This is a genomic window from Kocuria sp. cx-455, from assembly GCF_057707085.1.
Map to the genome: position 1 here is coordinate 171695 of NZ_JBYIPM010000006.1, position 56576 is coordinate 228270.

Genomic DNA, 56576 nt, shown 5'->3' on the forward strand with positions numbered 1-56576 from the left:
TCTCCACTCCCCCGCGCCCCACGATCTCAATGGGATCCAGGTAATCGGAGGGGCGGAAACCGGTCGCGTAGATGACCACGTCCACGTCCAGCTCGTGACCGTCACCGGTGACCAGGCCGGTGGGAGTGAAGGACTCCAGGCCCTCCGAGATCACCGTGGTGTGGGACGATTTCAGGGCCGCTGCCCACACACCGTTGTCACGCAGCATGCGCTTGGCCGAGGGCGGGTAGGAGGGAATGGCTTTCTCCAGCAGATCCGGCCGCCCCTCGTACTGCTCTTCCATCCGCTCGATGATCTGTTGGCGGAACTCCTCGTTGGCGCGGGACACGCTCAACGGTGCCCCTTCCCAGCCGTCTTCAGCGGTCGCGATGTGAATTCGGCCGTCGATACCACCGGCTGTGACCCACAAGCGGAACCACTGCCCGAAGTACGGCACCTTGTGGTGCAGCCAGTCAGCGGCTTTGGACATGCGGTCGTGGTAGGTGGGCGCGGGAAGCATCCACGGGGCACTGCGCTGGAACACGTAGAGCTTGTCCACCTGGTCCACGATGGCGGGGACGATCTGGTAGGCGCTGGCTCCGGTGCCGATCACGGCCACTTTCTTGCCGTCCAGGTTCACGGAGTGGTCCCATTCCTGGGAGTGCATCTGCGCACCCTTGAATTTTTCCTGTCCGGGCCATTCCGGGATGAAGGGGTGGTCCAGCTGGCCCACGCCGGTCACGATCGCATTGAAATAGCGGGTCTCCTCCTGACCGTTCTTGGTGCGGGTCAGGGTCTTCCAGCTGTTGGACTCCTCATCCCACTCGGCGCGGATCAACGCGGTGTTCAGGTGGATCTTCTCGGTGAAACCAGCCTTGTTGGCCACGGTCTCCAGGTAGTCCAGGACCTCCCCGCCCTGGGCGAACTGGTGGGGCCAATCCACACGCTGGGCGAAGGAGAAGCTGTACCCGTAGGTGGGGGTGTCCAGACGCACTCCGGGGTAGTGGTTCTTCCACCAGGTGCCTCCCACGCGGTGCGAGGCCTCGATCCAGGTGTATGGCAGCCCCGCCTCTTCCAAGCGGTAGGCAGCGGCGATGCCGGAGATTCCGGCTCCCACGATCAGTGTCTCGAACGTCTGGCCCTCACGCTTGTCCACGTAATCCTCGAATCGCCAATCAGCGGATCCGTTCCGGTCCGGAGCGAGGTTGAATTCGTGTTTCATCTGACCGAGCCAGTTGGGGTCTGCGGAGGTGCGGCCACCGGTGAACCAGTTCAGGACGGTCTCCGTGTCCTGCTCGGTGAGGGGTTCCAGTGTGGTGACCTTCTCGTCACGCAGACGCTTCAATCCGCTCAGGGAAAGCTTCTGAGCCCGTGCCACTTGCCGCTCGTCCAGACCGCCGTGGGGCTTGAGTGCCGCACCCATGGGCGGCAATGGTGGTGAGAGATCCGGTTCCAGCAGGGACATGTCACGGAGCGCCGTAGCCACCGCAGCAAGCAGCACGGGAGCCTCGGCCCCGTGCACCATCTGCTCAAGAGTCTCGTCGTCCTCGGTGATCTCCGGGTAGTTCTCGGTCCAGTAGAGGTCACCGAAGGTGTTCTGCGCGGCGTCTTGGGGTTTGTTGAAAGCAATATTCTGGACGGTCATTATTCCTCCTGGAATGAAAACTTGAGCGTGGCGACGGCGCCGGGTCAGGCGGTCTTGCCGCGCGCGCTGCGGGATCGGTCGTCGATGAAGGTACGCAAGTGATCCACCACCTCGGCCTGCTGAGCAGCGGTGAAGACGGCAGCCACGTAGCGGTCCGGGCGGACCAGGACGTACACAGGCTCACCGTGGTGGCCGCGGGTAAGTGATGGTTCCGTCTCCACCACGTGGGTCACGTTCTGCCCGCCCCGCGGCGCAGCCGATTCCGTGGAACCGTGCAGGTGTACACGGGCGGCCCCGAGAGCGGTGAAGTACGGCGACAGGTTCTCCGGCTCCGCCTCCGCACCGATACCGATCACGGCCCACCCGGGCCCCAGGTAGTCGTCCAACCCGGTCGCAGCGGAATGAATCAGGTCTTTCTTGAGAGGCCGCACCTGCGGCTGACTCAGGGCGCGACCCACCGGGACCTCGGGAAGGGGCGAGCCCCCCTCGAGTGGCGCCGCCACACCGTCGGAATAGTCGGGTGGACTGATGAACCGCATATTCGCCAGGTAGTTGTGGACGGCCGGCGCCTTGCGCAGCAGCCGGACCAGTTTGTCGCGCACGCGGGTGCCCACCGGGTGGGTGGCCATGACCACCGCACCGATGCGCTGAGACACCTTGACCATCTGGGCACCGTGAGTTCGACGCTCAGTGTTGTACGAATTCAGCAGACGATCCGTAGCCCCACCCTTGATGGCATCTATGAGCTTCCAGGCGATATTTCCCGCATCACGGATACCGGCGTTGAGTCCCTGTCCGGCGAACGGAGGCATGAGATGGGCGGCATCACCCACCAAGAAGGCTCGCCCCGATCGATAGTTCTCGGCAATGCGCTGGTGAGCGACGTAAACGGCCGCGCGGCGGACGTCCTCGTCAGCAAGCTCGGTACGGAACGCCCGAACCAGCTCACGGATCTTGTCCGGGGTGGTCATCGCGTCAGCATCTTCATTGTCGAAGAGCATGTATTCCAGTCGCAATCGACCGTTGATTCCCGGGACCAGCACGTAGGGGCGCTTGCCGTCGCAGTGGAACTCCGCAAAGGGATCGCGCTCAACCTGTTCGTTGAGCAGGTCGATCACGATCCAGCGCTGGGGCTGGGTGGTGCCTTCCAGCTTGATGCCCAGGGCCGAACGGGTAAAGCTGCGGCCACCGTCCGCTCCGATCAACCAGGGTGCGGACAACGTTCGAGTGCCATCGGAAGAGGAGACCTCGAGAGTCACGCCATCCGTGTCCTGGCTCAGACCGATCGCCTCGGTACCCAGCATGAAGTTCAAGTGAGTGTGCTGCACGGCGCGGTCGAAAAGCAGCTGCTCGAGGATGGGCTGGTCGAACTGCGTCTTGGCGGGGTGGCCGATCCTGGACGGGACCGGCTTGGCCTCTGCCAACAAAGTGCCGCCCAGGCCCAGGTAGCGGCTTCCGGTGTCCAGCAAGGATTCCGCTTTGAGGGCGTCCGCGATCCCAAGGCGATCGAACGTGCGGAAGGACTCGTCCTGGAGGCTGATGGCGCGCGGCTGATCCCCCGGCTCCGTGGCCTTCTCCACCACGGTGGTGTGGATCCCCGCATCTGCCAGCCACAGTGCTGCGGTGAGGCCGATCGGGCCTGCGCCCACCACGATCACCTGTTGATGCTCTTGAGCACCGTTCCGACTGCGCGATTCGCTCTCCACCGAGCCTCCTCGTTGAATTAGGCCACGATTTCCCGTGGTCTGGTCCGTGTGCATTTGGTATGCGTTGTCGGGCCTTGGTTCACCGCCCGAACCGCGACCCCACGATCCCTGAGTTACTCAGATCACATTGACACTAGAATAATGCCATCATTCTGTATAGGTCAACGCATAATGCATTCTATGATGCAGTTCGTTGACTTTCACCGTTGACTGAGGGCAATGACCTCAAGGTCCCGGGGAATCAACACGGGGCCGGGATAGGTGGTCTCCGCTTGCCGCCACCCGCTTTCCGGACTACCCGCCGGCACTAGGTGATGCAGCGCCAGTCGTTTCACACCGGCCTCCCTGGCGATCCTGCCCGTGTCTTGCGGGGTTGTGTGCGCCCGGCGGTGATGCCCCATGCTCGCTTCCAGGTCCTCCGCTCGCACAGCGCCGTAACTGCGTGCCACAGCGTCCAGATCGATAGCCTCGTGCAACAGGAGATCGCAGTCGGTGGCCAACCGCACCAGGTTCTGACTGGGCGCCGTGTCCCCGGACACCGTCACGGATCCCTCGGCCGAGTCGAAGCGGAACGCAAAGGCCGGCGCCATGGGCTGGTGCTGCACCAGCGTTGCCGTAACCACCACATGCTCGTCACGAAAAACCTCGAACGGCTCCATTTCAGGGTGGTTGTTTCGGTCCGGATGAAATCCCACACGCTCGGGTAGGGCAATGTCTCGTCCGACGAAAATCGCGGAGATGTCCGGCGCGCGGGAATCACGACGTCGATCGTTGAGGTCCGTAGCGTGGGCTCGCAGCAGCAGCTCCACGGCCCGCCTCGTCCCGGGCGTGGGCTCGTCCCCGAAGATCGGGGCCACGGCCTGCTCGGTCCGATACCCGACCGGGGGGATCTCGCCGCGATCTCCGGGACCGATCACGGGCACGGTGATGTCCGCGCGGCCGCGGAACGCGAGTCCACCGAGCACCATGAGGGAATTCAGGTCAATCGTGTGGTCCGAGTGGTGATGCGTGATGAACACACCTCGCAGGTCCGTGATCTTCAGCCCCGCGTTCACCAGCGCGTGGGCTACACCGTGACCCGCGTCCACCAGGTAATAGCGGTCTTCCACGACCACGGCGGTTGCAATACCACCGGTGTGCCCCGCCCCCGCCGAGCCCTTCGCGGGGCGGGGCCGCAACAACGGTCCGCCGGAGGTACCCAGGGTAACTACGTGCATGGCGACTCCTTGGTCAGCGCGATGGCCGCCGGAGATTCCCCGGCGGCCATCGTCAGTTGTTGACGTTCACACGTCTGGTGAATGATCAGCTGAAGAGACTGGACAGCGTCTTCTGGCTCTCGCGCTGGCGAGCGGTCACATCCGCGAGATCGGGGCGCTCGAACTGGGGCACGTCCGCCGGGTTCTCGAACGGCAACTCGACGTCCTCGGCATTGGTCACGGGGCCGTGACCGGCCTCGGCCTTGACCTCATTGGCCTCCGGGGTGTTCAGCCACGCGGCCAACAGCTTGGCGGCGTCCGCGTTCTCACTTTCGTTGACCACGCCGGCGTACCAATACGTGGCCCAGTTGCCACCCTCCACGGGATAGGTGATCTCCACCGGGGCCCCGTCACGGGTCAGGGTCTGGTAGTTGCCCATGGCGCCCATGATGCAAACGTAGGCGCGGCCCTGCACCACGGCGTTGTGGCACTCGGCGGTGTTGGACGAGATAACGGGCTCCTGGGCGGCCAGGTCTTTGAGGTAGCCCTCACCCAGATCACTGTCGTTGAGCACCAGGTCACCCCACTGCATGCCACCGCCGTCGGTCGCGGGATCGGTCATGGTGATCTTCCCCTTGAGCTCAGGCCTGAGTAGGTCGTCCCAGCTCTCGGGGGCACCGCCGACGTCCTGGCGGGTGTCGTAGACGAACCCGCGCGGCGAGGCGGAGACTGAGGTCAACGTGCCCTCCTCAAGGGAAAACTGTGGATCCTCGGTGATGTCCTGGGCATTGAACGGGCGGTACTCCTGGAAGGTGTCACGGTCCGCCAGCGCCACCGCACCCGAGTCGCCGGTGATAACCATGTCCGCGATGCGCTGGCCAGAGGACTGCTCCTGGGAGACCTTGGTGTCCAGCTCGGCGCCCACGATCTGCAGCGGCTCCACGTTGATCTCCGGGAAGCGCTCCTCGAAGGCTGCGAAAACGTCCGGCCACGTGGCGGTGAGAGGGGTGTACACATTGACGGTGGTCTGACCACCGTCCACCGCGGTCTGGTACATCTCCTCGAACTGGGTCACAGCCTCGCCGCCGCCCAGACCGGCTTCGGTCTCGACGCCGTCGCGTTCGCCCAACCCGCCTTCGGTGGCCCCGCCACCGCCGCCGCAGGCGGTGAGGGCGAGCAGGGAGGCCATTCCGAGGCCGGCAATGAACTTACGGGATCTCATGGTGAGTACCTTTCGTGGTACTGCCTGGTGTCAGGCAGGTGATGAAGGGGTGTGCAGTGTGTGGAACGCCGCCGGTGGCTGCGAACCACGCGGTAGATCAGGCGCTGTCGAGAGAAAGAGCCGCCAGCGACTCGACGGGGAGGGCCGCTTCCACCTGGTCACCCCTGGAAGGAGAACCATTGGGCCAGAGATTGGCCACCTCGGCGGTGCGGATGGAGACGGCGAAACGGTGGGGCCCTTCTTCGAGGATGTACTCGAACTCGTCACCCAGGTAGACCACGTCCACCACGGTGCCGATGAAGCTGTTAGGCATGTTCTTGGCCTGCTCCCCCATGAGCACCGAGCCGGATCGCATGGCGATCTCCACACGGTCACCCTCCGACAGCCCCTCCTTGGCGGGGCAGTTCAGGCGGACATCGGTGTCATCCAGACGGACCGAAATACCCGACGGTGATGCCGAGATGACCGTGGCGCGCAAGAAGTTGTCATAGCCCACGAAGTCCGCCACGAAATGCGAGACCGGGTGCCAGTAGATCTCACGCGGCGTTCCCACCTGTTCGACCCGGCCCTTGTTCAACAGCACGATGCGCGTGGAGAGCGAGACCGCCTCCTCCTGGTCGTGAGTCACGTAGATCGATGTGGTTCCCACTCGGCGGTGCATGTCGCGCAGCTCGGTGCGCATATCCTGGCGCAAGCGGGCGTCCAGGTTGGACAGCGGCTCGTCGAACAACAACAGGCGGGGGTTCGCAACCAGGGCCCGCGCCAGAGCCACCCGCTGCTGCTGGCCGCCGGAGAGGTCGGTGGCGTTGCGGCTCGCGTACTCGGACAGGCCGACCAGCTCCAACATCTCGTTGACGCGACGGGCGCGCTCCGAGGTGCCCACCTTGCGCATGCGCAGCGGGTAACCCACGTTGGTAGACACGGACATGTGGGGCCACAGGGCGTAGCTCTGGAACACCATGCCAATGTCCCGCTTCTCCGGGGGAACGTGGCGGCCCTGAGTAGGCTCGTCCACCACCTGGTCCCCGATGGACACACGTCCACCGGTGGGTCGCTCCAGACCCGCCACGCAGCGCAGCGTGGTGGTCTTGCCGCAACCGGACGGCCCCAGAAGGGTCAGGAACTCGCCCTCCTCGATCTCCAGGTCCAACGACGGCACCGCCGGCGCAGCCTTGGGCGAGTAGCGCTTCTCAAGTGCTTGAATACTGACTCTTGCCACGGGTTTTCCTATCGGGTGCGGACCGCGTTGGCAGCGGCCGGGACATGGTCGGGATCGGCGGAGGCGGCGTCGGCGGCGACCTCCTGGGCGGACTCGGCGTGGGCTTGCTCCACCATTTGGTTGCGCAACCGTGTGCGACGCTCATGGCGCTTCTTGAAGAGCGCGCCGAGAATCATCAGGGCCACGCCGCCGAGAGCAAGCAGTCCGAGTAGGACCAGCAGGAGGGCGGCAGCAAGGGAACCGTTGCCGAGCTGGGTGTAGTAGTTGTAGACGAGCAGCGACACTGTCTCGGTGCGTGAGGTGGACAACAGGATGGGGATGTCCAGGGAGCCGGCGGCCATGATGCCGGTGATGAACCACGAGGCGATGAAGGTGGGGCCGATCAGCGGAACCACGATGGTGCCCATCATGCGGGCACCCGAGGCACCGCTGACACGCGCGGCTTCTTCGAGCTCCACGCCCAGCTGACCCACGGGGCCGCTGGTGGCTCGCTGCGCAATGGGCGTCACCACGATCACCAGGGCGATCAGCACGATCCAGATGGACCCGTAGAGATTGCGCAGTCCGAGAACGCTCAGGTACGCCCACGTGATGGCCAACGCCAAGACGATTCCGGGCACCGCCACCACGGCCCACACGATCAGTTCGGGCATCTTGGCCAGCTTGTTCTTGCTGCGAAGGGCCACGTAACTGATCAACACGGCCAGTGAGGTCGCAATGAACCCACCGAGCACGCCCACCAGGAACGTGTTCTCGAGTGCGCGGATCACTGCCGTGGAGTCGAAGAGACTCGCGTAATGGCGCGTGGTGAAGCCGGAGACACCCAGCACGGGCTGGAAGGAACCGATGATCAACTGGATCAGGGGAATGATCAGGGCCATGGCGGTGTAGATCGCGAAGAGCGCCAGTCCGACCCAGCGCCAGGCACCGGCGTCCTCACGCTCGCGGCGGTAGGCCTTTCCGGTCACCGTCACGTAGCTGCGATCGCCGATGGCCTTGGAGCGGATCCACACGAGCAAGTAGATGAGCACGATTAGCAACAGGGCGAGCGCGCTGGCGGAGTCGTACCTAATGGGCGTGGTGGAGAGGAAGTTGTAGATCTGGGTGGGGAACACGTATATGCCGGCGGGCACACCCAGGATCAGAGCGACGTCGAGCTGGCCCAGAGCGTTCACGAAGCCCAGGATCGCCAGCCCCGAGAGCGTGGGCAGCAGGATGGGGATGTTGATGTCCAGGAACAACCGGACTCGGCTGGCCCCCGAGAGCAGCGCGGCCTCCTCCATGGAACGGTTCAGCGCCCGCACGGGGCCCAGGAGCAGGAGGTACATGACCGAAATGGTCTTGAGCCCGCTGACCAGAATCAGACCGCCCCAGGAGTAGGCGTCGAAGAAACGTTCACCGCCGGGTTCCACTCCCATCGCCTGGGTGACCAGGCCGTTGGGGCTGGTCAGCATGCCCCAGCTGATGGCGAAGAACAAGGCGGGGATCGCGAAGATCGTGATCATGATGGGCGTGATCAGTTGGTGGCCCGGCATGTTGGTGCGGGTGGAGAACCACGCGAAGATGAACCCGCCCACGATGCCGATGACCTGCACGGCCAGCGCGAACAGCACCGAGGCCAGCAGAGTGGACCACGAGGCCGGATCACCGTAGGCGGTGACGAATCCGGACAGGCCGAACTCACCGGCGGAACCGGGCTGGCCGCTACGGAAAGCGCCGTAGACCAGCATCAGAAGCGGGTATCCGAAGAAGGCCGCTATGAACAGCAGGAAGAGCAACAGCAGTGGGCTGGCGGATCTCAATCGACTCAAGGTCTCAACACTCCAGGACTTCTCCGCCGTCTCTGGGCCGGTCGAGTTCCGGTGTTGAGACGGTCGGTGGGGCTGGTAACCAATCCTGCGAGTGATCCCTGTCACTGTCAATGGATTTTGCACAATTTAGTCAAGAAGATTTTTTGAATCTCAGAGTCGAGGGTCCAACAGAGAACAAAAATCCTTGTCAGCCACGCACCCGACTCCCCCTCCAAGCTCCATCCACCGCCACCGGGTGAACTGAGCACACATTAATTGCCCGAAGGGGTGGCATGATCTGCATCACGAATATATTCTTGATGTAGAAGTATAATCTGTCGTACCTTCGGCAGACGCATCATCCGCACGAGGAGGAACCAGTGAGCCACAACACCACTACCGCCCCTGAAGCAACATCCACCACTTTCGAACCCCGAGATTTCCGTGATGTCATGGGCCACTACCCCACCGGCGTGGTGGTCGTAACTGGCATGGTGGACGAGGCCCCCGTGGGCATGGTCGTAGGTACCTTCAGCTCGGTCTCCCTCGATCCGCCCCTGGTCTCATTCATGCCTATGACCACGTCCGCAACATATTCCAAGCTCCGTCAAGCCGAGAGCGTGTGCATTAGCGTGTTCGCACACGATCAGTTGCAGACTTGCAGGACTTTGGCGTCCAAGGATCCCAAGAAATTCTCGAAAGTCGGCTGGACCATTGGCCCCAATGGTGCGCCTCAGATCGAAGACGCCGTAGCCCACATCCACGGCAGAATCCAGCAAGAAGTGGAAGCGGGGGATCACTACATCGTCTTGACTGCTGTGGACAACCTTTCCGTAGTTCGCCCGGTCACCCCGCTGCTCTTCTTCCAGGGTGGATATGGTGGCTTCTCCACAACCGGATTGAGCGCTCACGTGGACGAGTCGCTCATCTCGGCCGTTCGAGTGGCGGAAGCATCTCGCCACCAGCTGGATACGCTAGCTCGTCGGTTCAATTGCACAGCAGCCGCGTTGGTCCAGGTCAGTTCGCTCGACCAGACCATTGGTGCCACCTCGTACGGCACCGAAACGGATGCCAACGAACGCATTGGCGTGCGCATCCCGTTGATCCCGCCGTTGGGAGAAGGCGCTGTCGCGTGTAGCCCGGACCAGGTGGATCAGTGGGTCACCCGGATCTTCCCGCAAGACGAAGACGTCATTGCCTCGTACCGAGCCGCCGCCGAACGAGTACGCCACCAGGGATACGCCATTTCTCGAACGGATTCTGATCCTGCGGGATACGCCTTGCTCGGTGAGGCATTGGGTGAATGGGCCGACGGTGAGCTGACCCCCGCTCGGGACCGGGCGGTCCGCACAACCATTGCCCAGTCCGGTCAATTCTTCGGCGGCTCCTTGTCCCCCGAGGACACAGGCATCGATCTGGCCTCGATCGTAGTCCCGGTCTTCGATCCGACCCGTGATGAGCCGACAAACTCCGGGCTGGTGCTCCGCATCGCCCAGTTGCCTCAGGGCGTTGACGGTCAGACTGCCCTTGAATGGGTTTCCGCTGTTCAGGATGCTGCAGCCGACGTTCAGAAGATTCTCGCCAACGATGCTCAGAAGGATTACGCGCGCTATACCGCGGCCGGACTGCGTCAGGCCTGACTCACCACGCACTGCATCTCTTGTGAGGGGCGGTCGACAACTTGATCGTTGTTTGCCGTCCCTCACTCATGTCGTCGTCTGGGTGTTTCCGCGGCCGCCTACCGCGCGTAACAAGTACGTCGGGCGCCCTAACCCGCCCGCTGCACGAACTCCCACAACTTCTCTGCACCCACCGTGAGGTTCCGCGCAAACCCTTCCAGATCGTCGGAGGTGTCCCGGCGGTAGTTGATGCAGAACTCGTATCCGTCGGACAGGCGCGTGTAGGTCATGCCGAAGCCCTCGGGTGTGGTGGGGGCAAAGGCGTAGCGCACGATCTGCTCCGGCCCACCGATGGACGTGGTGGACAGGAAGTCCCGCCGCATAACTTGCAGGCCGGGGTTCTGGAAAAACCACATGTCCATACCGTTGCGCTCGGCCACGTACTGCAAACCCAGCAAATGACGGTCAATACCGTGCGCCGATTTGCAGGCCTTGATCCACCCGCGGTGGGCGTCGAGAGCGGCCTGGAACTGTTCCAGGGTCGCCTCCCCCGCCTGCAACGCCGCAACGAATTCCATCGCCTCAGACGTCACCGGGCGCAGACACTCCGTGCGGCCGGCCTGATATTCGCGCATGTCCACGGCCTCGTACACGCTGCGCACCCGGTTGTACGTGGCCCACTGGGCGAAGAGCATGATCAGTTGCTGAGCGGCGTCGTCGCTGATGCTGAACGGAAGTTCGGCCTTGTGAGGCCGCGGCACGAACACCCGGTGGACGCCGTGCAGGGCGGCCTCGCGGCGGTAGGCGGTCAGTTCCTCAAGCAGGGTGGAGCGTAGGGAACTGCTCAGCTCCCAGGTCAGTGGTTCCGGGTCCGCGATCTCAGGGGCGACCGGCTCCTCAGGAATGGCCAGCTCCTGCATCCGCGCCACCGCGGCCAGGATGGTGGCACCGTCCACCGTGCTGTGCTCCACGTGAATGGCCAGCCAGTCGTCGGCCAGGCACACCTCGTAGGTCAGCGGTTTGTAGGCCCACGCGTGACCCACTTCGAAGGCCGAACGCTCGAGGTGCTCAACGACCTCCGCCTGAGCGTCCAGCACGTTGACCATGAAGATCATGCGGGTGATCCGGTCGTAGATGTCCGCGTTGTGGGGATTCTCGGTCAGCTCTTCCAGCAACGGCGCGGCCTTCTCGCTGCCCAGGTAGGACAGTGTGCCGAACGGGGGCTCGGGCTCGGCGGTGGCCTCGGCGCCGTCGATGACCGAACGCAAGGATTCGGCCACGGTGCGCAGCGACAGCGGCTGCCCATCCGCATCGCTGATAGGCACCGCGTGCAGGCGGCCACGGTGAATCACGCCGATCTCGCGCTCGGCCGCGGACAGTTCCGGGCGGATGATCCCATCGATTTCTTTGGCCGGGTGCCGCAGCCCGCCCTCCAGGCAGCGCCACTGTTCCATGCTGATGTCGTTGCCGCGCGGATCCACCTCCTGAGGTGTCTCACCGCGCACCTGCTGCAAATGCACCCACGCCGCCCGGTACACCAATTCTGCCGCCCGCCCCAGGCCCGGAGCGCCGAAGTCGCCGGTGATCTGGAAACCCACGTTGGAGGTCAGCGGCAGGGAGGTGCGGGTCATCAAGTAACCCCTGAGCCAGTCCTCGGCCAACCAGCTGTTGCCCGCAGCGTTCTGATCGCGGGCGAATTCCTCGAGGCCCGCCTGCACATCGGGGCCGTGCTGCTTACGAAAGGACTCGGTGGCCTCGACGGTCTCCCCGTAGGCGGCATCGTCAACCAGGGGACGGACCGTGGTCAGGAAACGGTCGAGTGTTGCGTTCAACTCGGGAACGGGCAGCGGCTTGGCGGACATGCGGGATCCTCTCGACACGGCACACCGAAACGCGCGGGCACTTCCGCCGCCGGTGCGGTTTCACCCTCCATCTTGCCGGAGAACACTGCTCAGCTGGCTACCGATCCGCCCCGTGAACAGCGCGTCATCCCTCACACGCGCTGTCCCCGGGGCGATGCGGTCACTCCCATGTGGCGGTGTCCGGGTCCACGCCGTGGGCCCGCGCATTCTCGGCCACCGCGCGGTACAGCCAGTCCGCCAGTCCCGGTTCGAGCGTCTCGTAGTGCTCCGTGAACCGCGGATCCTGGGTGTACATGGTTGCCAAGCACACCTGCATCGCATGGCTGCAGTCGTAGAACTGGGCAATGGACTCGCGGTGGCGTTCGGCCAGCTGATTGGCCTGGTCCGACCCCGGCTCGATCCCGTCCCGCGCCGCTTGGGCCAAGTCCCGGTTCAGCTGATCACCGTCCGCCTTGATCCGCTGCCAGTCCTCCGTGGACATCCCGGCGGCCCGCTGTTGCGACTGTTCCCACTGGTCGGTGTCGCCCCAGCGTTCCTCGGCCTCCCGTTGGTACTCGGGGTTCCAGTCCTGACCGAAGATCTCGCTTTGTTCCTGCGGAGTCAGTTTTCTGTTCATGGCGTGCGCCTCCATCATGTGATCCACTGCGCAGACCATCTGCTGCAGGTGATCGATGCGCTCGGCCAACAGCGCACGCTGCTTCTCGAGGTGTGCGCTCTCATTCACGGACGGATCGTCCAGAATCTCGCCCACCTCGGTCAGCGAGAACCCCAGCTCGCGGTAGACGAGCACGCGGTGGATCCGCGCGACGTCGTCCGCCGAATAAAGGCGGTATCCCGCGCTTGAGCGGCCGCTGGGGCTCACCAGGCCGATATGGTCCCAGTGATGCAGCGTCCTGACGCTCACGCCGAGCAACGACGACGCCGCTCCCACCGTCAGCAGCTCGTCTCCCGGCGGGTTTTCGGTGACCTGGGGACCGTGCGTCATGGCTTCAGCATCTCTCACAACCCCTACTGTGCGCCCTGACGTCGCGTGAGGGTCAAGCCCTAGTACTTGGCCAGCGCCCGGCCCAGTCGATCGAGCCCCTGGTCGATGACCTCTGGTGAGTGGGTCACGAACGACAAGCGCATGGTCGAGCGGTCCGGATCGTGTGCGAAGAACGATGCCCCGGGCACGAACGCCACGCCCTCGTCGAGCCCGATTTCCAGCAAGCGGGCGGTGTCGATTCCGTGGCCCAGCCGGACCCACAGGAACATGCCGCCGTCGGGCTGGGTGACCTCGGCGCCGTCGGGAAGAATGCGCTGCAGGCTCCGGTACATGGCCTTGGCGCGCAGTGCGTAGACCGGACGGACCTTGTCCAGGTGGGCTTCGACGTCGGCGGTGGCAAGGTAGCGCGCGACCGCCAGCTGGTCCGGGACCGGGGACTGCAGCCCGATTGCCTGTTTGGCCACGGTGAGCGTGAACTGGATGGGGCCTTCCGAGCGCATCCACCCGATGCGCACGCCCGGGGCAATGACCTTGGAGACCGAGTTCAACAGGATGGTCTGCGCGGACATGCCCGGGTGGGAGGCGATGGGCGGCAGCGGCTCGCCGTCGAAACACAATTCGCCGTACGGGTCGTCCTCCACAAGTGCGGCGCCGGTACGCAGCAGGACATCGGCAACCGCCGCGCGACGCTCCACCGACATGCACACGCCGGACGGGTTCTGGAACGAGGGAATCAGGTAGACGAACTTGGGTGAGTGCTCCGCAATGAGCTTCTCCAGCTCGTGTGGAATCACTCCGTTCGCATCGGTGGGCACACCGATTAGTCGCGCACCGTTGAGTTCGAAGGCCTGGACCGCGGCCAGGTAGGTGGGGCGTTCGACCAGCACCACATCACCCGGATTGACGAGCGCCTGCGCGACCACGAACAATCCCTCTTGGGATCCCGTAGTCACCTGAATTTGTTCGGGGGTGGTTTCGAGGTAACGGCTGATCCGGGCAGCGGCCTGCTCCCGAAGCTCGAATTCTCCCTCGCTGGATGCGTACTGCAGAGCGCGCTGGGCGTGGTTCGCGAAGACCCAGTCGTAGGCCGCGCGGATGTCCTGGACCTCGAAGTATTCGGGGTCCGGCACGCCGCCGGCAAAGGAGATGACGCCCTCCTTGGACACCGCGTCCAGCAGGTCCCGCACCGGTGAGGAATCCACTCCGTCCAAACGGTCGGCCACGCGGAATCTGAACATGCCCTGTGCACTCATGAACGTGAGTATTTCACGACGGCGCTCGGTCACCCTGGGTGCGCGGTCGGCCTCGGAATCCTTTTGTGGTGAAACCCGGAGCGCTAGCCTGACAACATGTCGGAAATCGTTGAATTCCTGGACAGCTCTGCCATAGCGCTGGACCACGAATCCGCGGATTGGCGCGAAGCCGTCCGGTTTGCCGGTTCTCTCCTGGAGAAGTCAGCAGCGTGCTCCGAGCAGTACACCCGGTCGATGATTGAGAACGTTGAGCAGAACGGGCCGTACATTGTCGTGGCTCCCGGATTCGCCTTTGCCCATGCTCGACCCTCAGAGGCTGTCCACCGCACCGCGATGTCCTGGGTGCGGCTGAATACCCCGGTCGAGTTCGGCCACGCCAAGAATGACCCGGTGACTCTTGTTGTGGCATTGGCCGCGAATGACGATTCCGCCCACACCCGCGCAATGCAGCAATTGGCCAAGGTCCTGGGATCACCGAAAAAGCGCACGGCCCTGGATCAGGCCGCGACGCCGGAAGAGATTCTCGACATCCTCGGCGGAAGTGCCACGGCACAACAAGCCACCCACCACATCAAAGATGATGTGACGATCACGCATTCGGGTGCCGCACACGACCAACAGGCCCAAAGCACGACCAACAAGATTCTCACCGTGTGTGGCAATGGCCTGGGAACCAGTCTGTTTCTCAAGAACACGTTGGAGCAGGTCCTGGAGCACTGGGGGTGGGGTTCTTACATCACGGTGGAAGCCACCGACACGATCTCCGCCAAGGGTAAAGCCAAAGAGGCGGATCTGATTCTCACGTCGGGGGAAATCGCACGAACCCTCGGAGACCTCGGCATCCCGGTTAAAGTCATTGAGAACTTCACGAGCATGACAGAACTGGATGCTGTCCTGCGCGATTCATACGACGTCTAGCGCAAAGGTAGAGCCCTCATGGACTGGCTCGTCAGCACCGCGGAATTTCTGGTCAATGAGATTCTGGCCGTGCCCGCATTTCTTATCGGCATTATTACAGCCGTTGGACTCATTGCCCTGCGCAAGTCATCCGGCCAAGTAGTGGGTGGTGCCATCAAAGCGACGCTTGGCTTCTTACTCATTGGTGCTGGCGCAACGCTCGTAGTGGCCTCCTTGGACCCGCTGGGGAAGATGATTCTAGGAGCCACCGGGGCTCAAGGGGTGATACCCACCAACGAAGCCATAGCCGGAATTGCTCAAGAACAATACGGTGCCCAGGTCGCCTGGCTGATGATCCTGGGCTTCGTGGTCAGCCTCATTCTGGCCCGATTCACGCCGCTTCGATACGTCTTCCTGACCGGTCACCACGTGCTCTTCATGGCAACCATGCTGACGATCATCCTTGCGACAGCGGGATACAACGGCACCGTGACCGTCCTCCTCGGCGCGCTCTTGCTGGGAATCCTGATGGTTTCCCTGCCGGCCTTAGCGCACCCCTGGACGCGAAAGATTACCGGCGACGACAGCGTGGCCATCGGCCACTTCGGAACCGCCGGTTACATCGCAGCCGGCGCCGCGGGACGCGTGGTGGGGAAGAACAGCCCGTCGTCCGAGGACTTGAAACTCCCCGAGGGACTGCGATTCTTGCGGGATTCCATGGTCGCCACTGCCTTGTCCATGGCTCTCATGTACATCGTCATGGCCATCCTGTTCATGGTGCGCGCCGGCACGGAGGAAGCATTCACCGCCTTTGCGGGCGGTGCCACCGGTGTGGGGAACTACATCATGCAGTCGGCGACGCAGGGACTTCAGTTCGGTGTGGCGGTAGCCGTCATTCTTTTCGGCGTGCGAACCATCTTGGGCGAACTGGTACCCGCCTTCCAGGGCATCGCGTCCAAGGTCGTGCCGGGCGCCATCCCCGCCTTGGACGCGCCCATCGTTTTTCCGTACGCGCAGAACGCCGTTCTGTTGGGCTTCATTTTCAGTTTCATCGGCGGACTTCTCGGACTTGCCGTCCTCTCTGTTTGGCTTAACCCTGCGTTCGGCATCGCCCTCATCCTGCCTGGATTGGTGCCCCACTTCTTCACCGGCGGCGCGGCCGGTGTCTACGGCAATGCCACGGGCGGGCGTCGCGGTGCCATGGCAGGTGGTCTGGTCAATGGGCTGATCATTACTTTCCTGCCGGCCCTGCTTTTGTCCGTTCTTGGAACGTTCGGCTCCGAGAACACCACGTTCGGGGACGCGGATTTCGGCTGGTTCGGAATACTTGTCGGCTCAGCAGCCAACTTGGGTGCGGTCGGCGGAGTCATCGTGGTCCTACTCATCGGCCTCGTCCTTCTGGGACTCGCCATTATGTTCCAAAAGAAGGCGGTTGACGGGCGTTGGGATCCTGCCCCGGCTCGCGCCACCCAGCCGGCCATGTCGGTGACACCACCGAGTTCAATGAACGCCACCAGGAGCTACAAGAAAATCCCGCCGCCGCAGGGCGCACCAACACCGCCACCGCCCATGAAGTAATTGTGCAGAGGAGCTATTACTTCACCGGGGGCCACGCCCGAACGAGGGACAGCATGTAACATTCGAACGCCTCATCCGCACTCTGACCCACCAAAGCCGGCCGAGTGACCTCCATGGAGACCCAGCCGTGCACACCCGCCCAGATGGAATAAACCACTTCGTTGAGCGGGAAATCCCCCAGCACTCCCGCTTTCATGCAGTCGTCCACGCGCCGAAGAAGAGTATCGATAGCGGCCCTGGAGGACACCCCGTGCGGAGGTTCCTCGGTGAAGTTCTCGAATTTGATGTTCGGGCGTTTCCCGCCACGGCCCATCATGACGTTGTAAAGAGCTGGATAAGTGAGGGCCCAGCCACGGTAAGCCCGGCCGAGCTCCAAGATGTCAGTCAGTGGGTCGCCGGTGACCGGGACACTTTCCTGGGACTCGATGAAGTTGCGCACTGATTCACGGATGACAGCCCCAATAAGGGCACCACGGCTCCCGAACATGGTGTAAATCGCCGTAGTAGAAACACCGTGCTTGGCCGCCAGTGGGCGCAATGATACGGATTCGACTCCGCCGGTCACGATTTGATCAGCAGCATCGCGGATCAGCGCGGCGCGGGTTTCATCATCAAACTTCTTGGGTCTAGCCACCCCGTAATGCTACTAGCCAGAAGCATAATAACGGTGTTATATATAGTCAGACGTGTCTAGGCATCCTCGGATGCCTAGCTGCTGCGGAGTGTCTTGGGGGCACTCCGCAGCACGTCGCATCAGCGGTGTCGGAACAAGTTTGACTGGTCCTGGGTTGCATGCGCTCTGACCGCAGCTGCATTTGCCCTGATCGCCACGGGAACAGAACCCACGAGAACCGCGCCGTAGCCCAACGCAAAGATGATCATCGTGACGGCTGGCGGATTTTCTTGCTGCCACAGGAACCCCGAGAGCACGAGCGCCGCTCCAAAATTGACGGCCGCAATTCCCACCGTGCGCACGAGCGGGGCTGCGGCACGATGCGCGGCGTCCCAGGCGACGTCGGAGACCTGCGTCTTTCTGGTGCGAATCCCGATCGAACCGTTGCGTCCAATCAGTCCGAGCGCGCCCTGTTTGGCGACCATGAGATAGAAGGCGCCGACCATGAAAAGACCCAGGCCCCCAAGAATCCCCATGAGGTTCACGAATTCACCCGCTCTCTGCTCGGCCTGGGTCTCTATAAGTTCAGTGCTACGCCGCTCGACTTCTCCGGTTGCGGCGCACACGACGCACAACCCACCAGATCAGGAAGGCCAGAACGGCGAAAACCACGATGCGGGAGAACACGCCGGCGTACTGCTCCGCGATATGCCAATTCTCACCGAGGAAGTACCCCGCAACCACGAAAATCGTGTTCCAGATCAGGGATCCCGCGGCACTCAGGACAACGAAGAGCGGGAAAGACATGCGTTCGATGCCGGCGGGGATGGAAATCAATGACCTGAAGATCGGGACCATCCTGCCGAAGAACACGGTGGCTTTACCGTGCCGCTCGAACCAAGCTTCGGTGCGATCCAGATCGTCGAGGTCAACCAGTGGCATCTTGTCCACAATCACACGCAGCCGACGGCGGCCCAACGCGGCACCGATCCAGTACAGGGCAATGGCACCGACGACCGACCCCAGGGTGGTCCAGAAAATGGCCCCCGCCAGGGAGAAGTTGCCCTGACTCGCGGTGAACCCCGCCAGCGGAAGGATGACCTCCGAGGGCAGCGGAGGGAACAGGTTTTCGAGTGCTACCAACAAACCGGCGCCCGGAGCTCCGATCGCCTCCATAACTTGAACCACCCACCCCGCAAGTCCATCGAGTTCAGCGCCACCGGCTGCTTGGGCGGGCAGGAGGACAGAAGCTAGGGACATCACGCATTCGCTTTGTGTGGGGTTCAGGAACGCGCCCATGATACGCGAGGGCGCTTGGAGCTTCCCCCAAAGCACCGGCGGACAAGCGCGGACGATCGACGAGGCACAATGGGGTCATGAGACTTTGGTCATTGGATCCCGCACTGCTGGACCGGCGCGCGTTGGTCGCCGGCTGGCGGGAAACCCTTCTGGCTCAAAAGGTCCTGCGAGGTGAGACCAAGGGATATACCCGCCATCCCCAGCTTGAGCGCTTCCGTGACCGCCCGGATCCGCTCCAGGCCATCGCGGATTATTTGCATGCCATTGCGGACGAGGCAGATCGACGCGGGTACTCCTTTGACCGGGGACGCATCTCACGCGCTCGTTCCGCCGACCCGGACATCATGTATGTGACGTCTGGGCAACTCAATTACGAACTCGCCTTTCTGCAAAGCAAGGTTGCGGGCCGTGACCCGGAGTGGGGTCACACGCACCTGGACGACACCATGACTGCCGAGCCGCATCCGCTCTTCGCCGTGGTCGATGGACCCATTGAGACGTGGGAGCGCGTCAAGCCAGCGGCCGAATAGTGCTGCAGTGAGCGAACGCCGCGGGCCTCGCCGGGACAACCCGTAGGGAGCCCACGTAGAGTCAATATGACCCTTTTTCCTGGCTTGGAGACTCATGAAGTGCAGCGTGGTCATCCCCACACGCAACGATTCCGGGTACCTGCATCGGTGCCTGCGGGCCTTGAGTCGGCAGAGCCGCCTTCCCGATCAAATCATCGTGGTGGATAACGGCTCCACGGATGACATCGCTGCAGTCCTCGGGGAATTCCCGGAGGTCACGTGTTTTCGCGAAGACATCCCCGGTGTGGCATATGCCGTTCGCTCCGGGTACGACGCCGCTCGGCATCCCGTGATCCTGCGCTGCGACGCGGACAGCATTCCCTCAACGCAGTGGGTTGAACGCATGATGGAAACCATGGAGCGCTGTGCCGCCTCCACCGGCGCAACCCACGTGGTCGCAGTGTCGGGAATCGCTCGGTTCGGACCCCGACACCCCACGCTAGGGAGATTGGCGGGGGCCTTGTACTCGTACACGTACCGGCTCGTGGCCGGACTAGCCCTGGGGCATGTGGCGCTCTGGGGGTCCAACATGGCTATGACCGCTGCGTGGTGGCATTCGGTTCGGGACCGCGTCCATTTGTCGGCGGACATCCATGACGACTACGACCTCAGTTTCCAGCTGGGCCCGGACCAGACCATCCGGTTGGATCCTCGCAACGTGATGTTGGTGTCCTGGCGGGCAGCGGCCTCACCCTCCCGGATCGTGCGACAGCTGCGCATGGCGTACAGCACCATGCACACCAATTGGGTGATCCAGAAACCATGGGTTCGAATGCGAGACAGGTGGAGTGCCTCACGTGGCTGAGCGGCGCCCCGCAGGCGAATATGTCGCCTCCAGCATGTGCTTCTCCGCCCTGGCCTTCGCTCTCTTATACGGAATTCAGGAGCGGTGGGTTGACGTTGCCGTCCTACTTCTGGCCGGGCTCGGTCAAGTGGTGGCCTTTCTCTGCTTCCGAAACGGGTACGCGCGGGGCGTGTCCAGTGTGGTGGTGCTGATTGCCGGGGTGAGTGCCGCGGAACAGCTCTACAGCAGAATCTCGTGGTGGGATCTTTTGATCCACTTCATCTGCACGTACGTGCTGGTCTTGATCGTCTGGAATCACGTGCTCCGCCGCGCCCCGGGGCGGGGCACCCTCCCCACTCGCCGACGCATTCTCATGTGCACAGTTGCCGGCCTGGCGCTGGCCGCGGTGTGGGAACTCATGGAGCTCATTGGGTTCTTATTCGTGACCCCCGACATCCACATTCCACCGCTCGACACCCTCAGTGACGTCGCCGCCGGGGTCCTGGGTGCTTCCCTGGCAGGACTCCACAGGAAATCTCGGTAGAGGGGCACAAAGACTGTTGTCCACGTGTCAATCCAGTCCTGGCAAGGGTCGGGACACGACCTCACGGGCATCTTCCACAGAGACACCCACCATCCGGAGCATGTTCTCGGCGAAGTGTTCGGCGAGCTCCTCTCGACCCTCACCTGAGTTCACCATATTGATCGCGGACGCTTGTGCCCCAAACGTGCACACGACAGCCAGATCAAGGTCCACCACGTTCAACCGCCCCGCCTTGACGCCACGCTCCAAGTCGCGGCGACAGCGCGGACCGAGCACTTCCACAACTATCGGATGGGCCACACCCAATTTCACGTAAATCCTGCCCCACAGCGGATCGGTGAGCGCGTGACGGACGAGTAATCGCAGGGATGCCGCGTAGATCTCGGCCGGATCATTGGTGAACTCCGCCACTCGGTCCAACCGGTCGCCCACGGAATCGATTTCCCCTTTTATCAGCGTGCTCAACAGATCTTCGAGAGACGGAAAGTAGTTGTAGATGGTCCCGGCGGCCAGCTCCGCTGCGGCCGATACATCAGCCATGGTGACGGCCGCCAAACCCCGGTCAGCCACCAGCTTGCGCGCGGCTGCCAACAGCTTTGCTCGGGTTCGCGCCCGTCGCCGCCACTGTCGACCACCATTCATCCCCTCCGTCGGCAGTGGCGCGGACGTTTCCAACCGGGCGTCAGAGGAGGCAGAACTCATGCCTACAGACTACGTGAGCAGGTTCAGCAACATTCAATATTGAGGCTTGCATCAATCTTGAGCATACCCTCATAATGAGATGCAGTTCACAGCTGATCTGACGTCTCTGACAGGAGCCCTCATGACCATTCCTCCGACCAAGGCCATGCCGGTGGTGCCCACCACCGATACGGTTGCGGACTACGAAGCTGACATCGCCATCGTCGGATACGGGCCCGTGGGCGCACTACTTGCGCTGCAATTGGCGCAGAACGGCCACAGCGTGGTAGCGGTGGACCGGTGGCGCGAGCCCTACAAGCTACCCCGTGCTGTCACTTACGACCACGAAATTGCCCGCATTTTGGCCACTCTCGGCATTGATTCCGACAAGGACGACGCCGTGGAGCGCCACCCCGAGATTTACTACTGGAAGAACGCCGACGGTAAGACCCTTCAGGAAGTGGACTGGGGCAGTGACAACCCGTCCGGGTGGGCTACGCGCTACTGGTTCTACCAACCGGAACTTGAGGAGCGACTGCGGTCGATGGCAGCCCAGTACGAGCAAGTGACTCTCCTACGTGGAATGCGCGTCACCCAGCTGACGCAAGATGTCGACTCGGCCACCGTTGACGGCATCCAACTCCACGACGAGGGCGGTGCCCAACGCACTCGGATCAAGGCCAAGTACGTTATTGGCTGCGACGGCGCCAACAGCATTGTTCGCGACAGCCAAGAAATGGCCTACGAGGACCACGGCTACTTCTTCGATTGGCTCATCCTGGACATGAAGCCCACGGTCGAGCGCGAGTGGTCCCCTGCCCACTGGCAGCTGTGCGATCCAGCGCGTCCCACAACCATCGTTCCCGGCGGACCCGGGCGACGCCGCTGGGAATTCATGGTGCTCCCGGGCGAGCAACCTTCCGAACTGGCCAGTCTGGAATCCGCCTGGAAGCTCCTGGAACCGTGGGACGTCACGCCGGACAATGCCGAACTCGAACGATCCGCGGTGTATCGCTTCCAGGCTCGATGGTCGGATGAATGGCGTAGGGGACGTGCGTTGATCGCCGGGGATGCCGCGCACCTCATGCCGCCGTTTGCCGGTGAGGGCATGTGCGCCGGTGTTCGTGACGCCATTGCGTTGGGGTGGCGTTTGGATCTGGTACTTCGTGGCCTCGCGGAAGACGCGCTCTTGGATTCTTACGGTCCCGAGCGTCGCGAACACGTGAAGTCCTACGTCGAGTTCTCCATGGAACTCGGCAAAGTCATCTGCATTACCGACCCCGCGGCTGCCGCCGAGCGGGACAAGCACATGCTGGCGGACATGGAGAACTACGATGGCACTCCGGTGAACACTGATATCGGCATTCTGGGCCCGGGACTGGGCGTGGAAGGTGATGCTCACGTGGGGGAGCTGGCGCACCAGGGCGTTGTCGAGGGGTTGGGGAAACGGGGTCGATTCGACGATGTGGTCGGTCGCGGGTGGATCTTGATCGGCCTGGAACACTCTCCGTGGGAGGCACTCACCGAGCAGCAATGCGCGGCGTTGGAGCGGCTGGACGCCAAGGCCGTTCACATTGGCCCGGTGGGCAGCGATGCAGAGATTCACGACGTTGACGGCGTGTTTACCACGTGGCTGGGAGACATGGGCGTGAAGTACGTGGTATTACGCCCCGACTTCTACGTGGCCGCCTCGGCCACGGACAGCCAACACCTGCAGCAGTCCGTCAACACACTGATTTCCAGGTTGCATTTGACCGCCAAAGGAGAAACCAAATGACATCGTTCATTCACGATACCTTGGGCCAACGAGTCATCCTGGACACGGGCAAAGCGCCGGAACATTTACGTGCCGAGCTGGAACGCCTGGAGTGCTCCAACGTCATGGTGATCGCCTCGGAGTTCGAATCTGACCTCGCCGCGCAAGTGGCGGGTGAGACTGACACGGTTCTGAACTGGAACGAGGTACGCCAGCACGTTCCGGTGGAGAACGCTCAACGAGCCCGCCGGGCGGCAGCGGATGCAAAGATAGACGTTCTCGTCAGTGTGGGTGGCGGTTCCACCACGGGTCTGGCAAAGGCTATTGCTCTCACTTCTGGTTTGCCGATCATTGCCGTACCCACCACGTATGCCGGTTCCGAAGCCACACGCATGTGGGGCATGACCGAAGACCGAACCAAGTCAACGGGTTTGGACGATCGCGTTCTACCTAAAACTGTGATCTACGATTCCACGTTGACGTTGACGCTGCCCGTTGAGTTGTCCGTCGCCTCCGGATTCAATGGGTTGGCGCACTGTATTGATTCCATGTGGGCCCCCAATACGGACCCTATTGCTCAGGCCATGGCGCTGGAAGGGATCCGCGCGCTCGCCCGTGGCCTGCCGCAGGTGGTGAGCGACCCGAAGGATCTTGGGGGAAGAGACCTGTGCCTGTACGGTGCGTATCTTTCAGCGGTCTCTTTCGCTTCCGCGGGATCAGGTCTCCACCATAAGATCTGCCACGTTCTGGGCGGTACGTTCGACCTGCCCCACGCCCAGACCCACGCCACGGTCCTGCCGTACGTCCTTGCTTTCAATGCCCCTTCAGTTTCTGAAATCGCTCGTCGAATTTCCCAGGCACTCGACGACGCCCCGTCTGATGGGTCGGCACCAGCGGCGGTATCGGCGTTGGAGACACTGCGCGAGGCCACCAATGCACCGCGAGCCCTCCGGGATGTTGGAATGCCCGAGGACGGGATTGCCGAGGCCGTGGAACGCATTATGGGGGTGGCTCCGAAAGACAATCCCACGCCCGTGACCGAAGAAAATCTGACAAATCTGCTGCGCAACGCGTGGTCCGGCGAAATCCCTGGAGGAAATCATGAGTGAAACGGTGAACAACAGCGTGACCGAAAAACAAAGTGAAAGGGAACAGTTCGTCACAAATATTGCTCTGGAGTCTTTTGAGGATTCTCCCAATGAGCGATTAAAAGAAATCATGCAGTCGCTAACCAAGCACCTGCATGATTTCGCGCGCGAGGTGCGCCTGACCGAGGACGAGTGGAATGCCGGAATTAAATTCCTGACGGATGTCGGACACATCACCACGGGTACTCGACAGGAATTCGTGCTGCTCTCGGATGTGCTGGGTGTGTCCATGCAGACCATTGCCATCAACAATGAGGCCTACGAGAACGCTACCGAGGCCACCGTCTTCGGACCGTTCTTCGTGGAGGACGCACCGGAAATCGACAACGGCGGTGACATGGCCTTTGGGGCAAAGGGTCAACCGTGTTGGGTCGAAGGAACCGTGAAAGACACCGATGGCAACCCTCTGCCCGGTGCTCGCATCGAGGTGTGGGAATGTGATGAGGACGGTTTCTACGACGTTCAGTACGACGATGGCCGCACTGCGACCCGCGCCCACTTGTTCGCGGACGAGAACGGCGAATACCGATTTTGGGGACTGACACCTGTCCCCTACCCCATTCCCTACGACGGGCCGGTCGGTAAAATGCTCGACGCGGTGGGACGTTCCCCAATGCGCGCCTCACACCTGCACTTCATGGTGTCCGCCCCGGAGAAGCACACTCTGGTCACTCACATCTTTGTCAACGGCTGCGAGTACCTGAAACGAGACAGCGTGTTCGGGGTGAAGCCTTCTCTGATCAAGGACTTCGAACAGCAAACTGCAAACACACCTACCCCGGACGGCCGTGAACTGGATCGGGATTGGGCCCGCGCTCGCTTCGATATCGTGCTGCCGCCGGCGAAGTAGAAGAGCTGCGCCCTCCCCGGCGGTGACAGTTGAATGGGTGGCCCTCACCTGAAAACCCATCCCGATCATGACAAAAGTCAGTGGCGCCCTCCGCCCGTGGTTGACACACTCAAGTCATGAAACGGCAAACTCTGGCTTTCTTCGCTCTGGTCATCACCATCCTCTACGGAGCGGGCTTCGCAGCCTTCGACACCTCCCAGGCCTATGCGGCCCTGGGCGGTGCCCTGGTGGCCATCTCGTGGATTGCAGTGGGCGTCTTCGGGCGGGACACTCCCCGAGGATCTCGCCGTTCACTCGACAACTGACTGACCCCCCCCATTCACGGTCATGTCCGAAAACCGCTAGTGCCATGCGTGGAAGCGTGTCACTGTGGTGACATGAACTTTCAGGACATGAGCTTTGACCAGCGGTACCGCGCCGTTCAATCGCGCGATCACCGCTTTGACGGTCAGTTCGTCCTGGGCGTGACAACAACCGGGATCTACTGCCGCCCCAGTTGCCCAGCGCGCACCCCCAAACCCGAAAACGTGCAGTTCTTCCGCGCGAGCGCCGCCGCCCATGCCGCGGGGTTCCGGGCCTGCAAACGATGCTTACCCGAAGCCGTCCCCGGCTCACCGGAGTGGAATCTTCGGGGAGACGTGGCCGGTCGAGCGATGCGACTAATAAATGACGGTGTGATCGATCTGCACGGCGTTTCGGGCCTCGCACAGCGCCTCGGTTATTCGACCCGCCACCTCACCCGCATCCTCCGCGACGAAACGGGGGCCGGGCCGCTCGCACTCGCCCGGGCCCACCGCGCCCAAACGGCCCGGGTACTCCTCACGCAAACGGCCATGCCCATCTCGGACATCGCGTTCTCGGCAGGGTTCAGCAGTATCCGCCAGTTCAACGACACGATTCGTGAAGTGTACGACCTCTCTCCGCAGCAGGTCCGAGCGCACGGTCGCCGCACTGCACAGACCGACACCCCCATCGTGGACATCGGCTTGAGCTATCGGGAGCCCATCGACCTGCCTGGGCTATTCGACTGGTTCGCCGCACGCGCCATTCCCGGCCTCGAACACGCGGATGCCTGGTCCTACGCGCGGGCCGTCCACTTGTCCGGTGGGCCCGCATGGTTCAGGGTGTACACCTCGCCCAATTCGCGCAGCGACCTGCGCCTGCAAGCTCGGGTCGCCGAGATGCAGGACCTCCCCGTTCTCATGGCGCGCGTTCGTCGGCTGTTCGATCTCGACGCCGATCCGGTCGCCGTGGACACAGCCCTCACCACCCTCTCGACCATCAGTCCGCTCGTCGCGGCGGCGCCTGGGATTCGTGTGGCCGGCTGCGTGGATCCGCATGAACTCTTGATCCGCACCATGATCGGCCAAAAGATCTCCGTGGCTGCGGCACGCACGGTCCTCACCCGGATCACCACCGAACTGGGGGGTCCCGCTCCCGCGTTCGCGCTCGGACTCACCCACATGTTTCCCACTATGGAGTCCATTGCTGAGCGCGGCGGCGCCGTCTTGTTGGGACCGAAAACTCGCCGGAACGCCGTCGTTACCGCGGCCGAAGCCCTCGCGGCAGGCCGGCTGCGCCTCGGGTTCGGTGACGACTCCCACGAACAACGGGAGGCCTTGCTCGCGCTGACAGGCGTGGGCCCCTGGACCGCGGAGTACGTGCGCATGCGTGTCACTGGCGATCCGGACGTGTTCCTGATCGACGACGGCGCTCTGCGCGCCGGAGCTCGCCGGGCCGGTTTGCCCGCGGGCAAGTCCGAACTACTCGCCTGGTCGGCCCAAGCCGCGCCGTGGCGCAGTTACCTGACCACCCACCTGTGGAGGGCGCCCACCGTGCCCGCACAGCCGCCCGAAGGAGACCCCTCATGACCGCCACATTCCAAACCGTGAACACCCCGGACGGACCGTTCACCGTGATCATCAGTGAGGCGGGGAAAGTCATTGCCTCCGGGTGGACCTCGTCCGTTACAGACACCGCCTCGCGGATCCGCCCCGCCCACCGCCCGGACAAGATCGAGGAAGGGCCAGGGGACGCGGCGTCCGCGGTGGAGGCCTACTACGCGGGGCATGTGCGCGCCGTCGACACTGTGGAGGTCCAATTGCACGGTACCGACGGCCAGCTCGCGGGGTGGAAGGCGCTGCGCCAGATCAAACCAGGTCAGCCATTGAACTACTCACAGTTCGCGCGTGCCCTGGGGAGCCCGTCTGCCGTGCGCGCGGCGGCGTCCATTTGCGCGCGCAATCCCGTAGCCCTGTTCGTACCCTGCCACCGTGTGCTCCGCACGGACGGTTCCCTGGGTGGCTTTGCGTGGGGGCTCGACATCAAACAGAGCCTGTTGGACCGGGAGGCGAGCGCCTGAGTGACCGGCTCAAGGCCGACGCGCCATGCAGCGCGGACGGACAAGGCGGATTAGTCCCGCATCAACAGTTTGGCCTGCTCGCCCTGCCGCGCGATGACGCGTTCGAGGTCCACGCCCGGCAGGGCGCCGTCCTCCACGACCCAGCGGCCGCCCACCATGACCCGGTCCGCACGATGTGCCCCGCACAGCACCAGCGAGGCCACGGGATCGTGGGATCCGGCGAAGCGCAACTCGTCGCGGGTGAACATCGCCAGATCCGCCCGAGCCCCGGGCTCCAGCACACCGATGCCCTCCCAACCCAAAGCTCCCGCGGAACCCCGCGTGGCCCAGTTCAGAGCCCGTGAGACCGGTACTTGGGACGGCCCGGCGGCCAACCGTTGAATGTTCAGGGCGGCGCGTACTTCCTCGATCATGTTGGATCCGTCGTTGGACGCGGACCCGTCCACACCGAGCCCCACGGGAGAGCCGGCCGCCTCGAGTTCCAGGGCCCGACACGTCCCCGATCCCAACCGCATGTTCGACGTCGCGCAGTGGGCCACCCCCACTCCTGCGGCGCCCAACCGCTTGATTTCGGAGTCATCCAGGTGGATTGCGTGCCCCAGCCACGTGTGTGAGCTGAGCCAGCCCACGGACTCCAAGTAGTCCACGGTGCGCAGGCCGAAACGTTCACGACAGAAGTCCTCTTCATCAATGGTCTCGGCCAGGTGCGTGTGCAGCCGCACGTCCAAGTCAGCGGCCAGGGCTGCGGTGTCTCGCATGAGCTCGCGGGTGACGGAGAACGGCGAACACGGCGCCAGGGCGACCCGGATTCTGGCGTCCGCTCCGCGCTGGTGATATGCCTCCACCACGCGTTGGGAATCGGCCAGGATGGTGTCGTGGTCCTGCACCGTGGACTGGGGCGGCAAGCCGCCGTCGTCCCGGCCCAGTGACATGGATCCTCGGGTGAGCATGGCGCGAGCGCCCAGGCGCTGGACCACGTCCACCTCAATGTCCACGGACTCTTCCAGGCCCGCGGGGAACACGTAGTGGTGATCGGCCGCCGTGGTGCACCCGGACAACAATAGTTCGGCCACCGCCACGGTGACCGCGGACTCCAGAGCGTCCGGGGTGAGCCGCGCCCACACGGGATACAGACCCTGTAACCAGGGGAACAGTTCGGCATCCGCCACCGGCTCCCAGGCACGCGTGAGCGTTTGGTAGAAGTGGTGATGCGTGTTGATCAGGCCGGGCAGGACCACGTGGGCGGCGGCGTCGAAAATCCTGTCATATCGGGCTGGTTCCGCCCCCGCCCCCACGATCTCCGTCATGATCCCGATGCTGGTATCGACCACCAGGCCGCGGCTGGCATCAGCATTCTCGCGGGAGGACGTGTGGATTCCGTCGGGGTCCTTGATCCAGAGCAAACTGTTGTCCGAGCGCGGACTCGCGTCTTGGACGGAACGTTCGATCGTCATGGCGAACCTTTCCGGGCAACCTCCGTCACCCGTGATGAGCTCGGCATCTCACCGAGCCGGCTCAGTATTCCTGTCTGCCGATCCAGGTGCCGCGGGTGCCGCGGAGACAACGTCGCACGGGCCAGTTCGAAGAAGATCGGCCGGATGGTTTTTCACATTACGGAACTCATAATTAACATTCCGGAAATAAAAAGTGTTGCCCGTCACAGTCTTGCAAGGTTACGCTCAACAGCACAACCGCCACGGCGGGTCCTTTCGGGACTATCTACCGGGCACGAATCCAGTACAACGCGAGCCGCAAGGCGAGTGCATGGACCCGTGTATTCCGGGTCTCGTGCGCTTTGCGGGTTACCTCAGCACTGACAAGCCGAACCCCGTGATCCGGAGAGCACTGTGAAACATCGACACTCGTCAGCCGTTACCGCCACCCCGCAGCGCCCCGAGGACGAGTACCTGGGCGTCGGGCGATCCCTGGCCTACGGCCTGCAACACGTCTTGACCATGTACGGCGGCGTGATTGCGGTGCCACTGATCATCGGAACCGCCGCGGGCCTGGACGCCACTGGCACAGGCATCCTGGTGGCCGCGGCGCTCTTCATCGGCGGCCTGGCCACCATCCTGCAGAGCATCGGCGTTCCCTTCCTGGGCGCCCAATTGCCACTGGTGCAGGGGGTGTCCTTCGCGGGCGTGGCCACCATGCTGACCATCCTGCAGGGCACACCCGGCGAAGAAGGCCTCCGCGTCATTTTCGGGGCGGTGCTGGTGGCTTCCGCGCTCGGTTTCATCCTGGCGCCGTTCTTCGCCAAGATCATTCGGTTCTTCCCACCGGTGGTCTCCGGAGTGGTCATCACGACCATTGGTGTGACGCTGATGCCCGTGGCCGCGGGATGGTCCCTCGGGCCCGAGGGTGATCCGTCCCACGGCTCCGTGGCCAACATCGGTCTGGCAGCGTTCACCCTCCTGGTGGTCCTGGTGCTCTCCAAAGTGGGTTCGGCTGCGATCTCACGCTTGTCGATCCTGCTGGCCATCGTGATCGGCACGATCGTGGCGGCGCTGCTGGGCCGCGCAAACTTCTCCGGTGTGGGTGACGGACCCGTGATCGGATTGCCGGCCCCCTTCGAATTCGGCACGCCGCTGTTCGTTGCATCGGCCATCCTGGGCATGCTCATCGTGATCATTGTGACGATGACCGAAACCACCGCGGACATCGTGGCCGTGGGGGAAATCGCCGAAACCGGCGTGGACTCCAAGCGCATTGCCAACGGTCTGCGCGCGGACATGCTGTCCTCCACGGTGGCCCCGTTGTTCAACACCTTCACGCAAACGGCCTTCGCCCAGAACGTGGGCCTGGTGGCGATTACGGGCATCCGCAGCCGCTTCGTCGTGGCCGGGGCCGGGGTGATCATGGTGGTGCTGGGGCTGCTGCCCGTGCTCGGGCGCGTGGTGGCGGCCGTGCCCTCTCCCGTGCTGGGAGGTGCGGGCATCGTACTGTTCGGGACCGTGGCGGCGTCGGGAATCCGCACCCTGGCCGGCGTGGATTACCGGTCGGGTCTCAACCTGATAGTCGTGGCCGTCTCGCTGGCCATGGGCCTGATCCCGGTGGTCTCGCCGACCTTCTACGACCAGTTCCCATCCTGGGTCCAGGTGGTTCTGGGATCCGGTATCAGCGCCGCCGCGCTCACTGCCGTGGTGCTCAACATCCTGTTCAATGAACTCACCGCCGGTTCACGCCCCAACTCGTCCACCTTCGCCGCGTACCCGCCGCGTGTCTTGCCCAAGTCCGTGCTCCAGGGACTCCAAGAAGGGGACACCCTGGTCAATGGGCGCATGATCGGGGCTGATGGCCAGGAAATCGCGGCGGTCGACGACCACCTGGTCGACGAGGCCCGACGTCGCGTGGAGACCGGAGAGCTTACGGACACCGGCCAGATCCACCGGGTCTACAAGAACGATCGCCAGTGATTTTTTTACCCACCGAACGCCACATCGATTGAAAGAGAGCATCATGGCCCCGACACCCAACGCATCAGCCCCGGATGAGGCGACCATTCGGAAACACCTGCAGACCGCCATTGCGGCGGCCGCACGGAACGCCTCCGTTGACGGCGGGCCTTTCGGAGCGGTGGTCGTCACCGCGGACGGCCAGCAGTTCACGGCCGTCAACCGCGTGACCGCGGACCACGACCCCACCGCCCACGCCGAGGTCTGCGCCATCCGGGCCGCGTGCAAGGCGCTGGGCACGCACGACCTGACCGGCGGGGTGCTCTACACCAGTTGCGAACCGTGCCCCATGTGTCTCTCGTCCTCCTTGTGGGCGCGCCTGGACGCGGTCTTCTTCGCGGCCGATCGGCACGACGCCGCGGACGGCGGTTTCGACGACGCCGTGTTCTACGAGTTCTTCACGGCCACCCCTGAGGAACGCGACACGTTGGTTCCCGTCCGCCACATCGCGGTGGAGAACCGCAAGGCGCCGTTCGAGGCCTGGGCGGCGAACCCGGCGCGAGCCGAGTACTGACCATCAATCATCACCTCGTGGGAGGCCCCGCCATGTGCCGTCACCGCCTGGGCGCACACTAGAGACTCACGACGCTGCTCCTTTCGGAGGTTTGATCCCATGTTCATTTTCAACACAGCCACCACGGCCAACGGATTCCTGGCCGATCCCCATGACTCACTCGAATGGTTGTTCCAGGTCAAGAGCGAGGCTCCGGACATGGAGCCTTTCACCCGGACCGTCTCCGTGTTCGTCATGGGTTCCTCAACCTATGAATGGTTGCTCCACACCGAGAACATGCTCGATTTCCCCGAGAAATGGACGGAATTCTTCGGAGAGCGGCCCACCTACGTGTTCACGAGCCGCGACCTTCCCGTGCCGCCCGGCGTGGATGTCCGGTTCCTGAACAGCACGGTCCCCCAGGCACTTCCCACAATCACGGAAGCCGCAGGTCACGGCACCGTATGGGTCATGGGCGGTGGAGACTTGGTGGGCCAGTTCTTGGACGCCGGCGCTCTCGATCGCATCATCATGACGCTTGCGCCCGCGTTCCTCGACAGCGGAAAGCCGCTACTTCCGCGCACCGTGTATCCCGACCGTCTGACCCTCAAGGGCGCGCGTACGGTCGGCCAGTTCGTGGAAATTACGTACGACGTGACGGGGTCGCGTCCCAGCGCATAAGTTCCGCGAGCGCCACGTGTCCGGTGGCGCCGACCAGATTCAGTTCTCCGTGGCGGGATCCACGTCCTTGTTGTCGGTCATGGCCCCAACACCCTCGTCTGCGGGTTCGGCGTCCGCCTCGGTCCGGCTGCTCAGTTCTTCGCGTTCTTCATCGGGGCTCATCTTGATCGACTCTTCGCCCGGCTTGCCGTTGTTCTGTGACTGCATGATGGCTACCTCTCAGTGTCCGTATCCCTGGGAGAGATCCTCTTCCCCCGTCTGGCCTTGGTAGAATTCCCGTTGCTCGTCCGAGTCAGCCTGGGCTGCGGCCTTGTCCCTCTGTTCTTGGGCATCCACCTGGTTGACCGAATCCGGGTCCTCGTTGCGTCCTACCTCGCTCATGGGTGCTCCTCCAGCTAGCGCTTTGACATCTGTAAACCGTGTATCCCCACTGAGGATCCTCCCCCGTAAGGGTGCTGTCAATCATCTGAAGGTCGGAACACGGGGCGACACCGGGAGGTACAAAAACTCCCAATGCAGGTGCACTCTTATCTGGCCCCTTGGCAAGAACGCGGTGCCAATCTACGATTCAAAGTGCTGAGATTTCTTTAATATCAGCATGCATACCAATGTCGGAGTCACCCACTCCGACAACCGGGTGGATCCCCGTCCGGGGACTACCGCAACGCCAAGCAGATCGAGGCACCCTCATGATCATGAAAACGCTGCACGACATCGGGATTCGCTCGGAACACGCATACGCCGCGGGTTTGGGAACCATCGGCCTGTCCTTCATCTCATGGGGGATTTCCCGTGTGAAGCCAGATGACTCCAAGGCCCAGTCGGATCGATGGGGTATTTTCATCGGCCATTGGACGCCCACCTTCATGACGGTCGGGCTCGCCCTGGCTCAGTACGAGCAGAGCCAGTCCAGGAAGTAACCGACAGCACTAGTCTCCCCAGACGCACCGAGCTCCATGAGATGGCCCCCGCCACGGTTCATACCGGAGCGGGGGCTATTCTCCGTCTTCTCACACTCAACAGCGCAAGCATCCACAGCAAGGCCACCAGGGCGGGGTCGAGCCAGGAAGCTCGGGACCAGGCGGCGTCGTCAAGGATGGCAGGATCCATGATGTCCTGAGTGAGAATCGCGGCGCTGAGAAATGCGGCGAAGGCAAGGGTGATTCCGAGACCCGCGAGGCGCTTGATCGCGGTCAACCGTGGGGCATGTGCTCTCCACACCTCAACACCGGCGAAGACCACAAGGAAGCCGTAATAGACCGGCAGCCAGAGGTTCCAGAGTTCCTGATTGAGGAAGCTGCCGCCGCCGTTGAGGTGACCCGCATAGACGAATGAGGTGGGAATGATCGGGATCAGCCCGAGAAATCCAAGGAACACCAGCGACCCGACAGTCTCGGTGAGGTGGCCGGGAGAGGAGCGTGCTCTCATGTCCTGGCTGGGAACGACCCGCCCGCTAAACGGCCCCGCAGGTACCAATTGGGCCACTTGCTCCGGCGGCAGCACTCGCTCGAGAACCGCGAACAGTGCTACGAGGATCGCCACGGTGAGTATCGCTGCCACGACTGCCCTGGTCAGTACCGTGACGATCATTGCCCCGATGACGGGCCTAGGTTCGGTTCCCAGATACACCGCGGCGTTCACCGCAGCTGCGACCACCAGCACCATGGGAAGCATCCACCGCGTGAGTCTGATGAAGGCTGGATACAGGTGGGGGCCAATGAGGTATTGCGGTGAAGCGGACAGAGAATTCATCACAAATCATCCCTAACGGATGCGCGAGGTCGGCCCTTCTGAGCGGAGTTGACCGCTTGGTCAAATTTTAGACCTGTCGGTCTAATTCGACAATGGGTGGTCTTCCCGAGCGACCGGGGCAGCACCGTGAACGCCCTCGTCGCTCAGTGTCCAGTCAACTCACTGAACCCCGTAAATCACTGCAACGGTTCCCAGACTGGTCTGGGCCACGGACTTCAGTTCAAGATTTTTAGGCATGGGCAGCTCGCCGAACAGGCGCTTGCCGGCTCCCAGCAGGAGGGGATGGATGAAGAGACGAAGTTCGTCCACCAAGCTGTCGGCCAGCAACTGACGACAGAGATCCCCGCTTCCCAAGACGGCAATGTCTCCGTTTCCCGTTCGCTTGAGTTCCCGCGCGGCAGCGCCAAGATCGGAGGACAGAATGGCTGTGCCGGCCCAGGCAACTTCATGCAGGGTCCGAGAGGCCACGTACTTGGGCGCCGCGTTCAGGTGCGCGGCCATGGGATTGCTGTCGGGCTGGAACGGCCAGAAAGCCGCCATTTTCTCGTAGGTTTTGCGACCGAAGAGATAGCCGGACGTGTTCGCCAAACCCGTAGGCGCCACCACCTGATGGATGCTCTCGGCAAACGGGGCACCCCATCCCCCGCGGGTGAAACCACCTTCCGTGTCCTCCTGGGGGGAGCCAAGACCCTGCATGACCCCGTCGACGGTCAGAAATTCAATCAACACCAGCTTGCTCATCGCGCTGTCCTTTCACCGTTGCTGTTGAGCGTCCTTACGAGTGAAGGTGACATGGATCGTCCCACTCTCGGCCACTTGTGACGTCGCGTTGTGGGTGAGTTCCAGTCCTTGCAGCCCGTCATACAGCCGAGTCCCTCTACCGAGAACGATCGGCGCGACCATGAGATGCAACTGGTCCACCAGGCCGGCACGCAGAAATTCCCGGGCGGTGCGGATTCCACCGCCAATGCGTACATCCAGCCCGTGTGCGGCCTCGGTCGCTTCGGCGAGGACGTCCCGGGCGGAGGCATTCCGGAAGTGGAAAGTTGTGCCTCCCGCCATGGTGATAGGAGCTCGAGGCACGGAATGGGTGAGTACATACACCGGTGTGCCGAAGGGTGGCTCGTCTCCCCACCAACCCTTCCAGTCCGGGTCGTCAGGAAATGAGTGCAGACCGAACATGGCGGCACCCATGATCTCGGAACCGATGCCCTTGACGTTTTCGGCTGCGTAATAGTCATCAAGGCCACCGGCACCCGCGCCGCTGGTATCGTCGAAAACTAGCCTGCGGAACGTGCGAGTTTTGGAATAAGCCTCCGTGAGACGCTCCCAGTCCACACCCATCGGATTCTCGGGCGAACTACCGGTGGTTGAGGCGTAGCCATCCAGCGAAGTGAACAAGCTCATACGAACACGAGTCATAACGGGTCTCCTTCGATCTGTCACGAACCGCACCGTTGTCCAGCTGGTCCAATAAGTGTTTTCCATTGCAATTGTTGGGCTTGTCGGTCCATGAGTGTGCGGATTCATCGCGGCAACACTCAGTCTCTGGACCCAAATTCATAAGTGAGCAAGACAATTTCCGAGTCTGGCAAGCGTCGAGCGTCCAGCAAGTGTGCACTGGTTTCGGGGACGCCCTCCAAAATGCGGTGGTCTCCCGCCACGATCTTGGGACCGACCATCAAATGCAGGACATCCACGAGCCCCTGAGCCATCAGTTCCGTCCATAGCGTGCGACTGCCAAAGACAAGCGCCTCACCCTCTTGCTGCCGCAGATCAGCCACTCGTTGAGCTAGACCCGAACGGGGAACGATGCTCGTCTGGTCACGGTACGGTTCGGTCTCTTCAGGAGTCAGCGTGTCGGACACGACCGTGATCGGAATGCCCTCCGCGTAGCGTTGAGCAATGAACTGGTCGTCTCCGCTGGCGTCGGGATTATGGAACTGATGGGGCCAATAACTGACCATGCCGCGGAAGGTGGTGGCTCCGAACAGCAGCGAACTCGCCGCCGCCATCCGTTCGGCATTCTGCTTTCCGAACGCCGTATCCATCGGCAGGACCATTACGTCTCCGCCGGGCCCTTCGGTGTACCCATCCAAACTGACGAGGCTGCTGACAACGATCTGTCCCATGACGATTCCTTATGGTTGAAGTGCCCGGCCCGGGCGATCCGGACGCGGCGGATATGTTCCGCAGTGACCAGCCGCTCCCGGTGATCCATGAGCGTGAGGTCGGTGGTGACGGGTGACATCATGACGTTCTCCTCGCAACTATGGATGCCCGCTCACACGAGCATCAGGAGCATTCCGACCCCGAGGGTCAGGTCCAGGGCGGCGCACCATTCGGCGAGGGACCGCGAGACGACCGCGTGGCGCCGCCAGTGCACGACATCCCACACGGTGTGACCGATCAGTCCCACGGCGATCAGGACGCGACCCCCAACGGGATCGAGCCACAGGGCGGGGAGGCACACGCCAACGAATCCGACGGCGGCAAACGGCTGCCAGCGATAAATCCCGTGCTGTTTCCACAGGCCTCGGATCAGTCCGACCGTGATGGAGCCGATGATCACGGCGGCGAACACCGCCAGTTCGAGCACCACATTCTCGGACAGCCATCGAATGGCAACGATGACGACCACGAGAACCCCCAGGACGGGCCAGGACCAGCCGGGCTGGTCGAGGGACGCGATGACCACATAGGCCGTGGTGGCAACCAGCAGCACCATCAGCCCGCCGAGAGCGTTGGAGTTGTCGTCGGTCACCAGGTTGAAGACCGCGAAAGCCACACCGAGCAGTAAGGGCCATCGCCTGACAACGGTGCGTGCCAGCTGAACGGGCCAGGGCGCCATCGGCGTCTCGGAACGCGGTGCGGTAACGGTATGCATGTTCATGCTTGGAGGTTAGGGGCGTGCGCGCGGCACCCGGCGGGTGGCTCTTATATCCCGTCCGGAATCATGGGATACTCGTCCTACCGCTTCGGACAGGGGAATCTGATGGCCGATCGAAAGACCGCAGTAATCGCCTACGATCACACCGAACTTCTGGACCTTGCTTGCATCACCACACCCTTGTACCTGGCCAACCTCATCGGCCGGTTGAGCGATCCCTATCAGGTACAGGTCGTCAGCCTTCGCGGTGCACCCATCAGGTGCGATGCCGGCCTGACCGTGCAGGCACACGGCGCCGTCGAGCATGTGCTGGGCCCGCTCGACACCCTGATCGTGGCCGGTGGCGTGGGGCATTTGCGCGCCGCTGACAGTGAACCGCTATTGCGGCACGTACGGAGGCTGGCGGATGCTAGCCGCCGGGTCGCCTCGGTGTGCACGGGCGCCACCATCCTGGCGGCGGCCGGCCTCTTGGACGGCAAGCGCGCGACCACCCACTGGCGATTCGCCGCCGACCTGGTCCGCAAGTTCCCGCGGGTCACGGTGGATCCCGATCCCATCTTCATCCGCGACGGTTCGGTGGCCACCGCGGCCGGGGTCACCAGCGCGCTGGATCTGACGCTGGCCTTCATCGAGGAGGACCACGGCGTGGGGCTCGCGAGTCAGGTCTCCCGTGACCTGGTCACCTACTTGCAGCGGCCGGGTAATCAGGCCCAAATGAGCATGTTCACAGCCACGTCCGGCGAGGGCAGCGAGGTGGTCCACGCAGCGGTCGCCTTTATGACCGCCCATCTGGACGACGATCTCACCATCACGGCCGTGGCCGACCACGTGGGAGTGAGCCCACGGCACCTCGCCCGGCTTTTCGATGCGCACCTGGGCGATTCCCCGGCACGTTTCGTGCGTCGGATCCGCAACGACGCCGCCGCGAGACTTCTCGACGCCAGCGCCCTACCCCTGTCCGAAATCGCGCGCCGCTGCGGCTTCGGATCCGTGGAAGCGCTCCGCCAGAGTTTCGTGAGTCAGTACGACACCTCACCCAGCGCGTATCGCGATCGGGTCGGCCGGCCATTGGCGCAACGTTGACAGAGGGTTGAGACGAATGACCCAGGATATGGGACCAGCCAGCGGGCTACCGCCCGGTCACCCGATGCGCGGATCTAACCTCCAAACATGAGCACTCACAACAACACCGCACCGCGTATTCTTCTGATCCCCGGCGCCTGGATGGGTGAGTGGATCTGGGAGCCCACGGTGGGCCAGCTCCGCAGCCGAGGGTTGGAGGCAGCGGCCCTCACCCTGGAGGGCCTGGAACCCGGGGCCGCGGCTCATCACGTCAGCTCCGTTCGGCTCGAAAGGCATGTCACCCAGGTCTCCAATGTGATTCTCGAGTGGCCGGACCGGCCCGTGGTTCTGGTGGGCCATTCCTATTCCGGAATAGTTGCCGGCCACGTCGCGGATCGCCTGCCAGAGCGCGTGATCTCATCCCTTCATTTCGACAGTTTCCTCCCGATCAACGGGCGCAGCCTGATCGACGACTGGGGCTCGGACCCGGCCGAGCGCGCCCGTGAACGATCCGACATCGAGAACGGCAACGGCTGCCCGTTTCACTGGGCACCGCCACCCCGCCAAGCGTTGGAGCTCGAACCGGGGCTCACTCCCCTGGACAGAGAGTTCCTCCTGGAAAGGTTCACCCCGCACCCCGGACACACCGTGCTCGACCCCGCTCACCTGGACCGTCCCGTCACCCGGCAAAAAGCGCTTTTCGTGGCCTCTGCCGCGACCAACATCCCGGCCGTCCTGCGAACTCCGGATGCGGCCACGTGGGACATCCGCATCATGGATTCCGGCCACTGGCCCATGCTCGAACGCCCCCGGGACGTCATCGAGCTGATCACCGAACTCGTCGAGTCACTCGACTGACCAGCCGCTGCCCCTACGCTGGCCCCATGACCCACATCCGCCCCACCCGTCACCGTTTTCACGGCCACATTGCCGGGGCCGGCACCTCCGGCGGCACCCGCCTGGTACTCGGCTGCTGGACACGCACACCCCACGGCCCGTTCTCGGACGTCATGGTCGCCCACCCGGACGGTCGGCGCGAGCTGCTCGCCCCGGACGAATGGGTCGCGGACTTCGTGGCCAGCACCTACGAGTTCGACGATGTTCGGATCGCCCCCGTGCACGTCCAGCGCACCGGCACTGCGAAGAACTCATCGTGGCGCGTGGCTGCTGGCCCCCTCACCTGGAACTTCACCGTGGGCGCACGGGGTCCCTTGGGATACGCCCTGCGGGCCGTGCCCGCCCCGATCGGCCGGACGTTGACGTTCACTCGAGCCAGCGACGTCGTCGCGCGTCGTATCATGCCCGGCGTGCGCACGTTGGGAACCGCGGGCAATGACCGGCTCGAGTGGTACTCGGCGAGTGACCTTCACGGGTTGAGCGAGTCCACCGCGACCTGGGACGGCGCACCCCTGGGCACGTTGGCGGACATGACGCCGCCACCGGACTTCGGGTTCAGCTCAACGCCCCGGACACCGAGCCTCACGGCGTTGACGAGCACCGTGCGCGTCGGCTTCAGCCCTGGGAATAATCCAAGAATTTCATAAGTAGCCTGCCAAATCGGAGCCGGAACCTGGTAGACACGAGGTACTGATTCTTTTCAGTCCTAGGAGGTCTGTTTTGTCCACCAACGAGAACAACATTCCGCAGGTTCCCGGTGTCCCCGGCGTTGAACCGGCATCCGTTGAAGAACCCACGTCTCCCCGCCCGCCGCTTCCCCCCAAGGCTGATCAGTCCGGTCCGGAGACCGTCACGCCCACCGGTGCCAAGACCGGTGCGCCGAAGACCGCGAATGCCCAGCAGGGCGAGTACCTCACCACCGCTCACGGCGCTCGCTTGACCAACTCGGACCAGTCCTTGAAGGCCGGAGCCCGCGGCCCGATCCTGCTGCAGGATCACCACTTCCGTGAGAAGATCTCCCACTTCGACCACGAGCGCATCCCCGAGCGCGTAGTGCACGCTCGCGGCGCCGGCGCCCACGGCGTGTTCCGCGGCTACGGCACAGCATCCAAGATCAGCCGGGCCGGTCTGTTCGCCAAGGACAAGGAAACTCCGGTTTTCGTGCGCTTCTCCACGGTTCTCGGCTCCCGGGGCTCGGGCGATCTGGCCCGTGACACCCGCGGTTTCGCGACCAAGTTCTACACGGACGAGGGCAACTGGGACCTGGTGGGTAACAACATGCCCGTGTTCTTCATCCAGGACGCCATCAAGTTCCCGGATGTCATCCACGCCGGCAAGCCGCAACCGGATCGCGAGATCCCGCAGGCCCAGTCCGCCCACGACACGTTCTGGGATTTCGTGTCCCTGCACACCGAGGCCCAGCACCACACGCTGTGGAACATGTCCGACCGCGGTATCCCGCGTTCCTTCCGCATGATGGAGGGCTTCGGCGTGCACACCTTCCGCCTCATTGCCGAGGGCGGGGAAACCGTGCTGGTGAAGTTCCACTGGAAGCCGCGCTTGGGCGTGCACTCCGTGACCTGGGAGGAAGCCCAGCTCGTCAACGGCGCGGACCCTGATTTCCACCGCCGCGATCTGGCTGACGCCATTGAGGCCGGCGCGTTCCCGCAGTGGGAGTTGGGCGTGCAGGTGTTCGAGGACAATGAGGACCAGACCTTCCAGGGCATCGACCTGCTAGATCCCACCAAGATCGTGCCCGAGGAACTCGCCCCGGTGGAGCCGATCGGCCTCATGACCTTGGACAAGAACCCCACGAACTACTTCGCGGAGACCGAGCAGATCGCGTTCAACCCGAACAACCTGGTCCCCGGCATCGACGTCACCAACGACCCGCTGCTGCAGGGCCGCTTGTTCTCCTACCTGGACACCCAGATCACCCGCCTGGGCGGACCCAACTGGAACCAGCTGCCCATCAACCGTTCGCACGCCCCGGTCAACGACATGTTGCGCGACGGTATGCACCAGACCGCGGTGCACGGCGGCGTGGCCCCTTACCGTCCCAACTCGCTGGACGGCGGTAACCCGTTCGAAACTCCCGCGGACGCCCGCCCGTTCATTGACTTCCCGCAGCCGGTGGCCGCGTCCGTCAAGGAACGTAAGCGCCCGCAGTCCTTCGAGGACCACTTCAGCCACCCTCGCCTGTTCTGGCTGTCGCTGTCCGAAGTCGAGCGTGAGCACACGGCGCAGGCGTACACGTTCGAGCTCGGTAAGTGCTGGGACGAGAACATTCGCATTCGGCAAGTCCGGAACCTGGCAGCCATCGACCCGGATCTGGGTCGTGCGGTGGCGCAGGGCCTGGGTCTGCCCGAGCAGGAGCCCACCGAAGCTCCGGCGAAGGACGTGGAGCCCTCCGCCGCGTTCACACAGGTGGGCAAGACATGGCCCACCGAGGGCCGTCAGGTCGGCATTGTCGTGGGCCCGGACGTTGACGTGGCCGCGCTCAAGAGCCTTCTCATCGCCGTGGACGAAGCGGACATGGTGCCGCTGGTCATCGCGCCCACCGGCGGTGAGGTCGGGGGTGGCGTGGTTGCCCATCGCACCTACCTGACTGCGCGTTCCATCGAGTTCGACGCCGTTCTGGTCGCCTCCGATGCTGCCCCCGGCGACGACGCCCACCACGGTTTGGACGCCAAGGCCGCCGCAGCCGGGCCCGAGGGTCTCGACCCCCGCGTTGCCCTGCTGCTGCAGGAAGTGTGGCGTCAGGCCAAGGCACTGGGCGCATGGGGCTCCGGCGCCGATGTGCTGACCACGCTCAAGCTCGATAACAGTGCCGGCGTTGAAACGGGCAGCGGCCCCGTGGAGGTCTTCAAGACCATCATGGAGCTGCTCAGCCAGCACCGTGCCTGGGACCGTTTCCCAACCACGGGTCGTCTGGCCTAGGCCACGGCACCGCACAACGCCTGCCGCCCCGCTGACTTTCAGTGGGGCGGCAGGCGTTTGCGCGCCCGGGGTGGGATGAGCGCGGAAATCCGTGAACAGCGTCGTCGCGGCCGGCGCGGCTACACGTGGCCGGAGCCACGCACCTCGGGGCCGCCCAAGTCAAGTGATTGTCACGGTTCTACATGCAAGGACGCACTTCTCAATAAATATTGAGTGAGCTGACGTGGAGTTTTTAGATGGAGCCAACTCATCTTCTTATCGTCAGGAGCTCCCGTGCGGACACTCATCTTGCTCGCCCTTGTTGGGTTCGGGGCGCAGCTCGTGGACGGGTCCCTGGGCATGGCCTACGGCGTGACCTCGTCCACGCTGCTTCTGGCCGTGGGTCTGGCCCCCGCCTCGGTCTCGGCCACGGTGCACCTGGCGGAGGTGGGCACCACGCTCGCCTCGGGGGTGTCCCACTGGAAATTCGGAAACATCGACTGGCGCGTGGTCGCATTTATGGCCCTACCCGGTGGGATTGCGGCGTTCTTCGGGGCGCACGTGCTGACCCTCTCGGGCGAGGCCGCGGCCCCGGTGATGTCCGTGGTGCTGCTGGCACTGGGGATCTTTGTGGTGTGGCGCTTCCTGACCATTCCGGATCGACGCCCGGACTTCAAGGGCAAGATTCCCGGCTTCCTGCTGATCCCGTTGGCCGCGGTCGCGGGGTTCATGGACGCGATCGGCGGCGGCGGTTGGGGCCCGGTGGGCACACCCACCCTGCTGGCCTCGGGCAAGATCGCACCGCGCAAGGTCATCGGCTCCATCGACACGTCCGAGTTTGTGGTGAGCCTGGGCGCCTCCGCGGGCTTTCTGTTGGCGCTGGGCAGCCAGGGCATCAACTTCGGTTTCGTGATCGCGTTGCTGATCGGCGGCGTGTTCGCCGCGCCGATCGCCGCATGGCTGGTCCGTCTGATCGCCCCGCGCGTGCTTGCCATTGCCGCCGGCGGCCTGATTATCTTCACCAACGTTCGCACCATTTTGCGGCTCGACGCCGTGGAAGCCCTCGTTCCCGGCCCGGGCACCTATTACACGATCCTGGGTGCGCTGGCCGCGCTGTGGCTCGCCGGCATGGTGTGGGTGGTTCGCCGTGAATTGGCCGACCGGAAGGCCGAGCGCTCGCTCGACGAACCGGAGAAGGTATTGGTCAAGTAGTAATTACGCGGCTTCCCCCGTTACAGCGTGAGGCCGAATCCGTAGGTGTACAGGTTCTCGTCGCGGTCACGGTAGGCGTACTCGTCGCCCAGGAACTTCCCGGGCACGTCGCGCGGAGAATCGGCGATCGCTTGAGCGGACACCGGCATGGTCATGGGGAGCCGACCGGCCGGACCGCCGTCCTCGCCGGACAGCGAGCGCAGCAGATGCTCGGGTTTGATCTCGAAGGTGATCACCACGGCGCGGGCATCGGGCTCGAGCTCGGCCAGCAGCCACGGGTTGGTCGCATTGACCACCAGCACTGTGGGGACGGATTTCTCGATCTCCTGCACGCGGTCCACGTCCACCCCGTTGTCGCGGGGATCCAGGGACAGTGAGACGCCTTCGCGGTCGTCCTCGAAGAGGGCGATCTCGGGGCGAGCCCAGATGAGGGCGAAGTCCGCATTCTCGGGTGCATCGGTGATCTCGGCTGTCGGCCAGACCGACGCGATGGCCTCTTTCAGTTGACCCTGCACCTGTTCGATTTTGGTGCGGCCCGTGACCAAGGGGTAAACCTTGACTGGCGTGGCGAGCTGGAGGGGCAACAGGGCGGCGTCGGCGTCGTTGCGCAGGAGCGTGACCGACTGACGCTGCGCGCGCTCGCCCAGGGCCGAGACCTCGGGGGCTCCGATGGTCTCAGTCGCGTGGTCGGCGCTGACGTACGGGTTCTCGAACAGGCCCAGCGAGAACATCTCGGTGAGCAGGCGAGCGGCGGGTTGGTCGAGCTCGGAGGCGTCCAAGTGGCCCTGCTCAACGGCGGCGATCAGCTGGGCGGGGTTGGCCATGTCGGAGAAAATGTCGGTGCCGGCGTGCACGGCGGCGGCGAACCGCTCGGCCTCGCTGAGCTCCTCCACGCCCCACATCATGGCGTCGATCACGCCGGAATCGGAATTCACGTAGCCTGCGTGGCCCATTTTCTCGCGTAGCAGCTGCTGGATGAAGGTGCGGTTGTAGGCGAACGCGACCTCTTCGAACTGGGTGGCTGGGCCCTGCCACAATTCCTGAGCCAGCTGAGGCGCGGAGTTGTTCATGGGTCGTGCGTAGTAGGGCATGATCGAGGCGGCGCCGGCGTCCAGGGCGGACTGGAACGGGGGCAGGTGGTAGCGCTCGAGCGCGTTCTCGGTGGGGTACTCGTTGGTCTGGCCCCATGCGAAGTGCGGGTCATGTCCATCCAGGCGCACACCGCCGCCCGGGAAGTGCTTGATGGTGGTGGCCACGGATTCGTCACTGAGAATCTCACCCTGCATGCCGCGCACCACGGCGCCGATGTAGTCCGAGACCAGCTCCGGGTCCTCACCGAACGTACCGTTGAAGCGGGACCAGCGCGGCTCGGACGCGAGGTCCGCCATGTAGCCGTAGAGTTTGTGGATACCGCCGGCGCGCCATTCCTTGGCGATTTCGCGACCGAACTTTTCCATGAGTTGGGGATCGTTCAGAGCTGCCAGGCCGAGCTCACCGGGCCATTCGGAGAAGATGCCCGTGGACTCGTTCACGCCGAACTGGGACACGAGCGCCACGTGGTTGCGGGGGTTGGACGCGAAAACGGCCGGGATGCCCAGGCGCGAGTTTTCCGCCAGTTCCTGAACGGCGTTGGTCCACTCCGCCAGCTCCCGGGGGGTGAGGTTGTCACGGACCACCAAGTAGCGCTGGCCGCGCTCATGAATAGCTGTCTCGGTCGCCGAGGTCACCAGCACGGGCTCCGCGAAGGGAACTCCGGTGATGGGGTTGGCGTCTCGCCAGACGTCCTCCTGGTTGAGGATCTGTCCCTCGACGGGGTTGGGAAGAAACGCGGAGTATCCCGGATAGTGCGAGCCGATGACCATCAGCCCGGCCTTCTCCTCGGTGCTCATCCGGGAGACGAGATCGCGCGCCCGTTCGGCCGCGGGAAGGCGCCAGTCCTCGAAGGGTGAGAGCGCGCCGTCGCCGTCGAGATCGCGGAACGTGAGCCCGTCCTGCTGGATGTAGCGGCCGGTCCTGCTGCCGAGTTCGGGTTGAGTAGTCATGTGTGCGGCCCCTTCGTCGCGTTCAACGCCGTGCCATGGCCGCGGCGCTGACCATCCGTGTGAACGGCCGGTTCCGACCATGGCGATCTCATGATCACTGTATTCGCGACGCCCGCGCGGTGCCCGCGGTTGGCAATAGTTGCCAGGCGCCGCGTGAGGACCGCGGGGACGACGGCGCTGGGGCTACTCGGCGGGTTGCACCTCGCTCTCGACAACCCACTTGTGGTTGGTCATTTTCATTCCGTTCGCCTCCACGTCCACCATGTAGACGGTCTCCTCGGTGGAGCTCTCGATCGTGGCCTCCGCCCCCTCCATGCCGGCCATGTGATCCGCGGCCAGGACGACCTTGGTGCCATCCGGCAGGGGCGGCTCGCCCGGGTTCTGGAGTTCCTCGTGGACGACCCACTTGTGATCGACCACGGGGTCACCACCGGAGGTCGGTGTGTACGTCACCGAGTAAGCGGTTGTGTCGAAGGCGCCCGTGATGGTGGCCTCGCTCCCCTGCATACCCGGCATGTGATCGGCAGTCAGAGTCACCGTGGAACCGACCGGGTAGGTCGGATCGCTTGCGTCCACGATTCCCCCCGGCGCAGGACCGCCATCCGGATTGTGCTGGTGCCCGGAGTCGCCCATCCCCTGGTGAGCGTTGGATGCAGACGGCGATGCGGTCGTCTCTGCACTAGCAGATGCGGTCGCGGGGCTGTCTTCCCCTCCCGTGTCCGCGTTGCCGCACGCGGTCAATGCCAAGGCCGCGGCAAGCGTCAGGCCCGCCAGAGTGAAGGGGCGTTTCATGGTGAATCCTTTCGTTGTTGGGCGGCGCTTACGCGCCGAGCCACTCATCGATCGTCGTGGTGGTGACGTGGGCATCCGCCGGAATCAACCCGCCGTTCGCAATGCCGCGACCCAGGTACGGGGCCTCTCGAATGGCCTTGGGCTGCAGGCCGTCGATCGAACCCTTGGCGGCGAGGATCCGTCGGGCGAAGTTCGCGGCGGAATCGACCTGGGGTCCCCTGACGGCCACGATCCCGTTGCGAGCGGGACGAGGTTCAGTCACGACATCCGCCATGAATGTCACCACGTCGCTCATCGCGGCCGGAGCCATCAAGATGCTCGGCATGATCGACAGCGGCCCCTTGGTCACTCTGTGAACGAGCACGGGGATCAGCTCGAACCACTGCGATGAGCGCACCGTGGTGGAGGCAATGTCGGCCTCTTGGTAGAAGTTCTCCTGCGCGGCCTTGCCCTGGTAGTAGCCGTATCGGTGATTCACCTCAGGATTGGCAGCCCCCGCAATGGAAAGACACACAATCCGACCAGCGCCACACGCCTGCGCTGCGTGGACAACGTTTCGTGCCGCGCGGGTGAAGAACTCAATGGACTTCTGAGCACCCAGGGCATCAATGTGCAAGGCATCAATAACGATGTCCACGCCGTCCAGGCCCCGTTCCAATCCCTCCGGGGACATCACATCCACACCGTGGCTACGGCTGATCCGCACCACATCGCTTCCCTGCTGCTCCAGTTTGTAGGAGACGGCTGAGCCGAAATTTCCACTGGCGCCCAGCACCGCAATTTTGCTCATGCACCCACACTAGTCACGCGGAGAGGGGCCAGACAGGCCCCGTAGGGGAGCTAACCTAGTTGCGTTTACATCGACCTGATTTTGCGGTTCTGGTTTTTCCATGGTTGCTGGAGCAATTCCCTCGAATTCTGGGCGCATGACGCGAAGCGTGGCTCACTCAGGTGCGACAACCTCCAGCCCGTGTGCACGGGCGGCCTCGGCAAGCCTGATGTCGTAGGTCAAGATCGCTGAAGCCTCGATATGTAGCGCACCGGCGAGGTGGAGCGCATCAGGACTACGTAGACCGATCTGCGGGTACAGTCCCGCTTCGCGGAACTGATCCCTGGTCAATGGGGTCAGTGTCACACCATCGAGAACTGATGTGATCAATACCTGATCGATGTCGTGTCGTATTCCGATCCGGCGCAGCTCGGTTTCCAGGAGATCGCTGGAGACGAGGGTTGGCCCTTCGTCCAGATAGCTGCGCAGCCCGTCCGACTCCTGCTCGTCGCTGATGAGTTTCACCGCCGCTGAGGTGTCGAGATAAAGCACCTTGGTCATCGTCGATGCGGTAGCGACAGTCGTCATCAGCGATCCCCGCGCTCGTCATCAATGATTTCACTCACGGACCTTTTGAGCGCGACTTTCGGCAGCGCTGACCAACCGCCAGTTCTTCGAGCGGGGCGCGAAACCGGGAAGGGTAGGACTGGCGTGGTGGTAGGGGACAGATACGCGACGACGACGCCGTGGTTCGTCACCTCCATCGCTTCTCCAGCGGCGACCCGACGCAGCACATCCGCCGAGTTGTTGCGGAGTTCGCGGTGAGTGATGGTGGCCATGGTTCGAGCGTAGCATCATCCGTAGCACATCTGATGTCCTCGTACTGAATGCTCACCGCTTCCACAGAGGTGGCGCTACCCGGAGTTGAGCACCCCGCGCTCGACTTCCTGACGTCGGTCCTGGCCGCGGGCAGTTCTCAGTCCCCCGTCAGCCCGTCGATGGATTCTCTGATCAGATCCACGTGCCCGTTGTGGCGGGCGTACTCCTCGATCATGTGGGTCATGATCCAGCGGAGGTTGGGGGTTTCGCCGTGGCGTGTGGCTTTGCTGCGGGCATTCAGGCCAAGTTCTGCGAAGGCGCATTCGGCATTGTCTCGGGCCCGGGAGACGCTCTTCTTCCAGTTCTCCACGAGCTCGGTCGGGTCATCCTGGGTGGCGGTGTCAAAGTCCCAGTCCGGTGAGGTCTTCCAGTCCACAGACGCCCAAGGCTCGATGTCTTCTTCGTCCCAGAGGACCTCCCTGAACCATTGATCCTCCACCAGCGTGAGGTGCTTGATGAGGCCGGCCAGGGTCATGGGGCTGGGGCCAAATGTTTGGGCCAGCTGAGCCTGATTCAGCCCGGAGGTCTTCCACGCGAACGTGGCCCGGTGGAAATCCAGGAATCCGCGGAGGGTCTCCCACTCGTCACCGGCAATGGGCGGTTCGGGGCGGCCGTTCTCATTGGTTTCGATAGTCATGCCACCTGATGCTATCCGGGTGCGCTGCGAGTGCTCGGCAAAGGATGATAGAGGAGTACGAAAGGTGGATTCCATCCCCTCCCCGAGACGCGTCCGCCGAGATCTGCGCTCCCCCACGAGCCAGCACAGTTGACAATGAGCGTACAATTTTTTGTACGGAGGTGTTCTATGAAGACCATGAATTATTCGGAATCACGGGCTCGCTATGCGGAGGTCTTGGATTCGGTTGTCGATGACCGGGAAGAGGTCATTGTGACTCGCTCCGGCCACGAGCCGGTCGTGATTGTCTCGTTGGATGAGTACAACTCTCTCAAGGAGACGGCCTACTTGATGCGTTCCCCAGAAAATGCTCGACGACTTCTTGATTCGATGGAGGAGCTTGAAGCTGGCCGCGGCACATCACACGATCTTGTGGATGAGAACTGATCGTGAGACTTGTCTGGTCCGAGTCGGCCTGGGAAGAGTACCTATGGTGGCAGCGTCAGGACCGAAGGATCCTCAAACGGATCAACCTCCTCATCCGAGATATCACTCGAAATGGTAATGAAGGAATTGGGAAACCCGAGCCTCTGCGCTACGACTTCGCGGGATATTGGTCGCGCAGAATCACGGAAGAACATCGTCTCGTATACAAAGTAACGAGCGACGAAGTATTGATTGCTACATGCAGGTACCACTACGGGTAGCCTGAGACGCCTTGAAGACTGTAGACCGTCTACGCTATTCCTCACCGGCACCTCGGTTGATGAGAACATAGAAGAGCAAACCGGCAATAATCAAGATTGCAAAAACGATCGCTAAAAATAAGTCATTGATCGCTCCAGAGACCCTCAACATGAGGGTTCCGATTCCCAAAATGACCAACAAGAGAGCCGGGACAAAGGGTCTGAGAACTACGGGAATGCCGCGCTCGGCATCTGGACTTACCGCCCGCTGATTGGGTTCCATACCTCATGCCATCAGCCACCGGCCCATTGCGCAAGAGTCAATGTCGAGTTCTTGTACTAATGCGCCCAATTCCCGTACCCGCTTGAAGCTCTGACCATGCCGGCCCACAACTGCGTGAGGTCGGCCATTGACCGACAGGACGGGATCAGGCCACCAGCCCGTAGACGATGCCGCTCACGGCCACGAAACCGGCAACCGTGACGAATACATTGGAAAGCTTGCCGCGGTAGGGCTCCAACGCCGGGAGCTTGCGTATGGCATACATGGGCATCAGGTAGAGAATAATGGCGATGATCGGGCCCGCAATGGACTCGATGAGCGAAAGAATACTGGGGTTCAGGATGGCGGCCAGCCAGGTGGTCAAGAAGATGAACACGGCGATGGTGATGTTCAGGTTCTTGTCGCTGACGCGAGAGCCGTCACGGTCCACCATGGAGCGCACGATGCCCGCGGCGCCCTCGGCCGCACCCAGGTAGTGACCGAAGAAGGATGACGCAATGGCGGCCAGCGCCACCGCCGGGCCCAGGTAGGCGATGAACGGGCTGCCGTGCTCATTGGCCAGGTAGGACAGCACCGGCAGGTTCTGGTCCTTGGCGGCCTGTAGGCCGGTGGGGCCGAGGGCCAGCACGCAGGACCACACGAAGCCCATGGTGAAGATCACGAGCAACAAGGTGCTGCGCTTCAGCACCGCCGACGCCCGCTCCGACGCCCCGGCGCCGTACTCGCGCTTCAGTGCCACAGAGAACTGCGAGATCGCGGGAGAGTGGTTGAAGGCGAACACCAGCACCGGGATGATGATCCAGATGGACATCGCCAACTCACCGAACGAGGGCGCACCGCCGAAACCCTCGAGGTTCCAGCCGGGGATGAGATAGAGACTCACGCCGAACAGGATCAGAATCAGCGGGTAGACCAGCCATTGCGTGACGATCAACATGATGCGCTGGCTGGCCAACATCACCAGCATCATCAGTGCGATCAACAACCCGGAGAGCAGCCACCGCGGCACGGATGGCAGTCCGAGCTGGTTGACCATGAGGCTGTCCACGGTGTTGGTGATACCCACCCCGTAGATCAGGACAATGGGGAAGATGGCCAGGAAGTACAGCACGGTGATCACCCGGCCCACCCCCTCGCCGAATGCCTTGCGGGCCACCACGGTGATGTCTTCACCCGGGACCGGGGATGCGCACACGAAACGCGAGAGTGCCCGGTGGGACAAATAGGTCATGGGACCGATGAGGATGGTCACGATCAACAGCGGCCACAGACCCCCCAGACCGGCGTTGATGGGCAGGAACAGGACTCCTGCGCCCACGGCCGTCCCGAAGAGGGAGATGGTCCAGTTCGTCTCAAAGCGTTTATTGGCCACGCGGCCGGGTCGTTGTATGTTCTCGGGCCGGTCCGTGGCTGTTGTGGCTGCGAAACCGGTGGTGCTTGTCGCCTCATGGGCTTTGTTCGACACGTTGATCTCCGTGCTGTGGATGAGTGGGGGAGCGTGGATGTGCTCGTTCTCGTGAACTGAGTCACAACGGTACGTGCGTACGAAAAATTGTTCAACAATACGGCGTTTCTTGGGCACCCCGAGCTGCCGCGTGCTCCTAGCCGCCCGGGCGATCGCCCGCCCTCTTAGAGGTCCTCGAGTTGATGAAGTTTCCAGCGCAGGGTGGAAGCATCGTTTAACCAGAATGCAGCATCGTCAAGATACGCAAGGGGAATTTTCATGGCACCCACCGAAACTCGTCAGATCGTCCTGGCCGCGCGTCCGCACGGAGCGCCCACTGATGAGAACTTCCGTCTCGAAACGGCCGCGCTGCCCACCTTGGAGTCCGGGCAGATTCTCGTGCAGAACGAGGTCATGTCCGTGGACCCTTATATGCGCGGCCGCATGAACGACACCAAGTCATACATCCCACCGTTCCAGATCGATGAGCCGCTCGAGGGCGCCGCGGCCGGCAGCGTGATCGCATCCAAGTCCGAAAAGATCAAGGTGGGCGATCACGTCTCGCATCAGCTCGGGTGGCGCGAATTCGCGGTGGTTGACGACGACGCCGCGACCGTCGTCGATGTCGAGGCCGCCTCAGCATCCAAGTACCTGGGCATCCTCGGCATGCCCGGCCTCACCGCCTACGTGGGGCTCACGGAGATCGCGAAGTTCAAGAAGGGCGACGTCGTGTTCGTCTCGGGCGCCGCCGGCGCCGTCGGCTCGGCCGTGGGCCAGATCGCTAAGGCGCTGGGTGCGTCCACGGTGATTGGTTCGGCCGGTTCGGCTGAGAAGATCGCCCGCCTGAAGGAGTTGGGTTTCGACGAAGCCTTCAACTACAAAGAGGCCGACGTCAGCGAGTCCCTGAGGAAGGCAGCCCCCGACGGAATCGACGTGTACTACGACAATGTGGGTGGCGACCACCTGCAAGCGGCGATCGGGGCGTTGCGTAAGTATGGGCGCGTGGCAATGTGCGGTGCCATTTCCCAGTACAACGCAACCGAACCGGAGCCCGGTCCGAGCAACCTGTTCATGGCGGTCGGCAAGGAGCTGAATCTGCGCGGTTTCATTGTGGGCAATCACTACAATCTGGCACCCGAGTTTCACAAGCACGCCGTCGAATGGCTGCGGGATGGCACCCTGCAGGCCGACGAGACGTTCCGCGATGGCCTGGAAAACGCTCCGCAGGCGTTCATCGACCTGCTCGGCGGCGCGAACACCGGAAAAATGATTGTGCGGTTGTAGAGCCTTAGCAAACGAGGAAGCACCGCGTGCAAACCAGCACTCGGTGCTTCCGCTAAGTCCAGATAGACACCGGAAGATGGAAGCAGTCCAACTGATTCACGCACGAAAATTCTAAGGAGATTCCTGCCGCATGGCGTAAGATTTGAGATTCAAAATCATAAGTCACGCGCTAAACATGTCCGAGCGCTAGGGCTGGATATCATGTATAAACATGCTGCACGAAAATATCCTACAGCATCACCTAGTTCACTTCATCAGCATCTTCATCATCTGTCTCATCATCAATCAAATACATTCTACGAACGTCGTCATCCGGAGAAAGTTGTTCCGATTCAGGAGACATGAGGTCATCCAAGAGTTGCTTGAGGGACAGATTCCTTCGCACGCGGTTCAGCCTGTCACTGGCAGCCCTCTCAACCGCACCGAGATAAGTAGATGCGGCCTCGCTGTAGGAGTAGAAAGCCTTCCCATAGTCCAATTCCAGCTCATTCTGGGCCGATGCTTTTTTTAAACTATTGACTGCATCACTAAATCCAATAAGCGTTTCCTTGAGGTTCTCTAAAAATTCTGCTGAAGTATCAAGTTCCTGCGCGTGAAATAGTAAGTACACCATAAGTGAATATGCATCAGACTTGTTCTTGAAGCGCGTTCGCTTAAGTTCACTTGTTAATGGCTCGAGAACCTTCAGCACTCTTCCAAATGAGACACTCGCTTTATCGAGTATCCCTTCTATCTTAGACGGTTCCTGCGAATCAAAGAACTGATAGAGCTCATCCAGGCCATCTTTCTTATTTGGGAATGACTCCGTGTGATACGCATCAAAAACTTCAGCGACGAACTCCTCATTCTTTCGTCGCTTATAATCATTTGCACTAAATAAACCCATCTCTGAAAAAACAGGTGACTTTGCAATGATCGAAACTAATTCTGTGAAATCATTCGAATACGCCGCATTCCGAAGTTCAGGAGAATTCAAGCTGACCACCGTGGTATTCAAACGTTGAAAAATCTGGCGCAAGTCTTCGGGTGAGACGTTATTCGGTAACTCACGAACAATAAACTTGAATCCCCTAAACCTTTTTCGGTCTTCTTCTTCTAGGTCCGAAAAGTAGCGACCTTGCCACTCCTGTCCAAAAATTTCTCCTTTGGGGATTTTGAACTGGTTGTCAATATAACTAAGACAAGAGGTTAGCCGCTGCTGGCCATCGACAACGACGATCTTCTCATTACCTTCGGCATCATTTTTTCGTTGTATATAAATCTCCGGAATTGGGACGCCCCTAAGTATAGAGTCAATCAGAAGAGCTTTTTGCCGGTCGTTCCATACAAAATTTCTTTGAAACGTGGGCTGTAGATCGAGCTCTCCTTCTCTCTCTGACCAAGTTCGATGGAAATGGTTAACTGTCATGTTGGTTGCGTCTGTAGCTAATTGTGATTGAAAATGAATATCAATAATCATGTCAAACTTCCTTTTACCTTCTTAGCGCCTTCAGCGACATAGTATCTTACGGACCATATATCACGGTATATCCAAAATTTAACGTCGACTGACCGATTAAAGGTCACTGCGACTTGATTCTTCATCTTTCCGAGACCCTTCATCCAATCTTCACCAAATGACAAATATGGTAACATTCTATCTGTCTGAATTGCTCCGTCGAATAACCTCTTTCGCTGTAATTCCATTTTCTTGCTGAACCGGTTTCTCAGTTGATTTTCGACTTCGAAGGACTTTGATTTTTCTCTCAACTCTTTCCAGGCCATGTCGAAATAATGAGTCGAAATAATTGCAATGTCTAAATCGGAGCCAGTGTCAAAAAATTTCGGTTTGCCGTTCGCGATTTTACTTGGACTTAACGAAAATCCTAACGCTCCGGACCCGGTGCACCATATATTTTGGTACTCAATATCCAGCATGTCTGATGTAAGTTCACGAAATTGTTCAAAATCCCTTGTCATGAAAGCAAAAGGACTTCTAGTCAAATATTTCTTGTCCACCCAAGTGGGGATACTTGCCACTGGTTCAGCCAAGAATTCATTCAGATTCGACTGGACAATTCTATAGTCAAGTTTTTCATCTTGCGTATGGCTCTGATTAGCAGGTGTCTTCACATTTTACTCCCTATACAGCCAGCGTCCACGATCGCAACCTAGCGGACTAGTGGTGGTGTGACAATTATCGCATAGGTCTAACACCCATCTATTTACCGCCAAACGCTTGGTTTTGACGACTATAGTCCGCCTTTCGTTTTAATTGTAGACATAGATTGGTCGTCAATGAAACGGTCTGAAGTTTTTGCTGTGAACTTATCTAGTGCGGCGGCGTTATTGATCCTTCGCTCCGTGGAACAACTGCGGAAATTTTTACACTTCTCTTGGACTTCTTACCTTTACCCTTGACTTTATGCCTTGAATTCGATAATGAGCGCTACATTAGACTCATATTGGTTAGGGGTAAATTCTGTGCGAGTCTATTGTGGGCAATCACTACGACCTGGCACCTGAGTTTCACAAGCACGCCGTCGAATGGCTGTGGGATGGCACCCTGCAGGCCGACGAGACGTTCCGCGACGGCCTGGAAAACGCTCCGCAGGCGTTCATCGACCTGCTCGGCGGCGCGAACACCGGAAAGATGGTTGTGCGGTTGTAACTGTTGGGCCACGGCCATGACCGCCCCGTCACGCGGTCATGGCCGCTTGCTTCCGTCTCCGGACACGAACCCGCATGAAGACACCCCATTGAACTCGCTGTATGGTGTAAATCACGTTCAGAGGGAGCATCACATGCCCATCTACGAGTTCCGGTGCACGCAGTGCGGTGACTTCGAGGCTTCTCACTCGATGGCAGCCGCGCCCATGAATCAGCCGTGCCCGGTCTGCGGCGGAGACGCCAGGAAACTGTTCTCAGCCGCAAACCTATCCACCCTCAATTCCCCTCGGGCGCGCGCCATTGACCGCGCGGCCCGGACTGCTGAAACACCCGACGTCGTGAGCGGACCCCCAGGACGAGGGCGCCCGGCACCCACAACGAAAGACCCGCGACACCTCAAACTGCCGCGGCCCTGAAGTGCATTGATTTCACGGCCGCGTCCCTATTGGTCACGGCCGGCAACCGGAAGGACGCAGGTCATGCCCGAGGTCATTTTTTCACTCGATTCATCCCAGCCCTTCACCTCACAGGAGAAGATCGGCCACAACCGTTGGCACCCGGACATTCCACCCATCGCGACACTCAAACGCGGTGAGAGTTACCGCATCGACTGCCGCGAGTGGTTCGACGGTGCCATCAAGAACGACGATTCTGCGGACGACATCCGCGACGCTCCGCTGAACAAGGTGCATGCACTCTCCGGGCCGTTCGCCATCGAAGGCGCTGAGCCGGGTGACCTGCTGATCGTGGATATCTTGGACGTTGGCTCCATTCCGCAGGAGCAGGGTGCGCTGGCCGGTCAGGGCTGGGGGTACACCGGCATTTTCGCCCAGAAGAACGGCGGCAGCTTCTTGGTGGACCAGTTCCCCGATGCCTACAAGGCCGTCTGGGACTTCCAGGGCGGTGAGTGCACATCTCGCCACATTCCCGGGGTTCGGTTCACGGGCATCACCCACCCGGGCTTGATGGGCACGGCACCATCGGCGGATCTGCTGAAGAAATGGAACAAACGCGAGGGCGATTTGATTGCCACGGAGCCGAACCGAGTACCTCCCCTTGCCCTGCCCCCTGAGCCCGACTCGGCGATTCTGGGCACACTGAGCGGCTCGGACTTCGACCGGGTTGCCTCGGAGGCTGCCCGCACGGCCCCGCCCCGCGAGAATGGTGGTAATCAGGACATCAAGAACTTCACCAAAGGTTCCCGCGTTTTCTACCCGGTCTTCGTTTCCGGTGGCCACCTCTCCGTGGGTGACCTACATTTCTCCCAGGGCGACGGCGAAATCACGTTCTGCGGCGGCATTGAAATGGGTGGCTTCATCGACATCCACGTGGACGTGATCAAGGGCGGTATGGACACCTACGGAGTCAGCGAGAACGCCATCTTCATGCCGGGCCGCAACGGGCCGGTCTACTCGGAGTGGCTCGCCTTTTCGGGTACCTCCGTGACGCTCGACGGCGAGCAGCGCTACCTTGATTCCCAGCTCTCGTATCAGCGCGCGGTCCTGCACGCGATCGATTACCTGGCGAAATTCGGTTGGTCCCGAGAACAGGCGTACTTGCTGCTCGGGGCGGCCCCGATCGAGGGACGGTTCTCAGGGGTGGTGGACATCCCCAATTCGTGCGCCACGGTGTACTTGCCCACCGAAATCTTCGACGTGAACATTCGGCCCTCCTCGGACGGTCCCACGCGGGTAGATCCGGGTATCGGGGCGCCGGTAGCCAGGAATTAGTGGTCCTAGGCGTTCCAGGGCGGGGTGCACCTTTTTCTCAGGGTGACTTCAAGCCTTTTCAACGGGCTCTAAGCAACCACTCCGTACATTCATGGTCGATACCTCAAGCCGCAGAAAGCAGGACTGACCATGAGCCCAATCTTTGGTAAACGCAGCAACCGATCGTACCCGGCCGCCTCCGAGGGAACCCATGAGACGGCCCAAGACCAGAAAACCTTCGAGGGTCGCCCGCTGGATCGACAGAACGAGGACGTGGAGGATCAAGGGCTTGCCTTCGACCTCGGCACCCTGGTCTCACGACGCCGCGCGCTAGGGGTCTTCGGCGCAGGTGCTAGTGTGTTCGCGCTGGCCGCGTGCTCGGCGAACGCAACGAGCACGAGCAGCCCGTCCGCGTCGGCATCGTCTGCGGCGTCGTCGGCGAGCGCGACTCCCACCGCCACGGCGACCTACGACGAGGAAATGCCGGGAGAAACCGCCGGCCCCT

The 56576-nt window shown here is 62.3% G+C and carries 59 protein-coding genes (2 of these 59 running past the window's edge); 28 read left to right on the forward strand and 31 right to left on the reverse strand.

Annotation, left to right across the window (positions count from 1 at the left end):
- The 6 genes from AC3ENJ_RS10515 to AC3ENJ_RS10540 form a co-directional block, all read right to left on the reverse strand.
- Positions 1-1624, reverse strand: partial view of a flavin-containing monooxygenase gene (locus AC3ENJ_RS10515; RefSeq protein WP_431814003.1) — the 5' portion only. Its footprint begins 395 nt before the window's first position; only the first 1624 of its 2019 coding nucleotides appear in the window; it begins with the start codon at positions 1622-1624; the stop codon falls past the left edge of the window.
- Between the two features lie 44 nt (positions 1625-1668).
- Positions 1669-3330: an FAD-dependent monooxygenase gene (locus AC3ENJ_RS10520; RefSeq protein ID WP_431814004.1), complete on the reverse strand. Its 1662-nt coding sequence runs from the start codon at positions 3328-3330 to the stop codon at positions 1669-1671.
- A 200-nt stretch (positions 3331-3530) separates the two neighbouring features.
- Positions 3531-4547, reverse strand: coding sequence for an MBL fold metallo-hydrolase (locus AC3ENJ_RS10525; protein ID WP_431814005.1), 1017 nt, complete (start codon positions 4545-4547; stop codon positions 3531-3533).
- An 85-nt stretch (positions 4548-4632) separates the two neighbouring features.
- A complete protein-coding gene (locus AC3ENJ_RS10530) occupies positions 4633-5748 on the reverse strand; it encodes an ABC transporter substrate-binding protein (protein WP_431814006.1) in 1116 nt (371 codons plus the stop codon).
- Between the two features lie 97 nt (positions 5749-5845).
- Positions 5846-6967 carry an ABC transporter ATP-binding protein gene (locus AC3ENJ_RS10535; protein WP_431814007.1) on the reverse strand — a complete coding sequence of 374 codons (1122 nt, stop codon included), beginning with the start codon at positions 6965-6967 and terminating at the stop codon, positions 5846-5848.
- A gap of 8 nt (positions 6968-6975) precedes the next feature.
- The gene (locus AC3ENJ_RS10540; protein ID WP_431814008.1) at positions 6976-8778 is read right to left on the reverse strand and encodes an ABC transporter permease; all 1803 of its coding nucleotides are present in this window, start codon (positions 8776-8778) and stop codon (positions 6976-6978) included.
- A gap of 359 nt (positions 8779-9137) precedes the next feature.
- Between AC3ENJ_RS10540 and AC3ENJ_RS10545 the strand changes: the two genes are divergently transcribed.
- Entirely contained in the window at positions 9138-10397 is a 1260-nt protein-coding gene (locus AC3ENJ_RS10545) for a flavin reductase family protein (protein ID WP_431814009.1), read from the forward strand.
- A 128-nt stretch (positions 10398-10525) separates the two neighbouring features.
- On the opposite strand, the gene AC3ENJ_RS10550 is transcribed toward AC3ENJ_RS10545, so the two are convergent.
- The 3 genes from AC3ENJ_RS10550 to AC3ENJ_RS10560 all read right to left on the reverse strand — a co-directional run bounded on the left by AC3ENJ_RS10550 (position 10526) and on the right by AC3ENJ_RS10560 (position 14476).
- Positions 10526-12238 carry a choline/carnitine O-acyltransferase gene (locus AC3ENJ_RS10550; RefSeq protein ID WP_431814010.1) on the reverse strand — a complete coding sequence of 571 codons (1713 nt, stop codon included), beginning with the start codon at positions 12236-12238 and terminating at the stop codon, positions 10526-10528.
- A 160-nt stretch (positions 12239-12398) separates the two neighbouring features.
- On the reverse strand, positions 12399-13241 hold the full coding sequence (locus AC3ENJ_RS10555; protein ID WP_431814011.1) for a MerR family transcriptional regulator: 843 nt from the start codon (positions 13239-13241) through the stop codon (positions 12399-12401).
- A 41-nt stretch (positions 13242-13282) separates the two neighbouring features.
- Positions 13283-14476: an aminotransferase-like domain-containing protein gene (locus AC3ENJ_RS10560; protein WP_190807857.1), complete on the reverse strand. Its 1194-nt coding sequence runs from the start codon at positions 14474-14476 to the stop codon at positions 13283-13285.
- Positions 14477-14572: 96 nt separating this feature from the next.
- On the opposite strand from AC3ENJ_RS10560, the gene AC3ENJ_RS10565 reads away from it, so the two are divergent.
- Together AC3ENJ_RS10565 and ulaA are read left to right on the forward strand one after the other, a co-directional pair.
- Positions 14573-15394, forward strand: coding sequence for a PTS sugar transporter subunit IIAB (locus AC3ENJ_RS10565; protein WP_431814012.1), 822 nt, complete (start codon positions 14573-14575; stop codon positions 15392-15394).
- A gap of 18 nt (positions 15395-15412) precedes the next feature.
- On the forward strand, positions 15413-16951 hold the full coding sequence (gene ulaA / locus AC3ENJ_RS10570; protein WP_431814013.1) for a PTS ascorbate transporter subunit IIC: 1539 nt from the start codon (positions 15413-15415) through the stop codon (positions 16949-16951).
- Positions 16952-16967: 16 nt separating this feature from the next.
- Here the strand turns inward: ulaA and AC3ENJ_RS10575 are convergent, their stop codons facing one another.
- The 3 genes from AC3ENJ_RS10575 to AC3ENJ_RS10585 all read right to left on the reverse strand — a co-directional run bounded on the left by AC3ENJ_RS10575 (position 16968) and on the right by AC3ENJ_RS10585 (position 18824).
- Positions 16968-17585, reverse strand: coding sequence for a TetR/AcrR family transcriptional regulator (locus tag AC3ENJ_RS10575; RefSeq protein WP_431814014.1), 618 nt, complete (start codon positions 17583-17585; stop codon positions 16968-16970).
- A gap of 119 nt (positions 17586-17704) precedes the next feature.
- The gene (locus AC3ENJ_RS10580) at positions 17705-18100 is read right to left on the reverse strand and encodes an SdpI family protein (RefSeq protein ID WP_431814080.1); all 396 of its coding nucleotides are present in this window, start codon (positions 18098-18100) and stop codon (positions 17705-17707) included.
- Positions 18101-18155: 55 nt separating this feature from the next.
- Positions 18156-18824, reverse strand: a complete 669-nt coding sequence (locus tag AC3ENJ_RS10585; protein ID WP_190782179.1) for a DedA family protein — start codon at positions 18822-18824, stop codon at positions 18156-18158.
- Positions 18825-18940: 116 nt separating this feature from the next.
- Between AC3ENJ_RS10585 and AC3ENJ_RS10590 the strand changes: the two genes are divergently transcribed.
- The 3 genes from AC3ENJ_RS10590 (at position 18941) to AC3ENJ_RS10600 (ending at position 20760) form a co-directional block, all read left to right on the forward strand.
- Positions 18941-19393 (forward strand): pyrimidine dimer DNA glycosylase/endonuclease V, encoded by a 453-nt coding sequence (locus AC3ENJ_RS10590; protein ID WP_190807862.1) that lies wholly within the window; start codon positions 18941-18943, stop codon positions 19391-19393.
- 94 nt (positions 19394-19487) lie between these two features.
- Complete coding sequence (locus AC3ENJ_RS10595) at positions 19488-20237, forward strand: glycosyltransferase family A protein (RefSeq protein WP_190782177.1); 750 nt, start codon at positions 19488-19490, stop codon at positions 20235-20237.
- Positions 20230-20760, forward strand: a complete 531-nt coding sequence (locus AC3ENJ_RS10600; RefSeq protein WP_190782176.1) for a DUF2238 domain-containing protein — start codon at positions 20230-20232, stop codon at positions 20758-20760. Before AC3ENJ_RS10595 ends, AC3ENJ_RS10600 begins: the two co-directional genes overlap by 8 nt.
- Before the next feature lie 27 nt (positions 20761-20787).
- Here the strand turns inward: AC3ENJ_RS10600 and AC3ENJ_RS10605 are convergent, their stop codons facing one another.
- Entirely contained in the window at positions 20788-21462 is a 675-nt protein-coding gene (locus AC3ENJ_RS10605) for a TetR/AcrR family transcriptional regulator (RefSeq protein ID WP_431814015.1), read from the reverse strand.
- 121 nt (positions 21463-21583) lie between these two features.
- Between AC3ENJ_RS10605 and mhpA the strand changes: the two genes are divergently transcribed.
- The 6 genes from mhpA to AC3ENJ_RS10635 all read left to right on the forward strand — a co-directional run bounded on the left by mhpA (position 21584) and on the right by AC3ENJ_RS10635 (position 27557).
- Positions 21584-23218, forward strand: a complete 1635-nt coding sequence (mhpA, locus tag AC3ENJ_RS10610; RefSeq protein ID WP_431814016.1) for a bifunctional 3-(3-hydroxy-phenyl)propionate/3-hydroxycinnamic acid hydroxylase MhpA — start codon at positions 21584-21586, stop codon at positions 23216-23218.
- Positions 23215-24306 (forward strand): maleylacetate reductase, encoded by a 1092-nt coding sequence (locus AC3ENJ_RS10615; RefSeq protein WP_431814017.1) that lies wholly within the window; start codon positions 23215-23217, stop codon positions 24304-24306. Before mhpA ends, AC3ENJ_RS10615 begins: the two co-directional genes overlap by 4 nt.
- Positions 24299-25195: an intradiol ring-cleavage dioxygenase gene (locus AC3ENJ_RS10620; RefSeq protein ID WP_431814018.1), complete on the forward strand. Its 897-nt coding sequence runs from the start codon at positions 24299-24301 to the stop codon at positions 25193-25195. The genes AC3ENJ_RS10615 and AC3ENJ_RS10620 overlap by 8 nt, the downstream gene beginning before the upstream one ends.
- A 116-nt stretch (positions 25196-25311) precedes the next feature.
- Positions 25312-25500, forward strand: coding sequence for a hypothetical protein (locus AC3ENJ_RS10625; protein ID WP_190782172.1), 189 nt, complete (start codon positions 25312-25314; stop codon positions 25498-25500).
- A 72-nt stretch (positions 25501-25572) separates the two neighbouring features.
- Entirely contained in the window at positions 25573-27066 is a 1494-nt protein-coding gene (locus AC3ENJ_RS10630; RefSeq protein WP_431814019.1) for an AlkA N-terminal domain-containing protein, read from the forward strand.
- Positions 27063-27557, forward strand: a complete 495-nt coding sequence (locus AC3ENJ_RS10635) for a methylated-DNA--[protein]-cysteine S-methyltransferase (RefSeq protein WP_431814020.1) — start codon at positions 27063-27065, stop codon at positions 27555-27557. Before AC3ENJ_RS10630 ends, AC3ENJ_RS10635 begins: the two co-directional genes overlap by 4 nt.
- Before the next feature lie 50 nt (positions 27558-27607).
- Here the strand turns inward: AC3ENJ_RS10635 and AC3ENJ_RS10640 are convergent, their stop codons facing one another.
- Positions 27608-29011: an 8-oxoguanine deaminase gene (locus AC3ENJ_RS10640; RefSeq protein ID WP_431814021.1), complete on the reverse strand. Its 1404-nt coding sequence runs from the start codon at positions 29009-29011 to the stop codon at positions 27608-27610.
- Between the two features lie 393 nt (positions 29012-29404).
- Here AC3ENJ_RS10640 and AC3ENJ_RS10645 point away from each other — a divergent pair, with 393 nt between their 5' ends.
- From AC3ENJ_RS10645 to AC3ENJ_RS10655, 3 genes are all read left to right on the forward strand, one after another.
- Positions 29405-30973 carry a nucleobase:cation symporter-2 family protein gene (locus AC3ENJ_RS10645; RefSeq protein ID WP_190782168.1) on the forward strand — a complete coding sequence of 523 codons (1569 nt, stop codon included), beginning with the start codon at positions 29405-29407 and terminating at the stop codon, positions 30971-30973.
- Positions 30974-31016: 43 nt separating this feature from the next.
- The gene (locus tag AC3ENJ_RS10650; protein ID WP_431814022.1) at positions 31017-31526 is read left to right on the forward strand and encodes a nucleoside deaminase; all 510 of its coding nucleotides are present in this window, start codon (positions 31017-31019) and stop codon (positions 31524-31526) included.
- Between the two features lie 99 nt (positions 31527-31625).
- On the forward strand, positions 31626-32186 hold the full coding sequence (locus tag AC3ENJ_RS10655) for a dihydrofolate reductase family protein (protein WP_431814023.1): 561 nt from the start codon (positions 31626-31628) through the stop codon (positions 32184-32186).
- 39 nt (positions 32187-32225) lie between these two features.
- Here the strand turns inward: AC3ENJ_RS10655 and AC3ENJ_RS10660 are convergent, their stop codons facing one another.
- Both AC3ENJ_RS10660 and AC3ENJ_RS10665 read right to left on the reverse strand, forming a co-directional pair.
- A complete protein-coding gene (locus tag AC3ENJ_RS10660) occupies positions 32226-32393 on the reverse strand; it encodes a hypothetical protein (protein ID WP_431814024.1) in 168 nt (55 codons plus the stop codon).
- A gap of 12 nt (positions 32394-32405) precedes the next feature.
- Positions 32406-32567, reverse strand: coding sequence for a hypothetical protein (locus AC3ENJ_RS10665; protein ID WP_431814025.1), 162 nt, complete (start codon positions 32565-32567; stop codon positions 32406-32408).
- A gap of 308 nt (positions 32568-32875) precedes the next feature.
- Here AC3ENJ_RS10665 and AC3ENJ_RS10670 point away from each other — a divergent pair, with 308 nt between their 5' ends.
- Positions 32876-33106: a hypothetical protein gene (locus AC3ENJ_RS10670; protein WP_190782163.1), complete on the forward strand. Its 231-nt coding sequence runs from the start codon at positions 32876-32878 to the stop codon at positions 33104-33106.
- Positions 33107-33164: 58 nt separating this feature from the next.
- Here AC3ENJ_RS10670 and AC3ENJ_RS10675 read toward each other — a convergent pair whose 3' ends face one another.
- The 5 genes from AC3ENJ_RS10675 to AC3ENJ_RS10695 form a co-directional block, all read right to left on the reverse strand.
- Positions 33165-33938 carry a hypothetical protein gene (locus tag AC3ENJ_RS10675; protein ID WP_431814026.1) on the reverse strand — a complete coding sequence of 258 codons (774 nt, stop codon included), beginning with the start codon at positions 33936-33938 and terminating at the stop codon, positions 33165-33167.
- Positions 33939-34097: 159 nt separating this feature from the next.
- Complete coding sequence (locus AC3ENJ_RS10680) at positions 34098-34679, reverse strand: dihydrofolate reductase family protein (RefSeq protein ID WP_190782161.1); 582 nt, start codon at positions 34677-34679, stop codon at positions 34098-34100.
- Positions 34680-34691: 12 nt separating this feature from the next.
- A complete protein-coding gene (locus AC3ENJ_RS10685) occupies positions 34692-35360 on the reverse strand; it encodes a dihydrofolate reductase family protein (protein ID WP_431814027.1) in 669 nt (222 codons plus the stop codon).
- Positions 35361-35479: 119 nt separating this feature from the next.
- Positions 35480-36070, reverse strand: a complete 591-nt coding sequence (locus AC3ENJ_RS10690; RefSeq protein ID WP_431814028.1) for a dihydrofolate reductase family protein — start codon at positions 36068-36070, stop codon at positions 35480-35482.
- 152 nt (positions 36071-36222) lie between these two features.
- Positions 36223-36831, reverse strand: a complete 609-nt coding sequence (locus AC3ENJ_RS10695; protein ID WP_190807873.1) for a hypothetical protein — start codon at positions 36829-36831, stop codon at positions 36223-36225.
- Positions 36832-36933: 102 nt separating this feature from the next.
- Here AC3ENJ_RS10695 and AC3ENJ_RS10700 point away from each other — a divergent pair, with 102 nt between their 5' ends.
- The 5 genes from AC3ENJ_RS10700 to AC3ENJ_RS10720 all read left to right on the forward strand — a co-directional run bounded on the left by AC3ENJ_RS10700 (position 36934) and on the right by AC3ENJ_RS10720 (position 42918).
- Positions 36934-37911, forward strand: coding sequence for a GlxA family transcriptional regulator (locus AC3ENJ_RS10700; RefSeq protein ID WP_190782159.1), 978 nt, complete (start codon positions 36934-36936; stop codon positions 37909-37911).
- 87 nt (positions 37912-37998) lie between these two features.
- The gene (locus AC3ENJ_RS10705; RefSeq protein ID WP_431814029.1) at positions 37999-38748 is read left to right on the forward strand and encodes an alpha/beta fold hydrolase; all 750 of its coding nucleotides are present in this window, start codon (positions 37999-38001) and stop codon (positions 38746-38748) included.
- A 26-nt stretch (positions 38749-38774) separates the two neighbouring features.
- Positions 38775-39434 (forward strand): hypothetical protein, encoded by a 660-nt coding sequence (locus AC3ENJ_RS10710; protein ID WP_431814030.1) that lies wholly within the window; start codon positions 38775-38777, stop codon positions 39432-39434.
- Positions 39435-39507: 73 nt separating this feature from the next.
- The gene (locus tag AC3ENJ_RS10715; RefSeq protein ID WP_431814031.1) at positions 39508-41727 is read left to right on the forward strand and encodes a catalase; all 2220 of its coding nucleotides are present in this window, start codon (positions 39508-39510) and stop codon (positions 41725-41727) included.
- 273 nt (positions 41728-42000) lie between these two features.
- The gene (locus AC3ENJ_RS10720) at positions 42001-42918 is read left to right on the forward strand and encodes a sulfite exporter TauE/SafE family protein (RefSeq protein WP_190782155.1); all 918 of its coding nucleotides are present in this window, start codon (positions 42001-42003) and stop codon (positions 42916-42918) included.
- 20 nt (positions 42919-42938) lie between these two features.
- Here the strand turns inward: AC3ENJ_RS10720 and AC3ENJ_RS10725 are convergent, their stop codons facing one another.
- The 6 genes from AC3ENJ_RS10725 to AC3ENJ_RS10750 form a co-directional block, all read right to left on the reverse strand.
- Positions 42939-44960, reverse strand: a complete 2022-nt coding sequence (locus AC3ENJ_RS10725; RefSeq protein ID WP_431814032.1) for a glycoside hydrolase family 3 protein — start codon at positions 44958-44960, stop codon at positions 42939-42941.
- Positions 44961-45143: 183 nt separating this feature from the next.
- A complete protein-coding gene (locus AC3ENJ_RS10730; protein ID WP_431814033.1) occupies positions 45144-45752 on the reverse strand; it encodes a YdhK family protein in 609 nt (202 codons plus the stop codon).
- A 28-nt stretch (positions 45753-45780) separates the two neighbouring features.
- On the reverse strand, positions 45781-46542 hold the full coding sequence (locus AC3ENJ_RS10735; protein ID WP_431814034.1) for an SDR family oxidoreductase: 762 nt from the start codon (positions 46540-46542) through the stop codon (positions 45781-45783).
- 153 nt (positions 46543-46695) lie between these two features.
- Complete coding sequence (locus AC3ENJ_RS10740) at positions 46696-47109, reverse strand: type II toxin-antitoxin system VapC family toxin (protein WP_431814035.1); 414 nt, start codon at positions 47107-47109, stop codon at positions 46696-46698.
- Positions 47109-47360, reverse strand: a complete 252-nt coding sequence (locus AC3ENJ_RS10745) for a type II toxin-antitoxin system Phd/YefM family antitoxin (protein ID WP_190782150.1) — start codon at positions 47358-47360, stop codon at positions 47109-47111. Before AC3ENJ_RS10745 ends, AC3ENJ_RS10740 begins: the two co-directional genes overlap by 1 nt.
- Positions 47361-47497: 137 nt before the next feature.
- On the reverse strand, positions 47498-48037 hold the full coding sequence (locus AC3ENJ_RS10750) for a DinB family protein (protein WP_431814036.1): 540 nt from the start codon (positions 48035-48037) through the stop codon (positions 47498-47500).
- 168 nt (positions 48038-48205) lie between these two features.
- Between AC3ENJ_RS10750 and AC3ENJ_RS10755 the strand changes: the two genes are divergently transcribed.
- Positions 48206-48463 (forward strand): type II toxin-antitoxin system Phd/YefM family antitoxin, encoded by a 258-nt coding sequence (locus AC3ENJ_RS10755; RefSeq protein ID WP_190782148.1) that lies wholly within the window; start codon positions 48206-48208, stop codon positions 48461-48463.
- A gap of 2 nt (positions 48464-48465) precedes the next feature.
- Complete coding sequence (locus AC3ENJ_RS10760; RefSeq protein WP_190782147.1) at positions 48466-48723, forward strand: Txe/YoeB family addiction module toxin; 258 nt, start codon at positions 48466-48468, stop codon at positions 48721-48723.
- Positions 48724-48757: 34 nt separating this feature from the next.
- Here the strand turns inward: AC3ENJ_RS10760 and AC3ENJ_RS10765 are convergent, their stop codons facing one another.
- Both AC3ENJ_RS10765 and AC3ENJ_RS10770 read right to left on the reverse strand, forming a co-directional pair.
- Positions 48758-48985: a hypothetical protein gene (locus AC3ENJ_RS10765; protein ID WP_431814037.1), complete on the reverse strand. Its 228-nt coding sequence runs from the start codon at positions 48983-48985 to the stop codon at positions 48758-48760.
- A 145-nt stretch (positions 48986-49130) separates the two neighbouring features.
- Positions 49131-50450, reverse strand: a complete 1320-nt coding sequence (locus AC3ENJ_RS10770; RefSeq protein ID WP_223842130.1) for an SLC5/6 family protein — start codon at positions 50448-50450, stop codon at positions 49131-49133.
- A 258-nt stretch (positions 50451-50708) separates the two neighbouring features.
- On the opposite strand from AC3ENJ_RS10770, the gene AC3ENJ_RS10775 reads away from it, so the two are divergent.
- Entirely contained in the window at positions 50709-51713 is a 1005-nt protein-coding gene (locus AC3ENJ_RS10775; protein ID WP_431814038.1) for an NADP-dependent oxidoreductase, read from the forward strand.
- A 241-nt stretch (positions 51714-51954) separates the two neighbouring features.
- Here the strand turns inward: AC3ENJ_RS10775 and AC3ENJ_RS10780 are convergent, their stop codons facing one another.
- Entirely contained in the window at positions 51955-53172 is a 1218-nt protein-coding gene (locus AC3ENJ_RS10780; RefSeq protein ID WP_431814039.1) for a GmrSD restriction endonuclease domain-containing protein, read from the reverse strand.
- Positions 53169-53825, reverse strand: a complete 657-nt coding sequence (locus AC3ENJ_RS10785; protein ID WP_431814040.1) for a hypothetical protein — start codon at positions 53823-53825, stop codon at positions 53169-53171. Before AC3ENJ_RS10785 ends, AC3ENJ_RS10780 begins: the two co-directional genes overlap by 4 nt.
- Positions 53826-54189: 364 nt before the next feature.
- Between AC3ENJ_RS10785 and AC3ENJ_RS10790 the strand changes: the two genes are divergently transcribed.
- The 4 genes from AC3ENJ_RS10790 to AC3ENJ_RS10805 all read left to right on the forward strand — a co-directional run.
- Positions 54190-54363: a hypothetical protein gene (locus tag AC3ENJ_RS10790; protein WP_431814041.1), complete on the forward strand. Its 174-nt coding sequence runs from the start codon at positions 54190-54192 to the stop codon at positions 54361-54363.
- A gap of 133 nt (positions 54364-54496) precedes the next feature.
- Complete coding sequence (locus AC3ENJ_RS10795) at positions 54497-54778, forward strand: FmdB family zinc ribbon protein (protein WP_431814042.1); 282 nt, start codon at positions 54497-54499, stop codon at positions 54776-54778.
- A gap of 63 nt (positions 54779-54841) precedes the next feature.
- Complete coding sequence (gene fmdA, locus AC3ENJ_RS10800) at positions 54842-56092, forward strand: formamidase (RefSeq protein WP_431814043.1); 1251 nt, start codon at positions 54842-54844, stop codon at positions 56090-56092.
- A gap of 129 nt (positions 56093-56221) precedes the next feature.
- Positions 56222-56576, forward strand: the 5' end (the start) of a protein-coding gene (locus AC3ENJ_RS10805) for an intradiol ring-cleavage dioxygenase (RefSeq protein ID WP_431814044.1). The gene runs 638 nt beyond the window's last position; the window shows 355 of its 993 coding nt (coding positions 1-355); its start codon is at positions 56222-56224; its stop codon lies off the right edge, out of view.

Coding starts and splice junctions, on each gene's coding strand:
- AC3ENJ_RS10525 (WP_431814005.1), bottom strand. CDS start 4,547: ATGCACGTAGTTACCCTGGGTACCTCCGGCGGACCGTTGTTGCGGCCC.
- AC3ENJ_RS10530 (WP_431814006.1), bottom strand. CDS start 5,748: ATGAGATCCCGTAAGTTCATTGCCGGCCTCGGAATGGCCTCCCTGCTC.
- AC3ENJ_RS10550 (WP_431814010.1), bottom strand. CDS start 12,238: ATGTCCGCCAAGCCGCTGCCCGTTCCCGAGTTGAACGCAACACTCGAC.
- AC3ENJ_RS10560 (WP_190807857.1), bottom strand. CDS start 14,476: ATGAGTGCACAGGGCATGTTCAGATTCCGCGTGGCCGACCGTTTGGAC.
- AC3ENJ_RS10565 (WP_431814012.1), top strand. CDS start 14,573: ATGTCGGAAATCGTTGAATTCCTGGACAGCTCTGCCATAGCGCTGGAC.
- ulaA (WP_431814013.1), top strand. CDS start 15,413: ATGGACTGGCTCGTCAGCACCGCGGAATTTCTGGTCAATGAGATTCTG.
- AC3ENJ_RS10580 (WP_431814080.1), bottom strand. CDS start 18,100: ATGGGGATTCTTGGGGGCCTGGGTCTTTTCATGGTCGGCGCCTTCTAT.
- AC3ENJ_RS10585 (WP_190782179.1), bottom strand. CDS start 18,824: ATGTCCCTAGCTTCTGTCCTCCTGCCCGCCCAAGCAGCCGGTGGCGCT.
- AC3ENJ_RS10590 (WP_190807862.1), top strand. CDS start 18,941: ATGAGACTTTGGTCATTGGATCCCGCACTGCTGGACCGGCGCGCGTTG.
- AC3ENJ_RS10595 (WP_190782177.1), top strand. CDS start 19,488: ATGAAGTGCAGCGTGGTCATCCCCACACGCAACGATTCCGGGTACCTG.
- AC3ENJ_RS10605 (WP_431814015.1), bottom strand. CDS start 21,462: ATGAGTTCTGCCTCCTCTGACGCCCGGTTGGAAACGTCCGCGCCACTG.
- mhpA (WP_431814016.1), top strand. CDS start 21,584: ATGACCATTCCTCCGACCAAGGCCATGCCGGTGGTGCCCACCACCGAT.
- AC3ENJ_RS10615 (WP_431814017.1), top strand. CDS start 23,215: ATGACATCGTTCATTCACGATACCTTGGGCCAACGAGTCATCCTGGAC.
- AC3ENJ_RS10620 (WP_431814018.1), top strand. CDS start 24,299: ATGAGTGAAACGGTGAACAACAGCGTGACCGAAAAACAAAGTGAAAGG.
- AC3ENJ_RS10625 (WP_190782172.1), top strand. CDS start 25,312: ATGAAACGGCAAACTCTGGCTTTCTTCGCTCTGGTCATCACCATCCTC.
- AC3ENJ_RS10630 (WP_431814019.1), top strand. CDS start 25,573: ATGAACTTTCAGGACATGAGCTTTGACCAGCGGTACCGCGCCGTTCAA.
- AC3ENJ_RS10635 (WP_431814020.1), top strand. CDS start 27,063: ATGACCGCCACATTCCAAACCGTGAACACCCCGGACGGACCGTTCACC.
- AC3ENJ_RS10640 (WP_431814021.1), bottom strand. CDS start 29,011: ATGACGATCGAACGTTCCGTCCAAGACGCGAGTCCGCGCTCGGACAAC.
- AC3ENJ_RS10650 (WP_431814022.1), top strand. CDS start 31,017: ATGGCCCCGACACCCAACGCATCAGCCCCGGATGAGGCGACCATTCGG.
- AC3ENJ_RS10655 (WP_431814023.1), top strand. CDS start 31,626: ATGTTCATTTTCAACACAGCCACCACGGCCAACGGATTCCTGGCCGAT.
- AC3ENJ_RS10660 (WP_431814024.1), bottom strand. CDS start 32,393: ATGCAGTCACAGAACAACGGCAAGCCGGGCGAAGAGTCGATCAAGATG.
- AC3ENJ_RS10665 (WP_431814025.1), bottom strand. CDS start 32,567: ATGAGCGAGGTAGGACGCAACGAGGACCCGGATTCGGTCAACCAGGTG.
- AC3ENJ_RS10670 (WP_190782163.1), top strand. CDS start 32,876: ATGATCATGAAAACGCTGCACGACATCGGGATTCGCTCGGAACACGCA.
- AC3ENJ_RS10675 (WP_431814026.1), bottom strand. CDS start 33,938: ATGAATTCTCTGTCCGCTTCACCGCAATACCTCATTGGCCCCCACCTG.
- AC3ENJ_RS10680 (WP_190782161.1), bottom strand. CDS start 34,679: ATGAGCAAGCTGGTGTTGATTGAATTTCTGACCGTCGACGGGGTCATG.
- AC3ENJ_RS10685 (WP_431814027.1), bottom strand. CDS start 35,360: ATGACTCGTGTTCGTATGAGCTTGTTCACTTCGCTGGATGGCTACGCC.
- AC3ENJ_RS10690 (WP_431814028.1), bottom strand. CDS start 36,070: ATGGGACAGATCGTTGTCAGCAGCCTCGTCAGTTTGGATGGGTACACC.
- AC3ENJ_RS10695 (WP_190807873.1), bottom strand. CDS start 36,831: ATGAACATGCATACCGTTACCGCACCGCGTTCCGAGACGCCGATGGCG.
- AC3ENJ_RS10700 (WP_190782159.1), top strand. CDS start 36,934: ATGGCCGATCGAAAGACCGCAGTAATCGCCTACGATCACACCGAACTT.
- AC3ENJ_RS10705 (WP_431814029.1), top strand. CDS start 37,999: ATGAGCACTCACAACAACACCGCACCGCGTATTCTTCTGATCCCCGGC.
- AC3ENJ_RS10710 (WP_431814030.1), top strand. CDS start 38,775: ATGACCCACATCCGCCCCACCCGTCACCGTTTTCACGGCCACATTGCC.
- AC3ENJ_RS10725 (WP_431814032.1), bottom strand. CDS start 44,960: ATGACTACTCAACCCGAACTCGGCAGCAGGACCGGCCGCTACATCCAG.
- AC3ENJ_RS10730 (WP_431814033.1), bottom strand. CDS start 45,752: ATGAAACGCCCCTTCACTCTGGCGGGCCTGACGCTTGCCGCGGCCTTG.
- AC3ENJ_RS10735 (WP_431814034.1), bottom strand. CDS start 46,542: ATGAGCAAAATTGCGGTGCTGGGCGCCAGTGGAAATTTCGGCTCAGCC.
- AC3ENJ_RS10740 (WP_431814035.1), bottom strand. CDS start 47,109: ATGACGACTGTCGCTACCGCATCGACGATGACCAAGGTGCTTTATCTC.
- AC3ENJ_RS10745 (WP_190782150.1), bottom strand. CDS start 47,360: ATGGCCACCATCACTCACCGCGAACTCCGCAACAACTCGGCGGATGTG.
- AC3ENJ_RS10750 (WP_431814036.1), bottom strand. CDS start 48,037: ATGACTATCGAAACCAATGAGAACGGCCGCCCCGAACCGCCCATTGCC.
- AC3ENJ_RS10755 (WP_190782148.1), top strand. CDS start 48,206: ATGAAGACCATGAATTATTCGGAATCACGGGCTCGCTATGCGGAGGTC.
- AC3ENJ_RS10765 (WP_431814037.1), bottom strand. CDS start 48,985: ATGGAACCCAATCAGCGGGCGGTAAGTCCAGATGCCGAGCGCGGCATT.
- AC3ENJ_RS10775 (WP_431814038.1), top strand. CDS start 50,709: ATGGCACCCACCGAAACTCGTCAGATCGTCCTGGCCGCGCGTCCGCAC.
- AC3ENJ_RS10780 (WP_431814039.1), bottom strand. CDS start 53,172: ATGATTATTGATATTCATTTTCAATCACAATTAGCTACAGACGCAACC.
- AC3ENJ_RS10795 (WP_431814042.1), top strand. CDS start 54,497: ATGCCCATCTACGAGTTCCGGTGCACGCAGTGCGGTGACTTCGAGGCT.
- fmdA (WP_431814043.1), top strand. CDS start 54,842: ATGCCCGAGGTCATTTTTTCACTCGATTCATCCCAGCCCTTCACCTCA.